This is a genomic window from Bacillus sp. EB600, assembly GCF_024494385.1.
Taxonomy (GTDB): Bacteria; Bacillota; Bacilli; order Bacillales; family Cytobacillaceae; genus JAEVLT01.
Window position 1 is genome coordinate 1 of sequence record NZ_JAEVLT010000021.1, and the last position, 57,671, is coordinate 57,671.

A 57,671-nucleotide genomic window follows, 5' to 3' on the forward strand; every position below is an offset into this window, starting at 1 on the left:
AAGACCGCTCTACTGAACGGTCTATTTTGTTAGTTTACTATTATTTTATTTCTTGTGGAACCGAGAGGTTCAACCCTTGAGCAATTCGCTTACCATACTCAGGGTCTGCCTTATAGAAATGCTGGATTTGACGAAGCTTAATATCATCTCTTTCAACTGGCTTCATTGTTTCAATGATTGTTTCAACAAGACGTGTACGTTCTCCTTCATCCATTAAACGATAAAGTTCTCCAGCTTGTGTGTAGTGATCGTTATGATCATATGCAACACTTTCAGCCAAACCGGATACTTGGAAAGTGGATTGTTTGCTTTCATTAGCTTCAGAAGGACCACCATAGCTGTTTGGTTCATAATAAACTGAACCTATCCCTTTTGATCAAAACGTATTTGACCGTCACGTTGATAATTATTTACTTCTACTTTAGGACGGTTAATTGGCAGAGAGGTATACACGATAGCGATCTGCATAGAAATAGGCAGGGATTCTGCCTTGAAGCATTTTATCTGGAGCAACCTTCTCACCAGGTACTATAGTTCAAGATGAGAAGGTTGCTTGTTCAACTTCAGAGAAATATAGACCGACAAAAATAGTCGGTCTTCTTGGTGATAGCAGGGATGTTATTTAACAACTTTCATAGATCTTTATTACTTTAGTAGCTGTTAATTAAGGTCGAAACGATCTGCATTCATTACCTTGACCCAGGCAGCTATGAAGTCAAGCACAAACTTCTCTTTGTTATCATCTTGAGCATAAACTTCTGCAATGGCACGTAGAACTGAGTTTGAACCGAACACTAGGTCAACCCTAGTTGCTGTACGTACTACTTCACCTGTCTTGCGATCACGTCCTTCATAAACGCCTCCGTCTACAGGCTTCCACTCTACTGACATGTCATGCAAGTTAACGAAGAAGTCATTAGTAAGTGTACCTACACGATCAGTGAAAACCCCGTGTTGTGTGCCACCGTAGTTAGTACCTAGCACACGCATACCACCAACAAGTGCAGTCATTTCTGGTGCAGTAAGGTTTAGCAGCTGCGCCTTGTCTACTAAGAGTTCTTCGGGACTTACACTATACTGCTTCTTCTGATAATTGCGGAAACCATCAGCGATAGGCTCTAGCACTGCAAAGCTTTCTACATCAGTTTGCTCTTGGGTTGCATCGCCACGTCCAGGAACAAAAGGAACAGTTACTTCAAAGCCTGCATCTCGTGCAGCTTTTTCTACTGCGACACTACCACCAAGTACTATCAAGTCGGCCATGCTGACTTTCTTATCTAGATGACTTTGAATGTCTTCTAGTACAGTAAGCACTTTTGTAAGTTGTTCCGGTTGATTCACTTCCCAATCCTTTTGTGGAGCAAGACGGATGCGAGACCCATTTGCGCCACCACGATAATCTGAGCCACGGAAGGTACTTGCTGAAGCCCAAGCCGTTGTGACTAACTCGTTAATTGTAAGACCTGAGTCTAGGATCATAACTTTAATCTTTTCTACTTCATTAGCTGTTAATTCATAATCAACAGCTGGTACAGGATCTTGCCAAATAAGCTCTTCTTTTGGAACTTCTGGGCCTAGATGTCTTGATCGAGGACCCATGTCACGGTGTAATAGTTTGAACCATGCACGAGCAAATGCATCTGCAAACGCTTCTGGATTCTCATGGAAACGACGAGAAATCTTTTCGAATCCTGGATCCATACGCAGTGCCATATCGGCTGTAGTCATCATAGTCGGAACACGTATTGATGGATCCTCTGCATCTGGAGCAAGATGATTCTCAGCAGGATTTACAGCAACCCATTGATATGCGCCTGCCGGGCTCTTTGTAATCTCCCATTCATATCCAAACAGTATATCAAAGTAACCATTATCCCATTGTGTCGGATTAGCAGTCCAAGCACCTTCAATGCCACTCGTGATGGTGTCGCGACCTTTGCCAGTGCCGTGTGAACTTAGCCAACCTAGGCCTTGTGCTTCAATAGGAGCAGCCTCTGGTTCAGGACCAACATGAGCAGCATCTCCTGCACCGTGTGACTTACCAAAAGTATGTCCGCCAGCTGTTAATGCAACTGTTTCTTCATCGGTCATTCCCATACGTGCAAAGGTTTCGCGTATATCACGAGCACTTGCAAGCGGATCTGGGTTGCCGTTTGGACCTTCTGGGTTAACATAAATAAGACCCATCTGAACGGCAGCAAGAGGATTCTCAAGCTCACGATCGCCTGTGTAACGGTTATCACCTAGCATTTCAGTTTCTGAACCCCAGTAGATGTCCTCTTCTGGATGCCAAATGTCTGCGCGTCCGCCACCAAAACCAAATGTCTTGCCGCCCATTGATTCAATCGCAACGTTACCAGTTAGAAGAAACAAGTCGGCCCAAGAGATTTTGTTGCCATATTTTTGCTTAATCGGCCATAGTAATCGACGTGCTTTATCAAGGTTACCGTTGTCAGCCCAGCTGTTCAGTGGCGCAAAACGCTGATTGCCAGTACCACCGCCACCACGGCCGTCACCTGTACGATAAGTACCTGCGGAGTGCCAAGCCATACGGATAAAGAATGGACCATAATGTCCGTAGTCAGCCGGCCACCAATCTTGACTGTTTGTCATAAGATCTTTAAGATCCTGCTTAAGAGCATAGTAATCTAATTTTTCAAATTCTTCTGCATAATTAAAGTCTTCTCCCATAGGGTCAGATTTTCTGTCATGCTGATGTAGAATATTCAAGTTCAACTGGTTTGGCCACCATTCTCTATTTGGCATATTACTAGATTTGTTAGAAGTTGCGCCGCCATGAAAAGGGCACTTTCCAATGTTAGTAATGTCCTTAGCGTCCATATTTGTTTCCTCCGTAGTCATATTTGGTCACCTCGTGAATTTTTTTTATAGCATATCTGAATTATAGTATATATTTATTAAAAATCAATATTAAAAAATAATAATTATAATTTATTATTATTTCTGATAACTTTAACAAAACCTCCATAAACTGAATTAACAACTTATTACTAAACAAATGATTGAGTACTTTAAAAATTTGTATTCCGAAATTATTCTCAATTAAAACAGAGTCAAATTTTAAATTATTATAATTATTATATATTACCAGAAACCTCCAAATACAGATAAAGCGTTTCAAGAACTAGACCAATATAACCCTTAAAGAATACAATAAGACAAAGAATCATTAATGATCAAACCCTAAAAAACAAAAGCTAAGTTATCAAATAATATGATTAAAATGTAAGCGAAACGTTCTAGAGCCACTTTTAATAAGAAATCTGCTTTTTAGATTGCTAGTTTCATCATGGATTGAAGGATAAATTAATTCATCATACAACCGAAAGCCCTCAGGATATTTAGTGGCTAGTTCTACTTTTATATTATGAATAAGTTTGTTCTGCCTTATCGGCTGGATAGATAAGACCAATTTGTTTTCGTACTTCTTCGATGATTTCTGTGGTAATTAGGGAGTTTTTAAAAGAATTGACGGGGGACTCTAGTTGATTAAACTTAATTAAATCAATAAATTCGTTCACTTCGTAATACATCGAATTAGCTATTTGAGATTGCGTAATATCTTCTACCTTGCCATCTTTATAACGGATTTCCACCTTTTCCGGAGTATCTATTCGGTTAATCAGTATACTTCCTTGTTCACCCTGGATTTCTGAAGGGATATAGGAATTGGTTATTTTGGAGTGAACCACAACCGCAATGCTTTCTTTATATCTAAAAATGATACTTCCCTCTCCATCCACCCCTGATTCAAGTAGAAATCCATTGGCTTTTATGCTTAGAGGCTTACCGAATAATACAACCATAGGATAAATACAATAGACGCCAATATCCATTAAAGAGCCATTAGAGAACACAGGATTAAAAGCATTCAAAACCGTACCCTCTTTATAAGCATCATAGCGGGAAGAATATTTACAAAAGCTTGCAAAGTAGCTGCGGACCTTTCCGATTTTATGCAAGTTGTCCTGGATAACTTTAAAATTAGGAAGAAACGTTGTTTTTAGAGCTTCCATTAACAACACATGATTAGTTTTTGATGCGTTAATCATTTCTTGCAATTCTGCCATATTCGATGCAATTGGCTTTTCACAAAGCACATGTTTTCCATGATTCATGCAGATAATAGCTTGACTGGCGTGAAAAGAGTTGGGGCTTGCAATATAAACAGCATCAATTTCTTTACTTTTTGCCATCGCTGTGAGATCGGAAAAGATCGTTCTAATGCCGTACTTTGTTGCGAATTTTTTTGCAGTTTCTTCTGTTCGGGAATAAACAGCAGATAGTGCAAAATCTTCGACCTTACTAGCTGCTTCAATAAATTTTTGAGTTATCTGGCTCGTACCAATTACTCCAAAACGTATCATATTTTGTCCTCCACACTTGTTTTCAATCCTTTTAAAAATATCTTTTACTAATTTTAAAGTATAGAAGGGTTCTTCAATTCTATTAAAAATGCAATAACTACTGATCCATCATCTTCTGGGCAATTTTAAATACTTATGGTAGTTGCAGGGCAAGAACAGACATTTTCCTGTTCAAACACGAGTTCCGTTGCGGTATCTGATAAATATCACCCTCTGAAACTAATTGTTTAGACTGAACTCCTAACTTAATGTTTTGTACGTTAAACATGAACTTTTCAAAAAATTGCTCTTTTTTTCTTTTATAAAATTATAGCAATCGGAATATTCCGATTATTAAATATAAATATATAACATAATATTGATTTGTAAAGTGTGGAATATAATTTTTATTTTTATAGTTTTTATTAATATTTTGTGGACTCTACTTTGATGAACTCTATCATAAGGGTACAGATATAGTTTTGGTTAAAAATTAATGTAGTTCTTAAGATGCACCAATCCATTGGAAAAGATATTATTATTTTGTTTACTATAAAAAAAGAAAAGAATTTTTTAACAGTTTATATATATCAGCCTTTATCGAAAAATGATAGGAAAATAAGTGAACCATATGAAGAATCACTCATAAAGATAGCTACATGTGGTTTTTTTAATTTTTTTCATAATTTCAGTATACTAATTTTCGGTATAGTTTATCTGTTATAGTGAATTTCTTTACACTATTAGATAAAAAAGTGCTTACTTTTTTATCTGAAAATTGCGACTTATAATGACGATGTATCAATTAAACTAAAAACGGAGTGAGAAATATGGAGCTACAATTAGCGTTAGATCTCGTAAACATCCTAGAAGCAAAAAAGCTGGTGAAAGAAGTTGAGGCGTATATTGATGTGGTAGAGATTGGCACACCGGTTGTCATCAATGAAGGCCTTAGAGCAGTAAAAGAAATTAAGGAGGCCTTCCCTAACCTGACCGTATTAGCAGACCTAAAAATTATGGATGCAGGTGCCTTTGAAGTTATGAAAGCATCTGAAGCGGGTGCTGATATTATTACAGTACTAGGAGTAACTGACGATTCAACTATTAAAGGTGCAGTAGAAGAAGCTAAAAAACAGGGGACAAAAATCCTTGTGGATATGATTAATGTAAAGGATCTTGCAAAACGAGCATATGAAATTGATGACCTTGGTGTTGATTATATTTGTGTACACACAGGTTACGATCTTCAAGCAGCTGGAGAAAGTCCATTTGAACAGCTGCGAACCATTAAACGTGTGGTAAAGAAGTCAAAAATAGCTGTTGCAGGGGGCATTAAATTAAATACATTGCAGGAAGTCATTCAACTGGAGCCTGATCTTGTCATTGTAGGTGGCGGCATTACCGGTCAAAATGATAAGAAAGAAGTTGCAGCCCAAATGCAAAAATTAATTAAACAAGGCATGGTTAATCAAAGGTAATGCCAGAGACGAAGACGATTCAATTAGCAACTGAAATTGTGAAGAAACTAAATTAGAAGATAGACATACTGCCTAGGATGAGGTAGAAAGATTGGTAGAATGGATCCTTAAGTCTAAGAAAGTGTTCACAGCTGGTGTAGGTAGAACTGGATTTATAAATAAATCTTTTGTGATTCGCTTAATGCACATGGGGTTAAATGCTTTGTAGTTGGTGAAACGGTAACAACTAGTCTAGAAAAAGACGACATTTTAATGGTTACTTACGGTTTAGGGTGAAACAAAAAGTCTGGTGTCAGTGGCAGATTGAAATGCATCTGTCGTAGATGACTAGATTTCTCCTGAATATACCATTGGAAAATTAAGCATTTAGTAATTAAAATACAGGCCAAATCTAAAGCCGATGCAGACAGTGATAACAAAACTATCCAACCCATGGGTTCACTATTGGATCAAACCCTCGTATTGTTTTTTTGTGCTTCCATATTAAGGGTAATGTATAAGATTGGATTATAATCCGGGGTCATGTATGGCATACATGCGAATCTCGAGTAGGGAAATGGATTCAGATAAAATCGATATGATCATCCAATCAAAATAGAAACTACTTAATTAGATTATAGGTTTCATACACACTTAAAACCAATATGGTCTGAGGTTTGTGCAAACTATGGTGTGATTCTAAGAATTTTTGGTGGAAGCCAATTTCATGTTGGACAAACTCCACTTGAGCTATACTTTTTCTTGTTTGACCTATGATTTGTTTTACATCGTTGTTCCTACAATACAAGTTATCAACATATTAAGTCCACTTGAATTTAGTTTTATTTTTATAGTGGTTTAGAAAGTTTACAGATAAATTAGATGATAATTCATTCTATCTAATAGAATGAATACGCTATCATCAACATTGTCTTTTTCTAGGAGTTGCTTGGATAAGTTATATTTCATTTAAATTAATTATTTGTAATCTTAATTATAAACACTTTACAAGGAGGCAATTTAATGAGCACACCAGAAAATGTATTACAAAAGGTTCAGCATCCTCTTGAACCTCTATCGGCTGGAGAAATTACTAGGGCAATTGCAATTTTAAGGCGGAAAATGAATTTGAGTGAATCTGTAAGATTCCCACAAATAGTATTACACGAACCAGAAAAAGACGTTGTATTAAATTATAAAGATGGAGATAGCTTTGATCGGGAAGTTTTCATTATTATTTTAGATAGTGGGACTAATAAAACATATGAAGCGGTTGTCTCTCTTACAAAAGAGGATGTTATTTCATGGGAGCATATTCCAGGCGTTCAACCAGGGTTTATGCTAGAGGATTTTGATATTGAAGAAGTATGTAAAGGCAATCCTGAATATCAGGCAGCTCTTTTAAAACGCGGTGTTACAAATCCAGATTTAGTAATGATTGATCCATGGTCTGCTGGTTATTTCAATGAACTGGACGATCCTAGCACAAGAGTAGCACGCGCTCTCGCATGGGTTAGAAAATCAGAAAAGGATAATGGTTATGCCTACCCGCTTACAGGTCTCTATGCAGTAGTTGACCTAAATAAGATGGAAATCATTCGTATCGAGGACTATGGTGTTAAACCTTTACCACCAACGGAAGGAAACTATTCCCCAGAGCAATCTAGTTCTATTGAATTACGGACAAGTTTAAAACCTTTAGATATCGTACAGCCAGAAGGCCCTAGTTTTGAAGTTAACGGTCATCATATTAAATGGCAAAAGTGGGATTTCCGTATTAGCTTTACACCAAGAGAAGGACTAGTTATTCATGATGTAGGTTATGAGGATAAAGGGGAAAGGCGTTCGATTCTTTACCGAGGATCTTTATCTGAAATGGTTGTACCATATGCTGATACAACAGAAATGCATAGCCGCCAGAATGCTTTTGATGCAGGGGAATATGGAATGGGCCAATTGGCTAACCCGTTAACTCTTGGCTGTGATTGTGTTGGACACATCCGTTACTTTGACGCCGTTTTAGCAGATGGTAAAGGAAATCCGAGAACTATTCCTAATGCAATATGCCTGCATGAAGAGGATTATGGTATCGCTTGGAAACATACAGACTGGAGAACTGATGATGTGGAAGTACGACGTTCACGCCGTCTAGTCGTTTCATTCTTCTCAACAGTTGCAAACTATGATTATGGATTCTTCTGGTCTTTCTATACAGATGGAACAATCGAACAGGAAGTTAAATTAACAGGAATGTTAAATACTGGAGCGGTTGATGAAGATGAAATTCCTAAATACGGTAATCTAGTTGCTCCACAATTAAATGCTACATTCCATCAACATTTCTTTAATTTTCGTTTAGATTTCCAATTGGATGGAATGAAGAACTCGGTTATGGAAATTAACACTGTGCCTGAAGAAAAGGGTCCACACAATCCATATAATAACGGATTCTATCCAGTTACAACTAAGTTTAAAACTGAAAAAGAAGCAATACGTAAAATGAATTTAGAATCTGCTCGGACATGGAAAGTCATTAACCCTAATCGTAAAAACTTTGTTGGTCAACCAGTTGGCTATAAAATTATGACAGGTGAAAACTGCCTTCCATTTGCGAACGACGATTCTAGTTTAATTAAACGAGCAGGTTTCCTTAAAAATCATTTACATGTTACAAAGTTTAATAGAAATGAAAGATACGCATCAGGTAACTATCCAAACCAAAACAGGGGTGGAGATGGATTATCTAAGTATGTTGAAGCCGATCGTAACATTGAAAATGAAGATATTGTAGTTTGGTATACAATGGGTCATCATCATATTACCCGTACAGAAGATTGGCCAATCATGCCTACTGCCTATACTAACTTCCAGTTGAAACCAGTAGGATTCTTTGACCGTAATCCTGCACTAGATTTACCTAAACCTATTGAGAAAAAAGGTTCAAGCTGTCATATGTAAAAAGTAGATGAAAAAGGAATTGTGTCTAATTCAATTCCTTTTTCACCCTTAATATTAAGTCAAATTCGTCTTAGAAACCGGGGGAAAGCCTATGTTAATACTAATAAGTACCCTAATAGTAATCATATATACAATAATCTGTATAGTGAAGGTTTATAATCACAAAAACAAATTAGTAAATATGACAGGCATGACAGTTGTAATGGTATTAGGGATGGCTAGTAGTTTGGTGATGGGTTTAATTGCTGGAATCGCATTTAAAGGAGACATAACCCTTTCTACAATTTTGGTAATTAGTTTCAGTCTTGTAGTGGGAGCTTTGGTAGGAAGATTTATTAACCTTCTTGCTCTAGCGGAAGGAATTGCCGGTGGAGTTATGGGAGGAATGATGGGGGCAATGTTAGGAGAAATGATGCCTTCAGATAATTTCAAACTTATGTTGGTATTCACAGATGTTCTTTTTATTACATGTTTCCTTTTTATAATTCACATGATCAATTCTGAATTAAAGCGAGTTGAAGACTCTGTTTCTAGATACTCTCGTACCTTTCCCTGGATTGTAACGTCAGTTATTTCCGTTGTGATTATACTTACTTTTTCACAACTAGAGGCCAAACCTTTACTAAGCAATGTCAATGTTCAAGAAAATCAACACCATCATCATCAATGAAACTTTGATTTTAAAAAGTACTGCATCTTTTGGACTAAGTGTGATTTATAAACATTTTTTATCTTTTTCAATTATTTACTCATACCTTGCGGCCAAATATGTGATTATACATTTGATTCCAATAAACTAACTTATGAATAGTAAATTCACAATAGTTAGTTAATCGAGAAAGATCTATGTAGCTTTCTGTCTTGGAAATGTTTTATGACATGTCCGAATCGACGATAAACGAATAGGGGATATTAAGCTTTTAATGTTAGCCTGATTTATAAAGGCGTAGGCGTTACATTTGAGTTTCCCGCAGAAACAGCTGTGTTTCCTTTTTTGGTGATGAGTATTACATTCTAATTCCTTCAATCAATCCTATTGTTGCTGCTTCAGTTTAATTTTTATTCTTTATTGTGCATATATTTGGTTTTAAAGACTATGCAATAATTGAGAGGATCTTTATTGCTATATACGTAGGTGTTTTCTTTCTTCTCCTTTTATGGGATACCACATATTAATGGTGATAAGCTATTTGGGCAGATCTCCTCTATACACTCTTTCTTCTTATTTAAAAGGAGCTTCTAAATGATAGAATATATTTTAATAGAAAGCAGAGGTATTTATTATGATCAAGATTGCACCTTCCATTCTTTCAGCTAACTTTGCAAGGCTTGAAGATGAGATAAAAGATGTCGAACAGGGCGGGGCTAATTATATTCATGTTGATGTTATGGATGGTCATTTTGTGCCAAATATAACTATTGGTCCGTTAATTGTTGAAGCAATTAGGCCCGTAACAAAATTACCTTTAGATGTGCACTTAATGATAGAAAATCCAGATCAATACATTGGAGCGTTCGCAAAAGCTGGCGCAGATTTATTATCGGTCCATGTAGAAGCATGCACACATTTGCACAGAACCCTTCAACAAATTAAAGCTGAAGGGATGAAAGCAGGAGTCGTATTGAATCCACATACGCCCGTCTCTGTGATCCAGCATGTTCTAGAGGATATTGACCTAGTATTGCTTATGACAGTAAATCCAGGTTTTGGAGGACAATCTTTCATCCATTCTGTTCTACCTAAAATTAAAAAAGTCGCGAGAATGATAGAAGAAAGAAAATTGCAAGTTGAAATTGAAGTAGATGGTGGGGTAAACCCAGAAACAGCTAAACTTTGTATCGAAGCAGGAGCGAATGTCCTTGTAGCTGGCTCTGCCATTTATAATCAACCAGATCGACGGCAGGCAATTGCAAAAATTAGGAATGAAAACAGTATACTTTCACTTTAGACGGCTTCAGATGGCAGAAGTTAATGCATTTTAATGGATCCACATTGTTTATAAAAAGTAAATTGAACGATAAAAGCATTCTAAATAGGAAAACTTGTTTAATAGAGTTGTTTCATAACCGATTAATATAAAAGGGAGGGAAGCCAATCTCTCTCTTCTTTCCTCATTAACAAGCACGATGGCTGGGGATTATTACATTATTTCTTCTGCTTTAATTGAATTCAGATTTATTTGCCAATGTGGGTTCTTTTTGTATTTAGTCTTAAAAATCTATATTCATAGATGTATGTTTCTAAGTATTTACCAATATTTATTCACAAGATTGTGAAGTTTTTATCTAAAGAAAAGCCTAGCGGTAATATGTCAAGCACCAAAAAATAAAGTATTGGAATTATTTTGGGATTAGGGGGTAAATCCTTTTAAAAATTGTATACCAAATAAGCCACACCAATCGTACCAATTTTCTAGCAGTAAGGATGAGTGCTCTTTTGTGTTGAAGTTTTGGTACTTCGTTGTATTTCAAAAGGCTTTGTATTCTGAATCATGTTGGCGTACTTTATCGGCTGCTTGTATGAACAAGTACCGAAGGTATTTGTTTCCGGAATTTGCACGTTTGGTTTCGTCGGATTCAAATTCACCTGATTGATATTGACTCTATACGAGGCCAGTGTAACAGCATGATGGCTCTTAAAACGTTTGATATCACCAATCTCGGCAATAAAACCAGCTGCATATACATCTTCGACTCCTTTTATGGACTTTAGTGTCTGTGGAATGCCTTTCTTGAACTTTGCAATTTCACGGTCAAGCCGTTTTACCTCAGATTCCATGTGTTTAATCACACTAAGAGAAACCGATAGTGAAACATTGACTGGATCAGCTATTGCTTTATCTAAATTCAATGATGAGTCAAGGGTAGCAGGCTTTATAAGCAGTACACAAAAATGTTCGCAAGGAGAAAAAGAAATTTCCTAAGAAAAGCTTGTCGACACCATTGTCCCACGGTCAGGCCAAAGATTCTACAAAAAAATGACGGAGTAAAGCGTAGGAGCTCCTCCATGTCATTTCTCGGGATTCAATTTAAAGGCACATCAAAGAAGCAGCAGGGAACCATCCCCCTGCAAAAACATAGGAACAACACAAATCTAGTAATGCTTAATTTACTTTGTACCTCGGCTCCCCCCATCAAGTGGGTGAAACTAGGGTAAAACAAAAAATAATGATGGGGAAGCCGGTAGGCTAACCTAATAAAACCTATAGGAATCTAGAGTGAATTATAGAGGATCTGGATCAACTGGGAATTCTTCTACAAAGAGCTCTTACTACTAATATACGAGGAGATGCAATATGTCGGAGGTGATTCGGAAATCGATTACTCTGCTTACTACTATTATACCTAATGCGGATAAGGAAGAGTGGAGTGCAACTGAAGTAAGCCGGCAATTAGACATTCCAATTCAAACGGTGCATAGATTACTTTCGAGTCTTTCAGAATATGGATTCGTGTTTAAGAACAGAGAAACTAAAAAATTTCGATTAGGATTGACTTTAATGCAACTTGGGCTCTCAATCAGGGATAATCTATTGGTTCGCAATAGTGCACTTCCAATTATGGAAAAATTAGCGATGAAAACAAAGGAAAGTGTATATTTGACAGTTTCAGAAGGTAATGAAGGTGTTTTTATTGATTGTGTTAATGCGGAACTGTTTCTAAAAGTTGCTGAGCCGATTGGGATGAGTAATCCGTTATGCAAGGGTGCTTCTAAAAAAGTAATCTTAGCACATATGAAAAAAAAGACAAGGCAGCAAATTATTCGAGATCTTATCGGACAAGGAAAAATACATGATATAAATAGATTTGAAACTGAATTAAAGCAGATTAAGGAATCGGGTATTGCAGTTTCTTTTGGAGAAACAACAAAAGGAACGGTTAGCGTAGCAGCACCTATTTTTTCCTGGGAAGACAAGGTTGTTGCTTCTATAAGTCTTGGAGGTCTAGAATCTAGATTTAGGGAACAACAAATCAGGCATTTTGTATGCGAGATTAAAAGAGGTGCAGAAGAGATTTCTGAAAATCTAGGATGGGTCAAACCAAGATAATACAAAATATAGGTTAGGACTAAAAAGTATTACCCGGCAAACTAGAAAAGTAATCTTTTGAAACATCTCAATTATCAATTTAGTATCCTCAGTCTGGGGATACTTTTTTACTCTGAGTAAGAGGATGTGTCGTTTTATCAAGTAATTTGTTATTAAAAAGCCTTGTTAATAAAAATATATTCATTTTTCTCAATATTCGGGAGAATTTAATTTGAATTTCTCAATATTTATGTGAACATATGGTCATCCAGTAACATTCTCTCATTTATGAGGAGCTTTAAATTTTCCAAGTGAAAAAAATTTGAAATCGGAAAGGTGGGATAAAATGAGAGGAAAAATTAAAAAGTAGTTGATATGTGAAAAGATAGTGAAGTCAAAAAATTATAAAGAAGAGATTAGATAGAGTAGAAACAACATCCCCCCTTGACTCAAAAGATTGAGAACATTTGTAGAATCTTTAAATCCAATTCTCTTTGTACCATATTTTAAAGGAGGAAAAAGAATGGAAAAAATTAATTATATTTCTATACAAAGGGAAAAAATCCCTAATCAACCTATATTAAAACGTTTTCCATTTCCATTTAAGGGAAATTCTTATCGTTATTCTAATAATTCAGAACCGCTTCATTCGAAGAATGTGCTTGAAATTACGCCAGAATATTTTGAGGAAATTGATCTAAAACGTCATCTTTTAGATACTGAAAAAGAGCGAACCTATCAATCCTTTACACACTCTCTTGAAGCACAATGGGAAATTTTGGAAATTATTATGAATGAGATGATTATGGAACATCCACAATATTTTAGTTTAACTAAAGATGGAAGTAGTTGGACTTTTTGTAACCGCTTACTAGGGGAAGTACAGAGCTTTACTTTTGGAGATCTGTCAAGTTTACCTTATGAACCGTTAGATTTTATTGGACGACATGTTCAAGAGGATTTAATTTATCTTGCACAAAGGGACGGAGAGCTTTATATGGATGCTGGACAGTTATGCTTTCCTGCCAACTGGTCGATCGCATTTGATCTTGGGATGAAATTTTTAGAAATTCATTCTCCTGTTCCAAAAGCCTTTACTGGAAGTGGATTAGCTGAAAAAGTTCGCAGCTTTATCTTAAGGATGGAAGCGGGAAAACCCTGGACTCGGTTTAACTGGTCGATAACAGTTGAGCCAATTCTTGATACGGCTCCTGAAACATTTGATGAGTGGGGATCAAAAAAAGAAAACGTTACTGTTGATAATGCTGGACATTTAGTATGTTTAAGAGTCGAAGATCAAAGACTGTTTCGCCTTCCACGTAGTAACGGTATTTTATTTGGTATTCATACACATTTAATTACACTTGATGAATTGTGTGAAAATCAGAAGTGGATGAATCAGTTTTACAATGTGCTTATGGACTTACCAGACGATTTAGCAGAATACAAAGGTTTTATTTCTTATAAAGATAAAATAGTAAAATATTTGGAGAAGAAAATAGAAAAATCTTCTTCAGTCTAACAAAAGGAAGGGGGACGAAAATGAAGTCATTTAAATGTAAGCTTATTAATGAAGAAAGAACACTTGAACAAGGATATATTGCAGATGTGAAATTAGAGGAAGGCACTATCCCTCAAATGATTGGTTTTGCTGATAAAGTTCAATGTAATGATGCTACTTTTCATCTCCCGATTCAAGTTATTGAAACTTGTAAGAAAGAAAGAAAATATCGTCTTTTTTTTAATACCTCAGCTATGCAAGAACAAAAGCATTTGCATTTGGTGGAACAGATCCGATCTCAAATTTTCGAGTTGAATTTTTTAGAGTACCCATTTTTTAGACTTCAACCTAACTGCAGGAAAATGTTATTTCTAATTGATGAGTCAGTTCTTTTTGAAAGTTTAACATTTATAGATTTACATTCTATAAATAATATAGAAACAATAATTTATGTTAAAACAGATCGACAACAAGAAGAGATATTGGACCATCTTCAGCACATACCTCAATATAAAATCAACTTATTACCGACAATTGAAAATGAAAAAATTCATGCTATTTTTAAAGAACAGAAAATTGGTACAAAAATTTTTATTTCTGGTCCATGGTCAATGATTTATCATATCAAAGACATTGCTAATACCGTAGGTTTTACAGATGATGAAATTCAGTATAATGGGTTTGGACAAAAAGATCATAAAGTATATTGTGTAAAATGTTACTCCTATAATAAGATGTCAAATAACAAGGTAATAACATGTGAGCACTGTAAAGTCGTACTCGATGTATCTAATCACTTTTCAAAAAGATTGGAAGCATATCTTGGTTATATCCAAGTTATTTAAGAACAAAGGGAGGAGAGATTAAAATGTCCGCTGGTACAATTGAAGTAATAGTAGAAGAAGTTAAAAATGAATCCCCGCAAGTTAAAAGTTTTAAGTTAAAGGCGGCAGATGGATCAACATTGCCTCGCTCTAGTGGAGGATCTCATATTACGACGTACATTCGAAGTGATCAAGGGTTAATCGAACGTCATTATTCATTAACAAATGACCCGGACGAAACAGGTTACTTTAAAATTGCCATTCGTAGAAGTGATGAGTCAAAAGGTGGATCAATTTATTGGCATGACCATATAACAGTTGGGCATCCACTCAAAATTAGTTATCCCAAAAATCATTTTTCGCTCAGCTTTATGGCAAAACATCATGTCTTTATTGCAGCGGGTATCGGTATTACTCCTTTTCTAGCTATGGCAGCTGAGTTAAAAAAGAAGGCAAAATCATTTGAATTACATTATGTTGTTCCTTCAAAAGAGTTATGTGCTTTTTATCCATTTCTTGTTTCTAATTATCCAGACGAAACCCACTTTTACTTTTCAAGACAAGGGCGCAGAATGACAACAGAGTTAATGAAAGATAAACCAGTTGGGACACATGTTTATTTTTGTGGACCTGAAGTAATGGTAAAGGAATATGCAGAAGCCGCAAAATCATATGGATATCCTGAAAAAAGTATTCATTTTGAACTTTTCACACCTCCAGATTTGGGTCCTAAGCGACCTTTCGAAGTAAAACTAAATAAAAGCAACAAAGTTCTTCAAGTTCCTGAAGGGGAAAATTTGTTGGATATCTTGTTGAAACACGATATTGAAGCACCTTATTCATGCAAAATCGGGGGATGTGGCAGCTGTCAAGTTGACGTTTTGGACGGTGAAGTGGATCACAGGGATATGTTCCTTTCAGATACTGAAAGAAAAGAAACAAATGTCATTTTAACTTGTGTTTCTAGAGCGAAGACAGGCTGTTTGGTTTTGGATTTATAGGAGAAAAAAATTACAACCATTAATAGATTCAATTCAGATGTGATTGAGTGAATATTTCCAAGGTTTGTAACCTGTATATATAAACCCACATTTTACTTGATAATTATTGATTAACCATACAATGAGGAAAGAAGCTCTCTGAAGATGCACACTATAAATAGCATGACTATCCGGTACGATTTCCAAGTTGAAGGTCTCACTGCCTCCTTGTAGGACATATTTCCAGGGTTCAATAAAAATGATCGTATTGTAGTTGTGGTACAACAAGCTGATGGAGGTATGGGTGCAAGTGCTCTGCTATTGTAAGCGTTAACACGATTTTACGATTGCCATCGTCAGCTGCTGGGTGATGATCCTGGTAAACTGTGAATCTATTCGGAGTTCTTCATCTTTAATGTAGGACAAAGCAACATGAATTATTCTTGTATGGATGTTTGGTCACCACACAAGGCAGTTTTAGTCGAGGACATTACACTTGTATTTGCAACGTGTTCTGAAGAGAGACGATTAGAGTGCCGACACTGTATTTTCAGAGTTTTAGCATATTCTCTCCTACTGGACGTGTTAATTAGGCAGACGTTACAATCGTGAGTTGCATTCAGCTGCAGCAGATAATGTCCTGGACTTGCTGGATAGATCGGAGGAGTTGTCAGTAGAATGAGTGCGCATTTGAAAAGCAACCGATAGCTCGATACTACAAGAAGTCTCTGTCACACGACCGATAAAGATGCATGCGGCCCTTACGTATCTACTTTTTAATTGTAGTTACATGGCTAGTCTAGAGAATAATCAAATCTATATCACTACTAGTGTGAGATCAAATGGTGAATGACCCCTCCTTAACACCCTTTCGGGTTGTTTTGAAGAAGGGGCTTCCTGATTCATCAACCGTAGCATAGTGGGGGTTTCCCAATATGTCTTACACAATTTCCCTTGCCCTACAGTAGTGATTGATATTCAGTTTGCCACAAGCAATTTTTCTAATACCTTTTGTAGGATGTTTAATGCAGCGTTATAGTCCCGATCAATCACAGTCCCGCATTTTGTGCAAATATGAGTGCGAATAGAAAGAGACTTCTTTACTCGATTGTTACAACAAGAGCAATCTTGAGAAGTGAATTTTGGTTCCACCTTGATAAGCATACCACCATTTCTTTCACATTTATAAGCAAGCATGTTTCGGAACATACCCCAACCAGCGTCGGAAATAGATTTAGATAATTTCCTGTTTCTGACCATGTTTGGATATTTAGATTTTCTACAGCAATAACCGAATAATCTTCCGTTAAGTTGAAGCTTAATTTGTGAAGAAAGTCTTTTCGTTGATTCGCAACTTTTTCATGGAATTTCCGAACTCGCTGTACTTGTTTGGTGTAGTTTGCAGAACCCTTTTTCTTTTTTGAAAGTTTATGTTGCGCCTTTTTTAGTTGTTTTTCCTTTTTTCGAAGAAATCTGGGGTTATCATACTGTGAACCATTCGAAAGGACTGCATATTTATTGAGTCCAACATCTATTCCTATTGCGTTATTTGTATCAATAGAGGCTGGTAACGCTTGTCTTTCGACAGAGAAAATAGCGTACCATCTTTTACCTTGACGCTTAATGATCAGTTGTTTGATTATTCCATCTAAAGGTCTATGAAGGAGAAGATCAATTTCCCCCAGCCTTTTATTGAATAACTTACCGCTATCAGAAAAGGACATGGCCATTCGATTGCCTTTTTCATTCACACCAAATTGAGGAAACATCGATTACATTCTTGGCAACAGGTGAAGGAATTTTACCTGGTCAATTCCAACAATTTGTATTTACCGCCAAAAATCCTGATCGTGCGACAAAGGCTGATTGGGATGCTTATCAATATTATAAAGATGGAAGTGTAGTGGAGTGGACAGGTGATGAAGGATCAAAATCTCCTCATTCAATTACAGATATTGTAAAGGGAACAAGCACCGATTATCATACCAATATGGAACATATCCGAAAAAAGCCACACTCAAGTAACAGGAGAAGTAAATGAATCATCTAAATCTTTTCCTCTTATTTTATCAGTAGTCGCTATTCTCTTATCTTTAATTGTATTTATTTTAGGGATGCGTAAAAAATAAACGACTCATATTAAAAGCAGAAGACCAAAATGATCTTCTGCTTTTAATATTGTGTTCCCGGCATGGGTACAGTCTCTATGGTGCAAGTCCTGAACAGTAAAGGCAGTAGTAACTGTAGCTTAAGCTTAGTATTTGATATGCGGGTGACCCCCTTTTCTGATGGAAGTCAGCGACAAACTTCCTCCCTGGGGAACTCGTACCTTAAAGGAAGCTAATCGACATTTGATAAGCATGCAACACAAGATGGAGCTCTAACTGACGGGGTGTCAAATAGTTTGTAATTTAGGGACATGGAAGGAATGTTGTTACTTTTACCACGGGAAATTTGTTGAGTTCTTTCTTTTGGGGTCATGATTACGATTTATCCTTTTCCAAGTATGTTATTTTCTGTATATGCTAATCATCATAAACACATTAGAGTAAAAACAAGCATTGTGCGTTATTGTATTGTGATCGGAATGCCGATTCTATATTTTTTAGATTGAATACATTTGTTTATTTTCTGCCATTCCGATTGGGTTTGTTATACGTTAATAAATCTGCTGAGCAATCATATAGCAAGAATTATTTCATCTAAAGATATTCCATTAATCAACTCTAAATTCATACACATTTAATGAAGGAATGATCTTGTACTCTTTTAAAGGTTATGCGGGAAGGTAACAACATTTAGCTGTTGCAATATACAGCAATTAATCGAGCTTCTTTAAGATATCCTTAAGCAGGATTAAAAAATCAAAATATTGTAGATTCCCGATAATTGGGAAAATAGAGTAGGTATCTACTGATTTTTATGTAAATATAGAACTATCCTACAATATAAAGTTCAGTACTTTTTTTCACCTCGAGATCTAGATAGAATATTAGAAAATGAAAGCGTTTAAAGAAGATGTAGGAAAAAATTATTGGAGGGAAGAAAATGAATGAGTAAACAGTAGCAAAACCAGAATTCAATTATTTAAGTCAAAAGCCAGGTGTACAATTAATTAAAGCAGGCACCTATAAAAAAGAATTAAATAGAGTGTTGGAGATCCCAGCGGTTAAAGTCAAAGTATTGACGTGCCGATTACTTTAAAAGAAAATGCATTATCATTGGGTTACTTTCTCCATACAGCTTGGAGAATAATTTGAATTCACGCATACCATCTTAGAAGTAAAGATTGTTGTAAATGGAACAGTTGTGGTACTTGGTAATTAAGTGAAAAAATATGTAGCTGAAGCGGGCGATGTTTACTTTTTACCCCCGAAGTAACAGTAGTTTTTGATTCTCAAAAAATAGGAGGTTAATTATTTATGAGTATAAATGCGCCTGGAAATAAGGATGCTACTGCCTTACAAATTCCTAATCCACAAATTGAAAGTCCATCGGGTTCTGCGGCTGAGTTGAAAAGAGAAATGACTTGGAAAGATGCATTTTGGTTCTCAAGCGGTGTACCAGCCTTAGTATTATTTTCAATTGGATCTATCGGAGCCACTGTTGGGAATGTCTCATGGGTAGTTTGGACAATATCCATTTTTATGGGTTTTCTCCAGTCCTTTACTTATGCTGAAATTGCAGGACTATTTCCTAATAAGTCTGGTGGGGCATCTGTTTATGGTGCAATGGCATGGATAAAATATTCAAAACTCATTGCGCCATTATCTGTATGGAGCAATTGGCTGGCTTGGTCTCCGACATTGGCTCTTGGAACATCGCTAGCTTCAGGATACGTATTAAATAGTTTTTTCCCTCATTCAGCCTTTACAAATTGGCAACTTACACTTCTAAATTTGGGTTTCATTAAGCATGACCTATCATTAAGAATTAATGCAACCTTCTTGCTAAGTGCAGTATTACTTTTGATGATATTTGCTATTCAACATCGAGGCGCCCTTGCTGCTGCCCGTCTACAAAAAGTGCTAGCAATTTTCGCACTTCTACCTTTAGTTTTAGTAGGACTCGTACCGTTATTTACCCATGGTATTTCCTTAAAGAACTTATTCCCTCTTCATCCATTATCAGGTACTTGGGATATGGCAGGATGGACAATAATGATGGGAGGGATGTTTTTAGCAGCATGGTCGTCTTATGCTTTTGAAACTGCCATTTGTTATACTAGTGAATTTAAAGATCCTAAGAAAGACACATATAAATCTATATTTACTTCAGGATTACTGTGTATAGCAATGTTTATTCTTGTTCCACTTTCGTTCCAAAATGCTATTGGATTAAAAGGGTTACTAGATCCTGGTCTCGTTAGCGGGTCAGGAGTCGGTAGCATTATGGCTAAAATGGTAGGCGGCGGCTTCGTAATATATGCTTTTATTGTAGTAATGTTAATCTTTTCCTTGGTGTTAGCTATTATGACATCAATGGCAGGTTCCTCTCGTACATTATATCAGGCTTCTGTGGATGGGTGGCTTCCAAAATATCTATCACATGTTAACCATCATGGGGCACCTACGAGAGCAATGTGGACGGATTTAATATTTAATCTAGTATTACTTACGATGTCAGATTACACGTTTGTCCTTGCTCTATCAAATGTAAATTATATGATATTTAATTTTCTTAATCTAAATGCCGGTTGGATTCACCGCGTAGATCGTCCAAATTGGATTCGACCTTTTAAAGTACCAAATGTGCTATTAGTAACAAATGTAGTCTTATCCTTTGTTAATATTATTTTCCTTGGAATGGGTGCTGATATTTGGGGAGCTGGTACTCTTTGGGCGGGTCTAATAAGTGCCTCGTTTATTATTCCTGTGTTTCTCTACAGACATTACGTAACTGACAAGGGGAAGTTTCCTGGACGTATGCTGGATGATATGGATATGATGTATAGCACTCAACGAAAGAGGGCTGGTATTTGGCCATATGTAGCAATAGCTGCAGCGATTACAATTATTGTGTTTGTCCACAGTATTGCTGTCTATAATTAATCAACGTTTATCTGTAAATGTGTATGATTAGTTTATATAATGGACATTTATCTTGCATACACAATGTTTATCAGTCAAAATAAATATTTATAAACTAAAAATTAAATACAGAGAAGTTTCTAAAATATACCTTTCTTATACGAGAAGAAACCAACATAATTAACTCCTAAAAAAGTTGCTCTAAGAATTATTTGTTTTGAGATTTCAGAATTATCAATAAAATAGGAAGAGAACGTAGTGATGAGATTACAACATCATAACCTCTTCATATAACCTCCATTTTGCTGCGGATAGCCCTTACGAATGTTCGCTTGCTTCTAATACTAGATGAAGTCTATCATTTTCTATACTTACGAAAAATGAAAATGGATGTGATTCTGTAGAAAAAACTAGAAAGTCAAAGGCATAAAATATATTAAACATATTTAATTTGAAAAGGGGAAAGTATCGTATGTCTATCTCTTTTGATTACTCAAACGCTCTGACATTTATGAAAAAAAGTGAAGTGAATCAACTTAAGGAATTTATTCAGATAGCACATAACTGGCTCCATGAAAAAAAAGGTCCTGGATCAGATTATCTTGGGTGGGTGGATTGGCCATTGAGCTTTGATAAAGACGAATTCTCACGGATCAAACAGGTTGCTGAGAGAATCCAAAGTCATTCAGAAGCTTTAGTTGTGATCGGCATCGGTGGATCTTATTTAGGAGCAAGAGCCACCATTGAGGCATTATCCCATAGCTTTCATAACCAAATGAGCCAGACCACACAGGTCTATTTCGCCGGACAGAATATAAGTTCTACTTATGTTACTCATTTACTGGAGCTTTTAGAGGGAAAGGATATCTCTATTAATGTTATCTCTAAATCAGGGACAACCACTGAACCTGCCATCGCTTTTCGTATTTTTCGCAATTATATGGAGGATAAGTATGGAAAAGAGGAAGCAAGGAGACGTATTTTTATCACCACTGATGAAACGAAGGGATCGTTAAAAAAACTTGCTGACAAAGAAGGCTACGAAACATTTGTGATTCCGGATAACATAGGCGGTCGATATTCGGTACTGACATCAGTGGCTCTCCTGCCTATTGCCACTGCAGGTCTAAACATTGACCAGATGATGTTGGGAGCGGTGGATGCCTTCTATAAATACAATAATCCGGATGTATTAACCAACGAGTGTTATCAATACTCCGCGGTACGAAATATCCTTTATGCAAAAGGGATGGGTATAGAATTACTTGTTAACTATGAACCCTCTTTACGTTATGTATCTGAATGGTGGAAGCAACTGTTTGGTGAAAGTGAAGGGAAGAACAAAGAAGGCCTGTTTCCTGCTTCAATGGACTTCACGACGGATCTGCATTCTATGGGTCAATATGTGCAGGAAGGCAAACGCAACTTAATAGAGACTGTGCTACAAATTAACAAACCCAAAGTCGAGCTAACGTTTGAGGAAGATCCGGAAAATATCGATGGATTGAATTTCTTGGCCGGTAAGACGATGCACGAAGTCAACAAAAAGGCCTTTGAGGGAACCTTGTTGGCGCATATGGATGGAGGGGTTCCAAACCTGTTAGTGGAAATAGATGAAATTAACGAATATAACTTTGGAGAAATGGTATATTTTTTTCAAAAATCTTGCGCTATGAGCGCATATCTTCTAGGAGTAAATCCTTTTAATCAGCCGGGGGTCGAGGCATACAAGAAGAATATGTTTGCCTTACTTGGCAAGCCAGGATTTGAAAAAGAAAAGATAGAACTTGAGCAACTTCTGCACAAGTAAATTGTAATGAATGACAATTTTCAAACTAATTTCTAAAATGACGAAGGGATGAATGATAATCATGGCAAAACAACAAATTGGTGTAATTGGTTTAGCATCTTTGGGAAAAGATCTCGCATTAAATATAGAGTGTCGCGGTTATACTGTATCCGTTTATAGTCATTCCACTAACAAAACTAAAGAATTTATTAACAACGAAGCGAAGGGGAAAAGTGTTGTGGGAACGTTCAGTATTAGAGAGTTTGTCCATTCATTAAAAGAGCCTCGTAATATTTTGGTAATGGTAAAAAAGGGAAAACCAACAAATTTAATAATTAATTCGCTAAAGCCGTTTCTTCAAAAAGGTGACATAGTCATCGATGGAGGACTTACATTTTTTCAGGATGCTTTCCCCTTAAATAAATAGTAACGAGTCTTATGAAATTGACTTAAGAAAAGGTGATTTGAAAAAAATTCCATATCCGTATTTTTATAAAAGTATTTTTAAATTGAAAAGAAAGAGGAGATTTTTATGGTAAAGCAACAAATTGGTGTAATCGGTTTAGCAGTAATGGGGAAAAATCTCACATTAAATATAGAAAGTCGCGGTTATTCGGTTTCTGTTTTTAACCGTTCCTCCGATAAAACTGAGGATTTTTTAAACAAAGAAGCAGTAGGAAGAAGGATTGTTGGTACATACAGTATCAAAGAATTTGTTAATTCATTAGAAAGTCCTCGAAAAATATTATTAATGGTTAAAGCAGGAACACCAACAGATGCAACAATTGACTCGTTGAAACCTTACCTTGATAAAGGGGACATTCTTATCGATGGTGGAAATACATTTTTCCAAGATACCATAAGACGCAATAAACAATTAAACGAGATGGGTATCCATCTTATAGGTACTGGTATTTCCGGTGGGGAAGAAGGGGCATTAAAAGGTCCTTCTATTATGCCGGGTGGTCAGAAAGAGGCATACACAATGGTACAGCCAATTTTAGAAGCAATTTCAGCGAAAGTTGAAGGTGATTCCTGTTGTACATTTATCGGTCCTAACGGGGCCGGCCATTATGTAAAGATGGTGCATAACGGCATCGAATACGGTGATATGCAACTAATATCAGAAGCTTATTATATTTTGAAAAGTATACTTGGTTTAAGTGCGTACGAACTTCATGAGGTCTTTCAAGAATGGAACAAAGGCGAATTAGATAGTTACTTAATACAGATTACAGCAGATATCTTAACAAAGATAGATCAACAAACAGGTAAACCACTTGTGGACGTGATTTTAGATACAGCGGGTCAAAAGGGAACGGGTAAATGGACGAGCCAAAGTGCCCTAGATTTAGGTGTTCCACTTCCAATAATTACAGAATCCGTTTTTGCCCGTTTTATTTCTGCAATGAAAGAAGAGCGAGTCAAGGCGAGTAAGATTTTACAAGGACCTAACAACAATAAGTTCGAAGGTAATAAAGAAGGGTTAATTGAAGCAGTTCGTAAAGCTCTTTATATGAGTAAAATTTGTTCATATGCACAAGGCTTTGCACAAATGCGTTCTGCATCTGAAGAGTATAACTGGAACCTTCGTTATGGCGATATTGCGATGATTTTCCGTGGAGGTTGTATTATTCGTGCACAATTCTTACAAAAAATTAAGGAAGCCTATGATCGAGATCCGAACCTACCTAATTTATTATTAGATTCTTATTTTAAAGAAATCGTGGGTAGTTATCAATATGCATTACGTCAAGTACTCACTGTAGCAATAGAAAGGGGTATTGCAGTACCGGTATTTTCAAGCTCATTGGCTTACTATGACAGCTACCGTACAGAAACTTTACCTGCAAACTTATTGCAGGCACAACGAGATTATTTTGGTGCACACACATATCAACGTGTGGATATGGAGGGTGTTTTCCATACTGAATGGTTTCAAAAGTAATGACACCCAACTTGCTGACTCAAATTGACACTGGAGTCTAAGACGAATAAACACGCTGTTATACCAGAAGGCAAGTAAACTAGCTAGGTGGTATCGAGAACAATTAAATGGACCTCTAGAATCAGTATGATCTCGCCAATTTTAATAAAAATGATTTTTTAGGAGAGTCATCAATATATATGGGTCGATGACTCTCCCCATTATTAAGGATTTGTAAACCAAAATTCCATTTGTGACGGATTATGATTTTCATCGATTGACGTCCAATACCAAATAAAACTGAGTTTATCTATTTAGAGAATATTGGAGTGATAAATATGAACATCATAGTAACTGGATTAAACTATAAAACAGCCTCTGTTCAAATCCGGGAGCGTTTTGCTTTCAATAAAAAAATGCTATTGAGAGCTATTCAAACGTTGCAATCTCGAAATGGTATACAAGAGTGTGTAATAGTTGGTACATGTAACCGTACAGAAATTTATAGTGTTGTTGATCAAATAAATACCGGAAGGAATAGTATAATAGCCTTTCTAGCTAAGTGGTTTAATACGGAAGAATCTGAACTTGAAAATATAATATATGTTAAAGAAAACGATGAAGCAATTCGTCATCTTTTTCGTGTGACATGTGGGCTTGATTCATTGGTTATAGGTGAGACACAAATATTAGGTCAGGTAAAAGATGCTTTCATCCAAAGTCTACAATTAAAAGCAACTGATAAAATATTTAATAGATTATTTAAGCAGTCAATTACATTGGCAAAATATGTTCATACCAATACCGAAATAGGTCAACAGCCCGTGTCTGTAAGTTATGCAGCTGTTGAACTAGGAAAGAAAATATTGAATAATATTTCTGACAAGACAGTTGTTATACTTGGTGCAGGTAAAATAAGTGAATTAACTGCAAAACACCTTTATTCAAACGGGGTGGAAAAAATCCTTGTAGTGAACCGAACATATGGTCATGCCATGGAATTAGCTGAAAGATTTAACGGAGTGGCTTTAGGTTTAGATCAGATCTCATCAGCGTTGATTGATGCTGACATTGTTATTAGTTCAATAGATACAGCCGGACACATTATTAAAAAGCAACAAATTCAAGCTATTATTGAGGAAAGAAAGCAACCATTATTTATGATTGATATTGCAGTACCTAGAAATATTGATCCGGAAATAGGCTTTATGGATAACGTTTTCTTGTACGATATTGACGATTTGGAAAGTATCGTTAAGGTGAATCTTCAAGATCGTGCTAGAGAAGCACGTAAAATAGAGGTATTTATAAAAAAAGAGGTAGAGACATTTAAGATGTGGTTAGATACTCTTGAGGTAATTCCTTTAATATCTAGAGTACGAAAAAGGTCTATGATGATTCAAGAAGAAGTTGTATTTCAAATAGAAAATAAATTACCTAATTTAACGGAACATGATCTTAAGGTTATTAGAAAATATTCAAAATCAATCGTAAATCAGATCCTTCATGAACCACTCATAAATATGAAACATTTGGTGGTGGATAACTTAAACAAAACTGAAATGTTAGACATTTTCACTCAATTGTTTTCCCTCGAAAATGAAAGGGAAAATCAAAGCCATGAACCATCAGTAACAAACCTGGAAATCACCTTAAATAAAACACCTGTTTAATTACTTGCGAAAATATAATAATAGATTTAACAAAACGAATATTTTTATTATTAGAAATCTGCGGTGTCTATTATCAGTATATTTTCCATAAAATATTTCTGAATTATAAAACTAGTCACTATGAGATGTTCTTTAATACTATAGTGTTCGAAAAAAATATAAATGGGGTACTGAATATGTATCAACAACGTTTTAAGCAAGGATTTGACATATTACAAAAAAAAGGTGTAAGGATGACGTCCCAGCGATTGGCAATTTTGGACTATATATCTAGCTCTGAATCACATCCAACAGTAGATAAAATTTGTAAGGACTTACAGAGTTTATTACCTAGTTTAACGATTGCCACCATCTATAATAATTTAAAGTGTTTTAAGAAATATGGTCTTATAAATGAATTGTACTTTGGGGAAGCAGCTAGTCGCTATGAATGGGTAACTTCCTTTCATTACCATGTTATATGTAACTCGTGTGGAAAAATAACGGATTTTTATTATCCAAAATTAATGGAAGTAGAAGAATTCGCTCAAAGTAAAACAGGATTTAATGTAACTCATCATTTTTTTGAAATAAAAGGATTATGCTCCGAATGCAAATAAAAAAAGGTGCCCGTACTTTTAACGGCTCTTTTGGGGGGGCATTTTCAAAAAAGTCACCCGAAATCGAAACTGTTTTAATAAATAAAAAGCAAAAAAAATCTAACTGGTTCACCTCAGAGTTCCAAACAATCACATTGCATATAAAAACACATGGCTTTTCAAAATGGAGAAATCACCATGTGTTTTTGTTGATATATCAATGTTCTCTCTATATTTCATTATATCTCATAATATATAAATCAAGTCTTTGGTTAATTTCTATGACTCCTTGATTGGAAAAAAACTTTTCAGAAGCACTTTTAAATAATATTAAGTAACTCTACTCTATTGATTCTTTAAGCTCGTTGGGAGCCAATAGATTTAAAAACACGACTTACATCCCTATGGATCTTCCACTCGGATTATTCAAAGTCATTATTCTTTTATTTTGGATATAAACAAATAGGGAAACGTTTGCGATCTCAATAGTTTTTAGTATTTTGTTCTTTCTATTTTTACACTGATGTTTGTCTTCTGTTTTTTGATTTCAATTGTGTGGTCGTCGTACTAATTCGTGGAATTTTTGTGTATTATTCTTTGTTCTCTTGGTTAGTAGTAGATCGGTACAAAGGGACAAGTCTTTACTTTCAAATATTTTAATAATGTTTTTAACATATATATCGTTCTATCTTATGTCATATGTTTTATCTTTATTTTCGTTGACAAAACCATCATCACTATTAAATTAAACATAGAAATTCAGCGTCTTTTCGATTTAATTCCCTGATTTGCACACGAGTTTTTGCTTCTTCTTGACGAGTTTCTTCTATTTTATTTAAATAGCAGTTTCCCTATCTTAACCAACATCTCTTTCGGAAATCTGTCTAGTAAGAATCATCCTTTGAATTGGAATTGGACAGGAAACCACTCGTTCATTCATTATAAATGATTTTTTTGTATGCATTAAACATCGGGATTATTTAGAGTAAATTAATGCAACATTGAACATTTGTTGCTTATTATTTGTCCACTACTTGTAAAAGTTCCCTCCTGAAAGGTCAAATTCTTCATTGTTTTTACAAATTGACGAAAAGGTCCCTCTGTTTTATTTCCCTCCTCAAACAAGATTTGCTGGTATTTATTTAAAAACATATCCAATTCTTGGCTACATCTAACTGTTTTTTCACTTGCATAGCCTCTAACTTCAGCACTTTTAATCATTTCTTTACGTGTAGCGTCAATCTTTGCAAGTAACTCTGACTTTAAAACCTCAATTTTCATCTTTTTTCTCCTCCATATCATATGGGAAATTTGATCAAAGACATGACCATGAAAAATCAAACTGGAAAACGAATAAATTAAATTTTATTTAAATCATTGTTTATCACACCAAAGAATAAGTAAATGACTGACTTATACATTAATTACGAGAAATTATAACAATGACAATCTGAGAAAAGTTTATCTCAGAAAAAAAATTGTTTGTTAACTAATGAATTTTAAAATAATGAAATGTCTACTTTTTTATCAATCGCATTTTACCTATTTTATCTATATAAGATCTCATGCCTTAATTGGGCTCTACCTGATGAACCAAATTCACGCATTTTACCTTTGACTGTATGTTTAATCGCTTCACGAGCATGTGCAAGAAACTTATGAGGAACGTATTCATTTGGTCTCGTTTCTAATATTTCCCTAACAGCTTTAGCAGCAGAAATCTGTCTCTCTGTACAAGTGTTAATTTTTGCTGAACCAAACAAAATTGCTTTTTGAATATCCTTTAATGGAATACTTGATCCATCGTGAAGAACAAGTGGAACACCTGTTAATTCCATTATTTCTTTCATCTGATGAAATCCAAGATTAGGTTTCACATTTGTTGAACCGTGTACAGGACCTAATGCGGGTGCAAAGCAGTCTACTCTTGTTTCGCGAACCAATTGTTCACATTGAGCAGGGATCGCATGCATAGGTTCAACATCTTCAAAGTTTCGATCGTCTTCTTGTCCAACGATACAACCAAGCTCAGCCTCTACAGATATACCAACAGAATGTGCTATTTCTACTACACGTTTTGTTATTTCAATATTTTTTTCTAGTGGATAATGAGATCCATCGATCATAACTGAAGTAAACCCAGCATGGATAGCGTGCACACATTTTTCTAGACTTGAACCACGGTCAAGATGAATGGCAGCTGGTACGGTTATTTTATACTCCTCCATTAACGCTACAACCATTTGGACAGTGGACTTAAACCCCCGCATGTAACGAGCAGCACCTTCAGTAACTCCGAGAATAACGGGGGACTTCTCTTCCTGCGCAGCTTGTAAAACTGCCTGGATAGACTCAAGATTATTGATATTAAACTGTCCAACCGCATACTTATGTTCTTTTCCCTGAATTAACATTTCCTTCATCGAAACTAACGGCATTTCCATTCTCCTTTCTAAAGTGTAGAAGAAAATGTTTACTTTAAACTTTCTTTTCTTTTTAACTCCCTTCAAGATAATCCAACTGACAAATCAGCGACTTGCCCTTAGATTTCTGTAGCAATAGCACAGTTTATATCACCATCAGGAAATAACTCAACCCTAGCTTCCACATGAGCCTAATTGATAAAAACGATTGAGACTACTAACAACACTGGTTTTTAATTCACTAATTAGGGCTCCTCCAGTGTCCCATATACCTATACAAGGCTATACTATCTTTTGTACTTGTTTCCACCTATACAGATCCAATTATAATGCGTATAATATAAAATTATAAGTATGTATTTTAAAAGCATATAGTATCAAAAAGTATACTATTAACCTATTCAACTGTATAATCTTTTATTTATTCAAGTATAATGCGCAAAATATAAACTCGTAAGTATGCACTTTATGATCATATAGTATTAAGAATTATACTGTAAATCTACTTTACATGGAGGGGAAAAAATGAGACACATTATTGATAAGACATTTAACTGTGAAAAAGAATTGTCACTCGCTGTAATTGGAGGGAAATGGAAAATGCTTATTTTATGGCATCTAGGTAAAGAGGGAACCAAACGATTTAACGAACTGAAGTCCCTTATGCCAGGTATTACCCAAAGAATGCTCGTTAATCAACTAAGAGAGCTAGAAGAAGACCTCATTGTCCATCGTGAAGTCTACCCAGTTGTACCACCAAAAGTGGAATATTCACTGACCGAGCATGGGGAAAGTCTGATGCCAATTCTTGAGTCTATGTATCAATGGGGGAAAAATTATATGGAAACGGTTTTAAAAAACTAAAAGAATAACCAAACCCATCTAATAATATAGCCTAAGAATTAACAACAATTCCCCCTTTGTCCCCTTTCTTTCGTTATCATGTTATGAGGATATGAGTGTAACACTACAATAAGCATTCACTGATCAAGTTAGAAAAAACAAAATAAACTAAATGATTGAAAAATAAAAAACCATACCTAACTTGGTCAGAATATCCAATATTTTGCCCTTCCCCTAATTCAACGGGGCTATTTTTTTCCTCTAAATAATATTTGACCATTTTTTCCTTAAACGAGGTTTTATAGATTTCCTTTATATTCCAAATTTATCTTAGTGTATATCTTTAAGGTATACATTTTCTCACTTTATATTAGAAAAGTGTGTTCTTGTTAAAAATCATTATGTGCCTAATAATAACAATTAATACAACATGGATGAGGCGAAATTTTTATAGAGTGAGGATATGAAAGGAGGAGACTATGAAACTAAGAGTTTCAGCAGTACAATACCATCTCCATACAATAAGTTCATTCGAAGAATTTTCCAAACAAGTAGAACATTATATTAAAACAGCTGAAGAATTTAATTCAGATTTTATTTTGTTTCCTGAGTTTTTCACCACACAGCTATTGTCTATTGGCACTAAACAAGGACATCCCTTGACTATTCAAGATCTTCCAGATTTTACAGAACAGTATCAATCTTTATTTAAAAATTTTGCGATTCAGAAAAAGATGCATATTATTGGTGGAACCCATGTCCTTCGTAAAGGAGACCAGTTATTCAACGTTTCTCACTTATTCTATCCAGATGGAAGAGTTGCGGAACAATCAAAGCTTCATCTTACTCCAACTGAAATGAAAGAATGGAACCTGACTCCTGGTGAAAACCTGATAGTATTCAAAACTGATAAAGGTACAATTGCTATGTTGACCTGCTATGATATTGAATTTCCAGAGATAGTTCGGATGGCGAAAGCAAAGGGTGCAGATATAATTTTCTGTCCTTCTTGTACCGACGATCGTCATGGATTCCATCGTGTCCGTTACACCAGTCATGCAAGGACAATAGAAAATCAAATCTATGTAGTAACCACCGGCACAGTAGGTTCCCTTCCTACGATTGACTTTATGCGAGCGAATTTTGGTCAAGCGGCAGTGATTACACCAAACGATATTCACTTTCCCCCACGCGGTATCCTAGTAGAAGGTGAATTGAATCAAGATATGGTTGTAACAGCTGATTTAAATTTGGAACTGTTATACCAAGTTCGTGAAAGTGGTTCTGTCACCACATGGCGGGATCGCCGTACAGATTTATATCCAGATTGGGAACCTAAAAAAAGCTCACTGCTCACATATTAGGGGTGAATATAGTGTATAAAAAAGAGTTTTTTGTTTTCGATCAGAATCGTCCTATCCCGTCTGTAATTCGAAATTATAAAGAAAAGGACTTTTCAGATTTAATCCGCGTTCAACAGGAAAGTTTTCCTCCACCATTTCCTCCAGAATTATGGTGGAATAGGGAACAATTGTATAATCATGTTACTTTATTCCCTGATGGTGCCCTTTGCATAGAAATTGATGGTAAAATTACAGGTTCAATGACTGGAATGTTGGTTGATTTTAATTCCAAACATCCGGAACATACATGGGAAGAAATTACGGACAATGGTTATATTCGGAACCATAAGCCCGATGGTAATACGCTCTATGTCGTGGATATTAGCGTGAGTCCATCCTATCGAAAACTCGGATTAGGAAAATGGCTAATGTTATCGATGTATGAAGTCGTTGTTCAAATAGGACTGGACCAATTGCTAGGCGGAGGAAGAATGCCTGGATATCATAAAAAGGTGAATGAGATGACGCCGGACCAATACTTGAAATCTGTTATAAAAGGTGAAATAAAAGACCCTGTTATCACCTTCCTGCTTCGATGTGGTCGTACCCCCGTTCAGGTAGTTGCAAACTACTTGGAAGATGAAGAATCGTGTAATTTTGGGACACTAATGGAATGGAAAAATCCCTTTTTCTGATTAATATCATAACAAGGAGAGAGTGAAAATGGAATATTATAGAATTACAAGTATACAAGATCCTTTCTTTAAACAATTACATCAATTAATGCAAGCAGTATTCCCTTCAGAAGAAGTGCTAGAATTTGATCTGTGGAAAGAGCCTTTGGAAGACCCTGATATTCGTGTTTTTGTTGCAGTTCAAAATAAGAAAGTATTAGGTGCGACAGAGTACCGTTATTATGAAGACTTTAATATCGCAATGACAGATTTTACGATTATTGGTCAGGCTGGTCTCGGCATCGGTCCATTTTTATCTAATATGAGGCTAAATGATTTGAACCTTTTGGTGGAAAAAAATGGAAATAAGTTATTTGGTATGTTTGCCGAAATCTACGATCCTTACCAAGTAGACCATTATGAATTTGGCAGTGTTAAGCCTATGGATCCATATGTCCGCCGTGAGGTATTGTCTCATCTTGGTTATAAGCGTCTTGATTTTCCTTATGTCCATCCATCCTGGAACAATGATGGGGAATCCGTAACAGGAATTGACCTTTGTTTTCTTCCAGTTAAAGAAAGTATCAATGAATTACAAACGGAGCTTATTGTAAGGTTTTTAAAACGATACTACACAATTTTATCGAATAGACCAAAATCATGGTATACAATGATCGAGAACCTAGAAAGGATCGATACTGTTACACTTTTACCAATTTAGTAGGAAGTTTTTATCCCAAATACGGAAACAAGTAGAAGACTTATGGACATAGTAAAAGTGGAAAAAGTCGTGACATATTATTCTGATAGATACTCAATAAAAGAGAAAATTTAAATGGAATTTTTGTGAAAAATATAGACTAACTATTTTTCATTCTATTTTTGCCTTGATACCTTTATTGACTATTTAACACTTATCATTTTTTTACCTTCTAAGCTCATTCACAGATATACGAAGAAAAAAAGTGAATATCATACTTTATTTTAGGTGTAGCTGTTCTGCCGGATCTTGATTTCAAAGAGTTATCCAAAGAAAACGAAAAACTAAAAACCTATTAGGTGAATAAGACCTTGAAATAGCAATTCTACGGGATTTAATAAAAAAGCAAAACCTTCACTCACTGAAAAACTTGAAGTAGCTGATAAATGGATAAAAAAGGATATTCCATTTTTAAAGTGCTCAAAATTATCGGAATTCCTCGTTCCACCTATTATTATCAAAAGAACTATCGTGTGGAAGAGAAAAAGGTGAGTGAGGGACGTCCATCATCAGGTCATTCCTTCAAAGAGAATGGTCAAAAAGTTTCAGACGAACAAATCAAAGAAGTTTTATTAAAGGAAATTGCAGGCGATGGTGATAACTATGGCTACCGCAAGTAAACAAAAGTACTTCGTCTGAAATACAAACTGATTATTAACAAGAAATAAGTCTATCGTTTACGCAAGGAACTTGGGATCTTACGACCCCAGCGACAAAAGAAAGTCTCCTATTCTAGGAAACTAGCACGGAATCGCATTATTAAAGGATCCAATCACCTTTGGGAAGCTGATATTAAATATGGAAATGTCGAAGGAGAAGATCGCTTTTTCTTTGTGATGTCCATCATCGATGTCTTTGACAGAGGAATCATAGCCTATCACATGGGATTAAGCTGCGATGTAAAACAGACTTTGAAAAGAGCCATACTGAAACGCCAACAATTCGATAAACTGGAAAAATCCGTGATTCGAACAGACAATGGGCCACAGTTTATTTCCCATACCTTCGAAGAGTTTTGTGAAAAATCTAAAATTGAACACGAAAGAATACCACCAAGAAGGTCAAATATGAACACTTATATTGAGTCTTTTCATCGAATTTTTGAAGATGATCGCCTATCCGGATGGCAATTTGAAACCTATGCTGAGGCCTACCGGGAAGTTACCAATTTTATGATCTACTATAACTACAGACGTATGCATTCAATTCTTTTAGACTTATCACCAAAAGAATTCTATCAAAAGCAAGATTCTTTGGTTATAAAGGAGGTTCGGGTTTAGTGGGCTGTATTCATTCTTAGCATAGTCTAGTAAGTCCGAGAAAAATTTCACAGAGACGAAAGGATTGGGATGAAACGATGAAATGTGTTTCAATTGATTTAGATGGTACATTATTGAATTCTCAGCATGAAATATCCGAGGAAAATACGTTAGCCTTAAATGAATTGCAAGATAAAGGTTATGAAATCATATTAAACACAGGTCGAGCTTACGCAGATATAATAAAAATCAAAGCTATACAAAACATGGAGGTTTCTATTTTTTGTTTAAATGGTTCTGTTTTATACTCAAAAACAAGAGAACTATTGTTCGAGACAACGATATCTATTACTTCCTATAAAGAAATATTCTCTACTTTACAAAAATTAGGAGTATGGATTCTCGTATATACTAATTATGGTGGCTTCCCTTCCACTTTGCCTCCATTACATCATAAGAGTAATAAAGAATTATGCACTCTTTTCCATGAATATAATTACGATGAAATATTAAACAAAGAAAATCTTAAAATCTACAAATTAATTGCATTGGTTCAGAATGAGCAACTAGAAAAAATTGAAGAAGTAAAAAGGGAATTAGCTAATAAATTTAATATAGCGATGGCTTCTTCCTTTCCTAATAATGTAGAAATAACTTCAAATGAGGCTCAAAAAGGAAGAGCTCTATTACGCTACCAACATATCATGAATCTATCCTTTGAGGAGATTTATGCTTTCGGAGATGGCGGCAACGATCTCGCCCAATTCGAAGTAGCAACCACTTCTATTGCGATGGGTAATGCCCCTATAAATATTCAACAAAAAGCTGATTTAGTAACAAAGACAAATGATGAAGATGGTTTTTCGTATGCAGTGCGCAACCTATTACAATTAATAAAAACGCAAGAAATCAAACCTGTAATATGATAGTGAATGACCCCTCCTTAACACCCTTTCGGGTTGTTTTGAAGAAGGGGCTTCCCTAATTCATCAACCGTAGCATAGTGGGGGTTTCCCACTATGTCTTACACAATCTCCACAGGCGTAGATTATACCGTTCGGACACAACCTTGCCCTACAGTAGTGATTGATATTCAGTTTGCCACAAGCAATTCTTCTAATGCCTTTTGTAGGATGTTTAATGCAGCGTTTTAGTCCCGATCAATCACCGTCCCGCATTTGGTGCAAATATGAGTGCGAATAGAAAGAGACTTCTTTACTCGATTGTTACAACAAGAGCAATCTTGAGAAGTGAATTTTGGTTCTACCTTGATAAGCATACCACCATATCTTTCACATTTATAAGCAAGCATGTTTCGGATATTTAGATTTTCTACAGCAATAACCGAATAATCTTCCGCTAAGTTGAAGCTTAATTTGTGAAGAAAGTCTTTTCGTTGGTTCGCACCTTTTTCATGGAATTTCCGAACTCACTGTACTTGTTTGATGTAGTTTGCAGACCCCTTTTTATTTTTCAATCTTCACTCTTTGAATACATTGTTTACTGAGGTAAGATATCAAGTATTCAAAGTAACTTTCCATTCAAGTTTTCTTCTTAGAATATTTTAAATACTAATGATTTTCTTAGTATAGATAACCGCACTTTCCTGATGTCTATCCATTTTTAGAACAAGTTATTTTTTAGGACTTAGTAATTTTTGAAAAAGTAAAAAAAGAGGAGTTTTATTCCTCTATGTCAAATTAGAATAGCAAACAGGAGGGGGAAAAGAAGATTGACGCAGAGGGAACTTGGAGTGTTTATGATTCCAGTACATACTAAAGTCCAATTAGAGAATGAGTTAAAGGAAATAAAAAATAAATACGAACAATTGAATCCTAATAAGGAAATCATATTAGATGTTAGACCGAACCTATCTGGCGTGGAATTTAATGAGACTGAGGACATTAATTTTTATGTTACAGTATCATTAAAGCTAAAAGGAAAAGAAAAGACAATTAATTAGGGTACAGGATTTCGTTTCCTTTTAGCTTTTAGCTAATTTTATAAAGGGACAGAAAATGATATGCTGATATCTCTACATAATATCCATTAATAAAAAGACGAGGTGTTTGAATATGAATAAGACAGATTTAGTAAATGCTGTTGCAACACAAGCAGAACTAACAAAGAAAGATGCCACAGCAGCTGTGGATGCATTATTTGAAACGATTTCTAACACACTTGCTAAAGAAGAGAAAATCCAATTAATTGGATTTGGTACGTTTGAAGTCCGTGAACGTTCAGCTCGAAAAGGGCGTAATCCACAAACAGGTGAAGAAATAGATATTGCTGCTTCTAAAGTTCCAGCTTTTAAACCGGGAAAAGAATTAAAAGAAGCTGTTAAATAAGTTGGTATCTATAATGGAGCAAAATTGGAATATTGATTAGGAAAGAATCATTCTACAAAAGCCAATCCTAAAAACTAGGCCCTCTTGAGTATAAGAGGGCTTTATTCTTGATATTCTTATGACAGCTCTCTTTGTATTTTATAAATGGTATTACGAGCAACACCAACTTCACGATGAATATCCATAACACTCATACCTGATTCCTACAAATGTTACTCTTATTGAACACAAATATGATTATTCAGAGGACTTAAAAAAATGAGAAAAGCAAAAGTTGCAGTGTAGGAGGAATACGATGAATATTTATGAGCAGGGAATCAAGTGGATATTGTAGAAGTTCTTATATGCACCACTGAAGAGATACAGTGAAAGTGAATTTTTACAACACGTGTTATTGATATTGTTAAAGAAGGGCTAGAAGTTTTTGTAGTATTTATTTATAAATCCGTATTTAAACGAGAAATTTAGGACATGCTAAAACCCCTTGATAGCCAAGGGGGGCTAAATTTGTCAACTTCCTAGAGTTACGATAACTAGAAATGAATATAATATGGCAGTGAACACAAAATGTGATTTGTTAGAGTGTAGAACTTAATTTACATTTTTCAAAGGCAAAAGGTCTTGTTTTACAAAAAATGAATTTGGCTTTTTTGCTTTAAGTTTGTCTAGTTCAAAAAAAAGTTTTTTATATTCAACAATAGATAATTCTCCATAAATATAACTTTTTTGAATATAATCTAGTAATTCATTGGCATGTAATGGGTTTCGTTCTTTTACTAGTTCAAAACGATGTATTAGGTTTTCTAATAACATAGTAATCACTCATTTCATCGGTTTTTTTGAACAGTGTATGCGTTTACAATTAGTATAACATGTATATCGTTTTAAGTTTATTTTTTTGAAAATTCAAACACGAGGTATTTTTTTACATATTTATGATAGGCATAGTGACAGGGTAGCTTCTCAAATCCGTAAGATAATTCACATAAAATGTAATTAACTATTCAAATCCTTCCTCTTGGCTCCTCTTCTCTATGTTGAAGTTATGGTCTCAAGTGTTCATCTTCAAGTTGCCGGAAACTCAGATTTTCGCACCGTTTGTGGTTTTACACAGGTTCCATCACTCAAAACCTTTGAGCGATTTGATCAAGTTATGATTGAAACGGGATTATGGAAAAAGGCCAGACAACTAATGGTTCAGTTTAATATTGAACATGGAATTATTGAGAAAGAGGAACAATTGGCTGTCGATACGACACATGTCGAAGCTGAGGCTACCCTTCACGCCCCATTTGCATAAGTAAATTTTAGTTGCTCACGTAGCTCTTTATTTTCTTTTTGAGCAGAACGAAGCGATCGTAGGAATAATACAACATTTGTTGTAAGTGACGTATTCTAATTGTCATGATAATTTCACAGATTACTTTAAAAGAATTGAGAAAGGAAAAAGTTAAAGCGTAGGAGGAATATGATGATATTTATAAGCAGGGAATCAAGTGGATATTGTAGAAGTTCTTATACGCACTACTGAAGAGATACAGTGAAAGTGAATTTTTTACTACACGTGTTATTGATATTGTTAAAGAAGTGCTAGAAGTTTTTGTAGTATTTTTTATAAATCCATATTAATAGGGTTATTCAGAGTACAAAAGGGTAATGGAAAACTGGCTTGTAGGATTCAAGGTAATTAAATAATTGAACGGGGGAGGAATATGCTGTCATCGGATGAAATAGAAAGAGAATTTAGACTTGAAGTGAAATCTAAGAAACTAGCAGCTTCGGGGGTCCATCACAAGACAGGGAAGCGTGGATATACGGGAACCATTATTTTTCCTTCTTCATTACTTAGGGGGAAAGAAAAACGTGAATACACAAAACCAGGAAAGGTGCGACAATACAATATGTTTACATCATTAACTGATTACGAAACGTTAATATCTTATTCACCCGAAAGACAAAAGGATATTCTTATTAAATGGAGAGAGCAATTTCCTTCAAAAGAGATTATTGGAGCTTTAGGAATCAATCGTACTTCTTATTATGAACTTCTTTATAAGCATGGAATTTTAGAAAGACCGAGTTCCTCAAAAGAGTATAAGGATGGACTGAAAAGAGATAAGCTCGAAGCAAAGCCTGAAGATATAATGAACTTCCAGGACTTAAAATTGCTGACGAAAGAAAAGCAGCTTCAAATATTGGATGATTACAATGAACGTTTTAATATGCCTACGGTTGCTAAGATTTGGGGGAAAGATGTTAAAAGCGTTTATAGTCTCCGATACACATTGAAAAAGAGCCTGGAAAAGGCAAAGAAAAAGGAAGCAAAAGTGAAAGAAAGTGTTGATGAGCATAAACAAATGGATTTGATTACAGGCATCGAGCCGAAAAAAGAAGAAATTTCGGGAGAAAATGAGACACTGACATCTGCAGAAACAGAGGAAGAATTAACAGATACTCAAAAAGAATTAGAAAAGTTAAAATTAATAGTAGAGCAGCAAGCTCAACTATTACGGAGTTTTATAGAATCTCAGCAAACTGCTGAATATGTAGCTACAGCTGTTGAGCCCGTTCAGGAATCTGTTCCTGCCTTTACTATGAAATTTGAAAAAGAGAATGAAGGGTTTATTCTCCATCAAGATCTCAAACGATTTATAACGGTTTTAGAGAAAAATCCTGATATATTCAAAGTAGAAGTCAAGATTACAAGAATAGAAGAAATTTAAATTTTTTGTTGAGCTAACTGATGCTTAGTTGAATAAAATTTTATAAAGTCGATTCCTAAATCGAAGATATAAAGCGATTATCTGTATCAGAGGTCATATCGACGATACAACGAATGTTTGAACACTACACACCCCAGGCCGTTCGGCGAGACCATTCCTAAGGCAAATGGAAAAACGCGTCCTTTAGGGATTCCGACTATTTGGGATAGATGAACAATTTACGATCTCCCATTATTTCTTAATCTTGACTACAAAATTATGAAGGGAAAGAAATCTCTTCTGAATTTCTGTTAGCTCCGTATATAAAAATGATTAAATAGTAAAATAATTAGCACTTAAAAAAAACTTGAAGATTTTAAAGTGTACCCTTTGTAAAGGACATTTTAAAAAAAGACTATGTTAAATTTAGAAGATGATCTCTGTAAGAACAGGGGTCATCTTTTTTAAATTCCACTGGTATCTTTAGTGATTGTAATACGTCATATATTGTTTTATTTCACGTTTTAATTCATCCAAGGTATTGCAAGATTTTATATATGCCTCATCTTTGAATTGACCAAAAAATGATTCCTGGGGGGCGTTATCCCAACAGTTTCCTCTTCTTGACATTGATTGACGTAATCCAAGTGTTTTTACTGCTTTTTGGAAATCTGGGTGTGTGTATAGTGTACTCCTTGATCTGAATGGATTAAGGCATCTTTTGCTTTCTTAAATTTTCTATTATTCTTTAATTTTAAAAGGGTGTATGTAGCCAAGTCGATGGTTATACGATTTGAAACATTATTTGTCAAGATTTCATTAGTTGAAGCGTCCTTAATTGTTGATAAATAAGCTTTTTGACCTTGTCCATAAAACAAATAGGTGATATCTGTAAGAAGAACTTTTCCAGGTACCTCTAGCTTAAATTCCCGATTCAATAGGTTATGGACAACCCGATGTTCTTGTGTAGCTTTGAACATTCGTCTATATGGATTTGCCTTTCTGATGGGGCAAATAATGCTGCACTTCTTCATGATTCGACGAATACGCTTCAAATTATAGACAACATTAAATTGACCCTCCAAAGTCATTTTGATTTGACGGGCACCTTTCTTACATTTTTAAAGTGGAACGCTTTTAAAATAATCTCCTTCATTTCCTCGTCTTTTATCTCTTTTCGCTTTCTTTGTCCTTGTGACTTCGCTGAAAAATAATGATAATAACCACTTCTTAAAACACCTGCTATTTCACATAAATAGCTCACCATATCTATAAGTTGATACTTTTCAATCACAGAACGAATAAGGACATATTTTTGGCAAGAAGGAAGGACTATTTCTTCATCCCCCTTTCTGCAAAACGGATCTTTTTTAAGAGTTCATTTTCCGCCTTAAGTAGGTTAATCTGGGCTTCTAAGCGAGAGCTTTTCTCCTCTAGGGATCGTTCTCTTTCCCTTGGGCACCCTGAATTTCAAGCTCTAGTGTCTTTTAAACCGATGATTCCATTCTTCTTGTAAGCCGCTTGCCAGCTCTTACTCGCTGCGCTAATCCTTTTCGTCCCCAAAATATTTACATCAAACCCACATTCTTCGAATATATCTCTGTCAAACTTGCCTTTCTCTTTTTCCGTAATAAATATATGCTTAAGTTCATCTGTGTAAGTAATTCCTTTTAAACTAACAGATTTAACGTAATTATTAGCTGATAGTGGTTTAATCTCTTTTACTGTGAAAAGCTTTTTACTCATAATTTTCTCCGCCTCTAAGTTTTTTTCTCTCGTTGTATTTCTTAATTATACAAAAAAGTACCCTATAGGTAGACTTTTTTATGTGTCTACTCTATAGGGTACATTTTATTTTTTATGAGTTCTTTTTTTAATAGGAAATTTATCTTCTAGTAAGTGTGGAGCAAGAAATTCATCCCAAGATAAGTTACTATCATCATTTGTTTTTACCATTCTACTGATTTCTTCCATTAATTTATTTTTATCCCATAATTCCACTTTTAAATCAGCTGCTTTTTTAATAGCTGAAGTTGTAAATTCTGAAGTGCATATTATTATTGATTTACTACATTTACAAAGATGTTGGCCATAAAAAATATCTTGTATGGCGGATACACCTACTGATTTTTTATATTGTCCACATTTGACTGCTGTTTTTGATATATGACTTTTTATCTTTTTTGTAAATACTAAATCTATTCCAACATTCTTATTTTCAGGTGTTTTAATTACATTAAATCCCTGTTTTTGAAAAAGGGCTTTTATATAATTCTCAAACTCCACACCATTTAATTTAAGAATTTCATCTAATTTGGTAGGAGGATTTTTTTTATAATATTGTTGGCGAAGTTCTTCTTTGTATTTCTTTGCTTTTTTCTTTTCGTTATTGGCGTGGCCTTTATATATTGTTGTAAATTCGTAAAGATTCGGTTTATCAAGTGAAAATAAATTTCTTATCCACATCAAATTGGATTCTTTTAGTCGTTTGTTAAATTTTTTCATTTCCTTTTCAAATTCTTGGTCTACCCAACAAGAAAAACAATAGCTACTGATATAAGTTTTATTCTCAATTGTCAAAAGAGCCTCTATTTTGGTTTCTTTATGCCTGGAACATTTCTTTGTTGAACCCATTGTAGCACCCTCTTTGTTGAACCCATTTAACCTATTTATTCTTGACTACTCTCTAAATTCCCTGCAATGTCTTAATACCCGCAAGCATAACGATCTAGCATTATTTTTAGTTACTGTCTTTTTTTATTTTCCTATTTAAAAATTGTCATTTCCATTTAAGGTATTTTTGCATAACGCCCAGAAAAGGTTTAATAACCTATATCCCTAGACCCACTTGAGTTCAAAGCAAGCCTGTCAAAAGGTATGCTTTTTGACAGTACCACAACCTTTCATTAATGTTGTTTAAAAACGTCAGTCATGGTATTCCATTAAAGGGCTAGATTGTGGAGGAAACCGAAAGAGTAAGAATACTAATTAAATTAAGTATTTAAATGTTCCTTTTAAACGGGGCTATTTAGCCCTATTTTTTATTTTTCTCTTCTTAACAGTATCTTAACAATTCTTTGGCAATATTAAATTAAACAAAAATAGAGGGGAATAAAATGTTTGAATATGAGTTAGAAAATGGTGTAACTAACCTAAATACAAAATATGGAGCTTTAGCCGTATCATCAGACCCTTCTCAAGGATATAAACCAATAGAATTGTTGGTATCATCAATTGTTGGATGCAGTGGAGGGATTTTAAGTAAAGTATTAGAAAAAAAGCGAATTAAAGTTAATACGATTCGAATAAAAACAAATGTTGAAAGAAACGAACAGGAAGCAAATAAGGTAACAAGAATTAATCTCCATTACATCATTGAGGGGGAGAATATTTCAAAAGAACAAATAAGGAAATCACTTAAAGTTACTTTTAAAAATTGTGCAATGATACAAACAGTAAAAGGATGTATCTCCATTAATGAATCGTTTGAAATAATTAACTTTAAATAATTTAACAGACAAATTAATGTTATTACATTATAGACTAAGGGGATTATACATTAGAACAAAGTAGCCAATGAATAAAGAAATGATGACTGAACTAATCAACAGTATTGATTAAGAAGTGGTGTTGAAAATGAATAATCGAGGAAAGTCAATTCTTGTAGTTGATAATGATTTGGAAATTCGTAGACAAATTAAACAAGAACTTGAAAGAGCAGGTTTTCAGGTTTTAGAAGCATCAAAGGGTACTGAAGCAAAAGACATTTTTTTAACGTATGATCCTTGTTTTGTAATTTTGGAGATTGCTTTGGATGATTTAAACGGTTTTGAACTGTGTAACTGGATTCGAACTAAGCAAAAAAGCGAGATACCTATTGTTTTTGTTTCAAGATTAACAAATGATGAAGATAAGATAAGAGGTTTAAAGATAGGTGCAGATGATTATATGACAAAGCCATTTAATTCGACTGAACTAATCGTAAGAGTTGAAACTGTATTAAGGAGAACCTCCCATCGTTGTAACAAAATCACCTATAGAGGAATTACGCTTAAACCTTTAAAGGGTGATGTTAAATATCTAGGGGCTACCATTCCATTAACTCTACACGAATTTAAATTACTATATTTCTTAATGAGACATCCAAATCAAACCTTATCTAGATTACAGAGCTTAGATGAATTATATCCAGATGATAATAAATTAGTTTCGGAAAGAACAGTCGATGTTCATATTTTAAAGCTAAGGGAAAAGTTTAAAGTTTACTCTGGTGATAAAGAGTTCATTGAAACAGTTCGTGGAATAGGGTATCGGTTTATAGCATTTTAGTTATTTCTTGAAAGGCGTTGTGTCTTAAATGTGGAAAAAAATTTTGTTCTTTCCTTTATTATTTGGGCTTCTGTTTTTAGGGGACTTCTATTATCATAAATCGAATCAAACATTAAGTAAACGGACAGACATTAATATAGTTAAACCCAGCATTTCAGCAATAGAAAAAGATATTGCAAAAAAAGGACCTCAAGAGGGAAGCATGGCTCAAGATTTTGAATTAGAAAATGTAGATGGGAAAAAGGTGAAACTTTCGGATTATAAAGGAGAAAAAGTAATTTTGAATTTTTGGGCAACTTGGTGTCCGCCATGCAAATCTGAAATGCAAGATATTGAAAATTTTTATAAAAAAAACAAAGGTAATAAGGTAGTGGTATTAGCTGTTAATTTAACGAATCTTGAAAAAAACAAAAATAATATTCAACAATTTATAAAAGCATACCACTTAACATTTCCTGTTTTATTAGACAGCAAGGGGAGTGTAGCAAATTTATATCAAAGCATTACCATTCCAACTACCTTTATAATTAATACGACGGGAAGAATCGACCAAAAAATAGTTGGTCCGATGAAAAAAGATCAGCTTGAGACTTTGATATCTAAAACAAAATAAAAAGATTTCAATTCATTCCCTTTCTCACTTCATTTATGACCAATTGCTGTACATTGGTTTGGTGTTATTATCGGTTGTGATCATAAAGGTATAAAAAATTAAAAATAATAATTGCGGACATTGTTCTTGAAATTTCTACCCCCTAATCATTTAACAAAATCTAATTAATTTTGTAAAAACAATTTTTATTAAATGATAACAGAGGTCCAGTTATGAAAAAAGTTTGGCCAGAAAAACTTACCTGTTACTCAATTTCGAGTTGCAAGACCTGCCAATCAATTACAAAGTTAATAGTTGTCAACACTATTCAAAATGAACAAATAACCTTCCTCATCTTCAAAACTGGAAGGTTTGTTTTGTAATGTTAAATATAGTTTTTAAGCCAATTCCTGGAAGGCGGTTTTGTTCTTTAAAAGCGCATAAATCAAGTGTAAAAGCTTATTAACACAAGCGATAATTGCTACTCTATAGGGTTTACCCTCGTCGCGTTTTTTATCGTAAAACTCTCTTAATTTTTTATTTCGAGGAATAACGGTATCACTCGTCTTCTGTTTTCGGACATCTCGAATTCCACAGTATACAGCCATATATAATGCCTGCCTTAACCTTCTAGATCCTCTCTTTGTTATACGATTTTTGGTTGCTGTAAATCTCCCGGAAAAGTAAACGCTAGGATCTATTCCCGCAAAGGCAACTAACTTTTTAGGGGAGATTAAACCGATCTATTTCTCTTATTTCGGAAATGATTGTTGCCGCAATCTTTTCTCCAATACCAGCATTTCCGTGCCAATCATAATCTTGAAAGGATTGAATTACCTCGTTGGCTAAGCCCCTTACATTCATTTGAAAACGTTCATTATATTTTTCAATAAATTGCTGGACTAATAATGGAATATCTTCCTTGCGTTCCTTTAAAGGAGGAATAAAGATTGTAACGACCCCAAGCCGATAATAAAGATCCTCCCGAAGATGATTGTTTTTAATCGCCTCGGTTGGTTCTTCATTCATATTAGCAATAACCCTTACATTTACCGGAATATCTTTTTTGTCGCCAACGCAGCGAATGGCTTATTCCTGCAGAACCCGGAGCAGCTTCCCCTGCAGATTTAAAAATTAAGTGAGTTAATCTTATCAAGCAGCAATGTACCGCCGTTTGCCTTTTCAAACAAACCTGGTTGGTCGATAGCGCCAGTAAACGCACCGCGTTTGGTGCCAAACAAGAGGCTTTCAATTAAATTATCAGGCAATGCCGCACAGTTTTGCGAAATAAATGGTGCTGAAAAGCGGTCACTGGCATTATGAATGCTTTGCGCGAAAAGTTCTTTTCCTGTCCCTGTTTCCCCAACAATTAAAACATATGAGGAGGTACGGGTTGCCCGTTTTGCTTGGTCGATCACCTGTTTAATAATAGGGCTTTTCCCAATGATGTTATCAAATGTAAACCTTGGTGCACCTTTAGAATTCATATTCCCTTTCATCAGGCGTTCAAGCTTTGTTACGTCATGGGCAATTTCCACAGCACCTTGAATATGGCCATCTTGCATAATGGAAATGGTATTGTTTATGGTTGTTATTTCCCGTCCCTTATTATTAAAATAAGTTTGTTTTACATTTGTTGTTTCTTTGCCCTCCTGCAGTACTTTTACAAGCGTACTGGCTTGGCCCTCTTTAAACATAAAAACGTCCAACAGTTTTTTATGCATCACATCACGGCTATCCATTGATTCCGATTTCATCATTTTCTTGTTATAGACAATTGTCTTTCCAGCTCTGTCTACCGCATGAACTCCAAAATCAATTTTATCTAAGATCTGTTTATACATTTCATTGATATATTCTAAATATTGAAGGGTCTTTTCTGAATTTTCCATGAGGCTCATTTCCTTTATTACGGGTCTGTATGTTAAACCAAAATGCCTGCCGAAGGCAAAATATTTTTGCAATTTGCGAAAAATAAAAAATTTTGCGCAATTTTTTTGGCGGTAAAAATGAAAAAAACCTTATTTTATCAAGAAGTTAAAGTTGGTACGAAACTTGCATATAAAAATAGTGAAATCATCAATAGGAGGGAAAAAAATGAAACCTTATTCACATGAACCAACGACAGATTTCTCAATTGAAAAAAATAAATTAGCTTTTCAAGAAGCGCTTTCACACGTTGAATCACAGATTGGAAAAGATTCCAGTTTTATTGGTGGAGAGAAGATTTTTACTGAAGATAAAGTTGTCTCTGTCAACCCGGCAAATAAGACGAAGTCATTGGCAGTGTTTAAAAAGCAGACCGTGAAATAGCTGAAAGAGCAATGCAGGCAGCGCTTGAAACATTTGAGACTTGGAAAAAATGGAAGCCTGAACATCGGGCCAATATCCTGTTCAAGGCTGCAGCGCTGTTGAAACGCTGCAAACATGAGTTTTCTGCTTGGCTGGTAAAAGAAGCAGGTAAACCATGGGTAGAAGCTGATGCTGATACAGCTGAAGCATCGCTTTGCACCTCCGCTTATCATAAAAAAAGAAGAAATTGATTGGGCAGTTGATCGGATTAAATAGGTTTTATCATAAAAAATGTCTGATAAAAACTAACAATAGTATTTATTTGAATATGGAAAAGGGCCTCCAATTTTGGATAACCGTTTACTAAAGTCTAAGAAAACATTGTGACAAACAAAGGAGGAATTTTATGACAAGAAAGATCTATACGAATGGAATGTTCTATACACTTGATGTAAATCACCCTATTGTAGAAACAGTAGTTGTGGAGAATGGAAGAATTATAGATTTAGGTTTGCATGATGATATGATTTTGCAATGGGGGAGGGCAGGGACAAACATTGTTGATCTGCCAGGTAAAATGGTATCTCCAGGTTTGATTGACAGCCATCTTCATCTTTCTTGTGTTGCTTTTAATTTTTTGGACTTAGATTTAACTGGGATTTCATCAAAGACAGCGATGCTTGAAAAGATACGAGAAAAGGCTGCAACAGTTCCCCCAGGTAAGTGGCTTATCGGAATGGGATGGGATGGGAATCTCTTTGATGATAGGACGATTCCAACGATTGTGGAATTAGATTATGTTGCACCACATTGTGGTGTTTTTCTAAAAAGGATTTGCCATCATGCGTTTTTAGTGAATAGTAAAGCCCTTGAAATGAGTGGTCACCATCAATCGATAGAAATTCCAGTTAGTGGAACAATCGTTCTTGATCCAAGTACTCAAAAGCCAACTGGACTTATTCTTGAAACAGCGTCAAAACTTATTACAGATTGTATTCCAGATAAAACATATGAGGAATTAAAAAATGGGTTAGGCCAAGCAATGAATTACGTAATTAAACGTGGTATAACAAGTATTCATACAAATGATCCGTTATATTTAGGCGGTTTGGGCCAGACGTACAGACTATATGAGGAATTAATTAATCATGAACATAAAAAGTTAAGATGTAATCTACTTATTGACTATCCATTTCTTAATGAATTAAAAGAGAAAGAAATGTATGCGGGTTATGGAAATTAGAGATTACAAATAGGTGCAATCAAAATGTTTGCTGATGGGGCATTAGGAAGAAGGACAGCTTTACTTTCAAAAGCTTACCATGATGCACCTGGGCATTATGGGGAGGCAATGCATGATAAAGCAGAACTTTTTGAGATGTTTAAAGAAGTAAGAGATTACTCCATGCCAATTACTGTACATACAATTGGTGATCAAGCCTTGGAAAATGTTTTAGACATAATGGATGAACTGCCAAAATTGACAAAAAGAGACCGAATCATACATGTATCTCTCATTAGAGATAACTTAATTCAGCGCTAAGCAGATCCAAGCAGAATTGCGGATATCCAGCCAAGATTTATAGTGGGTGATTTCCCGTGGGTAAAAGATCGGCTTGACGAAAAGGGTAACAGATTATATGCATGGAAAACGTTACTTTCTGCAGGAGTTTTGTGTGCAGGTGGTTCTGATGCACCTGTTGAACCTGTTGATCCTTTATTAGGTATTCATGCGGCAATTACAATAAGAGCAGGTTGTTTACCGTTGGAGGAGCCTATGCTACAAATGAGGAGCATCTAAAGAGAACGTTATCTAGAGGTAAATTGGCTGATATGACTGTATACTCAAACAATCTTTTCTCGATGAAAGATGCAGACGAACTCTTGAAAACGGAAATTGAAATGACCATTATTGATGGTGAAATTCAAGCTGTGTAAACAGTAACATAAATTCAGAAAGTAAAAAAAGAAGTTTGTGCTTCAACAAAAATTTTGGCTTATGATGTTGAACATAGATGATGAAGTAACAACATAGGGGAGTAATTCTACCATCCGACTAGTTTAGCAGTAAATTTCAACAATGGAGGTTCACATATGTTTAAAGGGGTAAAATTATCAAATGTCTTCTTCATTTTGCTGGGCGCAGCTATTTTTTCTTTCGGGCTTGTTAATTTTAATATGCAAAATAAATTAGCTGAAGGTGGGATTACAGGAATCACTTTGTTATTATATTTTTTATTTAAAATCGACCCATTCCTATCAAATCTAATATTAAACATTCCGTTGCTTTTTATTGGTTGGAAATTACTTGGGCGCACGTCATTTATCTATACAATTCTGGGTGTGTGCAGCGTATCGTTATTTTTGTCCATCTTTCAACACCATCAACTGAATATGCCTTTACATCATGATTTAACACTTGCTGCTTTGTTTGCGGGTGTATTTGTAGGTACAGGGTTAGGAATTATTTTTCGTGGTGGTGGAACAACAGGTGGTTCAGACATTATTGCTCGCCTTGGTAAAAAGTATTTTGGTTGGAGTTTAGGGAGAACCATGTTTATCTGTGATTTGCTCGTTATTGTCCTTTCTGGCATATTTTATCTCAATTATAAAGAAGCGATGTATACGCTTGTAGCGGTATTTGTTGGAGCGAAGGTTATTGATTTTATACAAGAAGGTGCTTATTCTGCAAAAGGGGTAACCATTATATCTAAATTAAATTCAGAAATTGCGGAAAAGATTATGGAAGAAATGGAACGAGGAGTGACTATTTTAAACGGAAAAGGCTCTTACTCGAAAAAAGAATTAGAGGTTTTGTACTGTGTAGTAAGCAGGAATGAAATTTCTCGACTAAAACAAATTATTGCCTCAATAGATCCTCATGCTTTTGTAACGATCAGCGATGTACATGACGTACTGGGCGAAGGCTTTACATTAGATGAAAATAAAAAGCCAATTGCAATGTGAATTTTTAATAAATAGCCAAGAATATTTAGACGGCTTTTTCCTTAAAGTACAGGGAAAAGGCGGGCACAGTTCTGAACCTCAAAAAGCCATTGATCCATTGATGATCATTAATGCGGTCTACACTCAATTAAATAGTTTAGTAGGCAAAGAAGTAGATCCAAGAGAAGTGGCTGTTCTTGTTATCGGGAAGATGGGAGGCGGGACGGCTGCAAATATTATTCCTGATACTGCACATCTTGATGCCACTTTACGCACATACAATCCGAATGTTAGGAACCATCTATTAAAAAGAGTCCCGGAGCTTATTGATACAACTGTTAAAATGATACGCGGTACCTATAGTCTTGAGACGGTCTCAACTCCTTCATTATTTAATAATAAAGAATTGTGTGAGCAAATGGCACCGTATGTAAAAGAAGTCATTGGTGAGAACAATATGGAGGTCAATAAGGAGCCGTTGGCGGGCACAGAAGATTTCTCCTATGTCAGCAATCTTGTGCCAGCGATGTTTAAGTGGGCGGGAGCCAATGGATTGGGAGAAAAAATTATCCGCTCCATAATCCGAACATCGTATTCGATGAAGGTGTTATTCCGTTAGGTGTAGCTGTCGTAGTAAATGCTGCTGTGAATGACCCCTCCTTAACACCCTTTCGGGTTGTTTTGAAGAAGGGGCTTCCTGATTCATCAACCGTAGCATAGTGGGGGTTTCCCACTATGTCTTACACAATCTCCACAGGCGTAGATTATACTGTTCGGACACAACCTTGCCCTACAGTAGTGATTGATATTCAGTTTGCCACAAGCAATTTTTCTAATGCCTTTTGTAGGATGTTTAATGCAGCGTTATAGTCCCGATCAATCACCGTCCCGCATTTTGTGCAAATATGAGTGCGAATAGAAAGAGACTTCTTTACTCGATTGTTACAACAAGAGCAATCTTGAGAAGTGAATTTTGGTTCTACCTTGATAAGCATACCACCATTTCTTTCACATTTATAAGCAAGCATGTTTCGGAACATACCCCAACCAGCGTCGGAAATAGATTTAGATAATTTCCTGTTTCTGACCATGTTTCGGATATTTAGATTTTCTACAGCAATAACCGAATAATCTTCTGCTAAGTTGAAGCTTAATTTGTGAAGAAAGTCTTTTCGTTGGTTCGCAACTTTTTCATGGAATTTCCGAACTCGCTGTACTTGTTTGATGTAGTTTGCAGAACCCTTTTTCTTTTTTGAAAGTTTACGTTGCGCCTTTTTTAGTTGTTTTTCCTTTTTTCGAAGAAATCTGGGGTTATCATACTGTGAACCATTCGAAAGGACTGCATATTTATTGAGTCCAACATCTATTCCTATTGTGTTATTTGTATCAATAGAGGCTGGTAACGCTTGTCTTTCGACAGAGAAAATAGCGTACCATCTTTTACCTTGACGCTTAATGATCAGTTGTTTGATTGTTCCATCTAATGGTCTATGAAGGAGAAGATCAATTTCACCCAGCCTTTTATTGAATAACTTACCGCTATCAGAAAAGGACATGGCCATTCGATTGCCTTTTTCATTCACACCAAATTGAGGAAACGTCATACTCGTATAATCTTTATACTTTTTCTGTTTGGGGTATTTTGCATTTTTTCGAAAGAAGTTTTCAAATGCTTTTTGTAATCGAACAAAAACTTCCTGCAAAGGCTGAGAAGGAACTTCTTTTAGAAACGGATACTTCTTTTTATCTGAGGTTTGTTGTTTTTGCATGTCATAACGATTGTAATTCTCTCTATTTTGCTTATATTTATGTTCTTTGTCTAAGAGGGCAGAATTATAGGTTTGACGGCAGTATTGTAGCCAACGATCTAACATTACTTTTTGTTCTTCGGTTGGGAAAATCTCCTATTTTTGATTCAACAACACTACCATCACCTCGAACTATATATATGTTTAATTATACCAAATGAAAAGGAAAGAGAACAAATGTTTTGTCTTACACCAACCGAAATTCATCCCCTCCCTAACCATGGGCTTTGCCCTTCACAGGTTTGAGGAAGGGGAATTCTTTCGGGATTCGTTAAACTGGATAAATAATTAGAAACTCAATAATAAATTTTCTAAATGAAGATACCTTTTTACTTAAAAAAGCGATAGTAAAAAGGTATCTTTTCTAGTCTATTAAATGACTGTTCTCTGTATTTTTCTTTAAATTTGATTTATCCTATTATAATGATAATGTACTTTGGTATAATTTATCTAAAAACAAACTGAAATAATGAAAGTATTCTTCCTTTAATATATAGGGAGAGGAAGGGCGAAATCTTGGGAATAGATATCAGAAATATCAAAAGATTAATGGACTATGATAATATTTTAGTTGTCGATGAAAAAGGAATAATCATTTTTTTTGATCTAGCCGATTTGAATGTTCTTAGAGAAATTGGTCTTAGACCTGAAGAATTTATGGGAAAACATATTACCTCATTTTATGAAAACCTTACAAATGAAAACAGTACCATTATGAGAGTAATAAAAAGTGGTAAAGCCGAAAGCAATGTTAGACAACAGTTAGTTACAAAAAATGGAAATCATTTCGAATCGATAAGCTCCACATATCCGATTATTGACAACAATAAAGTGATTGGAGCAATTGAGTTCGCAAAACACTATTATTCCAAGAAAAATATACAGTCGTTGGATAAAATGGCAAGTCATAAAGTTTATCGAAAAAATAATACCATCTATACTATGGATAATATTATTACTGCCAATCCAAACATGAAAGCCATTAAAGAAAAGATAAGAAAAATTGCGAAAACCAATTCTAGTGTATTAATAAATGGAAAAACAGGCACAGGAAAAGAGGTTGTTGCTCAGTCGATACACAACTTAAGTGACCGGTATGGTTCTCCTTTTCTTTCAGTAAACTGTGGAGCGATTCCCCCTAACCTTCTGGAGAGTACTTTGTTTGGTACAGTAAAAGGGAGTTTTACAGGCGCCACAGACATGCCAGGATTGTTCGAACAAGCTGAAGGCGGAACATTATTTTTGGATGAAATTAATTCTTTAGATTTTTATCTTCAGGTGAAACTGCTTAAAGCGATTGAAGAAAAAATGATAAGAAGGATTGGTGGGAATAAAAATATTTATGTTGACATAAGGATGATTTCGGCGACGAATGAAGATCCGGAAATCCTGGTTTCTGAAAAGAGATTACGGGAGGATCTTTTTTACAGGTTGGGAGTTGTCCAAATTGATTTGCCTACTTTAGAGGAGAGAAAAGAGGATATTGAACCGCTGGTTGAATATTATATACATTTTTACAACAATAATATGAATATGTATATCAAAGGTGTCAAGCCTGAAGTGTTGGAATGTTTTAAAAGATATTCCTGGCCGGGAAATATAAGAGAATTAAAGAATGCGATTGAAACGGCTTATAATAATGCTGAGTCCAATCAAATCTCGTTGGAAGATATTCCTAAAAGAATTAGCAAACATCATGAAGCACCTTTGCCTAATCATAAGGGCACTAAAGAAAGTACGTTAAAAAACACGATCCAGGAATTGGAGAAATCCATTATCGCTAGTGAATTGAAAAATACAAATGGGAAGTTGACAGATGCGGCACTCCGTTTAGGAATTTCAAAACAATTATTAAAGTATAAAATAGAAAAATACAAGTTAAGGTAAAAGTTTTTACTTATAGTAAAAATTTTTACCTTTTTTGATTTGTTCAAAAATGCTTCAATAAAACTTTTATGATTATAAACATTGATTTAATTGTTTTTCATGGTTAAATAAAATGATTAATTTCTAAAAAAATTGCATAAAAATTGCATTAAATTACTCATGAAAACGCTAAATATTGAATAAAGGGGGATTGTAAATTGTGGAAAACCAAATAAATGACTCACATCGTGGGCTGAAACGCCGACACATTACCATGATTTCAATCGGTGGAGCAATCGGAACAGGACTGTTCCTCGCTTTTGGAAATGTGGTTTCAAAGGAAGTTTTCTGAGCGGTCCAATGCTTATTTGAATTTTAGTTTATGTTTTAATGAAAAGTCTTGGAGAAATGTCAACTGTTTTAGCTAACTCAAAACGTCCAAAAGTTGATGGTGTTGGATGTCAAAGATTTGATGGGGCTTGACCATCATAATTGTAAAACAGTCCGCCTGCTGTTGATGTGACCCTGTCAGGTATCTCCGATCAGGGTTCTTATCGTTAAAAAGAAAAGCCTGCCAAGGCAATCCTTTTAACCTTTAAAACAAATTATTATTTCAATAGATCCTTAGGCTTTGTAACGATTTGCAATGTATATGAGGTGCTGGGCGAAGGCTTTACATTAGATGAAAATAAAATGCCAATCGCAATGTAAAATTTTAATAATAGCCGTGGAACTAAAACTAATCAGCTAAATGGATTACAATCGTAACATCTTATTAAGAATCTTTAAAGTGAATTTTGAATAAAGTATTTTTTACGCAATTAGTAAAAATATTTTTACTGATTGCGTATTTTTGTATTATATGAATAAATCTTGCTAGATAGGTTAGCTAAATTCATTTCATATCATTTTGATATGGGTAAAATTAAATTTATGAAAATTCCTAGACTATCTATACGTTTATTTAAGCAAAAAAACGATACGGATGCAAAAACATTTTTCATTTGCTGATTGTTTAATAATTTTGTCAAAAAAATTTTGGCACTAGAGAGCAAGAACCCTAGTATTCTAGCTAATACTTGTTGGCATGAAATTTGCATGGATATATAGTGTAGTGACTAATCAACAAGGAGGAACAATGATGAAACCTTATTCACAAGAACCATTAACTGATTTTTCGGTTAAAAAAAATAAACTAGCTTTTCAAGAAGCTCTCGCATACGTTGAAACACAACTTGGAAAGGATTATCCGGTTGTTATTGGGGGAGAAAAGATTTTTACAGAAAAAAAAATAATCTCCACAAATCCAGCTAATAAAGAAGAAGTAATTGGAAAAGTATCCAAAGTAGATAAAGAACTGGCTGAAAAGGCGATGCAGGTGGCATTAGATACATTTGAAACTTGGAAAAAATGGCCCCCTGAACATCGTGCCAATATTTTATTCAAGGCTGCTGCGATCTTAAAACGCCGTAAACATGAATTTTCTGCCTATATGGTAAAAGAAGCTGGGAAGCCATGGGTAGAAGCTGCTGCGGATACGGCTGAAGCAACAGATTTCTTAGAATATTATGGCCGGCAAATGCTTCGCCTTAAAGATGGATTCCCTGTTGTAAACCGCGAAGGTGAGTTCAATCAATATAACTATATTCCGCTTGGAGTCGGAATTATTATTTCACCGTTTAACTTCCCATTAGCGATTATGGCAGGAACAACGGTTGCAGCAATTGTAACGGGTAACACAGTTCTTCTTAAGCCTGCAAATACAACAGCAATCATCGCAGCCAAATTTGTTGAACTAATGGAAGAAGCCGGACTTCCAAAAGGGGTCCTAAACTATGTACCAGGAAGCGGGGCAGAAATTGGTGATTACCTCGTCGACCATCCTAAAACCCGATTTGTTTCATTTACAGGATCCCGCGAGGTAGGCTGCCGTATTTATGAACGCGCTGCTAAAGGACACTCTGGCCAAAAATGGCTCAAACGCGTTATTGCCGAAATGGGCGGAAAAGATACTGTTGTAGTAGATCGTGATGCTGATATTGATTTGGCAGTTGAAAGTATCGTTTACTCTGCTTTTGGATTCGCTGGCCAAAAATGTTCTGCCGGTTCTCGTGCCGTTATTCATCAGGACATTTATGATGAAGTCCTTGAAAGAGCTGTTGCCCTTACAAAAACACTAACAGTTGGTGATCCGGCTGAGGGGGCATACATGGGACCTGTCATTGATGATCGCTCATTCAAGAAGATAATGAACTATATTGAGATAGGAAAACAAGAAGGCAGATTGATGACTGGCGGTGAAGGTGATGATTCTAAAGGTTACTTCATCCAGCCAACTATTTTTGCTAATGTAGATGAAAAAGCACGCCTGATGCAGGAAGAAATTTTTGGACCGGTTCTTACATTCTGTAAGGCTCGTGATTTTGACCATATGATGGAAATTGCCAACAACACAGATTATGGTCTGACCGGTGCATTCATTTCTAAAAATCGTGAGCATATCGAACGGGCACGTGAAGAGTTCCACGTTGGAAACCTTTATTTTAACACGAAATGTACAGGTGCAGTTGTTGGCCATCAGCCATTTGGCGGATTTAATATGTCAGGAACAGATTCAAAAGCAGGCGGCCCTGATTACTTAGTTCTTCATATGCAAGCAAAATCAACATCTGAAAAGTTATAAAAACAGCCAGGAATGCGAAAGGTGGAGGGCATCATCACCGTCCTTCATCTTTCGGGACATAGAGAAAGGGGATATTAAAATGATAGCAGCAAAAGCAAATTCAAATGAAATTATTCAAAATACAGACAAGTTTGGGGCGCATAACTATCATCCGCTTCCAATTGTTATATCAAAAGCAGAAGGAGTTTGGGTGGAAAGTCCAGAGGGAAATCGTTACTTGGACATGTTAAGCTCTTATTCAGCTTTAAACCAAGGACATCGTCACCCAAAAATTATCCAGGCATTAAAAGATCAGGCAGATAAAGTAACATTAACTTCCCGCGCTTTCCACAATGACCAACTTGGTCTTTGGTATGAGAAAATTTGTCAGATAACGAATAAAAATATGGTACTTCCAATGAACACTGGAGCAGAAGCAGTTGAAACCGCTCTCAAGACAGCTCGCCGCTGGGGCTATGATGTCAAAGGAATTCCTGAAAACCAAGCAGAAATTATTGCTTGTGTAGGGAACTTCCATGGGCGGACAATGGGGGCTGTTTCTCTATCATCTGATCCGGAGTATAAAAGGGGCTTCGGGCCATTGTTGCCGGGAATTAAATTAGTTCCATACGGTGACATAGAATCATTAAAAGCGGAGATTACAGATCATACAGCTGCATTTTTAGTGGAGCCAATCCAAGGGGAAGCTGGAATTGTCATTCCTCCTGATGGATTCTTAAAGGCGGTATCCGAATTATGTAAAGAAAAGAACGTATTATTCATTGCCGATGAAATCCAAACCGGCCTGGCCCGCACAGGAAAAATGTTTGCTAGCGATTGGGAGGATGTCACTCCTGATGTGTATATTTTAGGTAAAGCCCTCGGCGGAGGTGTATTCCCGATTTCCTGTGTTGTTGCAAATGCTGATATTCTTGGTGTTTTCAACCCGGGTTCACATGGGTCTACTTTTGGTGGTAACCCGCTTGCTTGTGCTGTTTCCATTGCTGCATTAGATGTCATTGAGGAAGAAAAACTTACTGAACGGTCTTTTGAATTAGGGAAATACTTCCTTAATGAACTCAAGACAATCGAAAATCCGATCATTAAAGAAGTTCGGGGAAAAGGTCTATTTATCGGGGTTGAACTAACGGAAGCAGCGAGACCATATTGCGAAAAATTAAAAGAAGAAGGATTGCTTTGTAAGGAAACACATGACTTTGTGATAAGATTTGCTCCCCCTCTTATTATTAAAAAAGAAGAAATTAACTGGGCTCTTGAGCGAATTAAAAAAGTTTTATCATAAAAGGAAATCTTGGATTTCCTTATAAAGTAAGCAACAATCCCTATCAAAAAACTAACCCTTAAGAGGTGTCAACCATGGCTGTTAAAGAACAGATATTGAAGCAACAGCAAGAGGAACAAGAGTCGCTAAATATGCTTCACTCTACACAATCCGTGATTCACGAAGCATTAACGAAATTAGGCTATAAGGAAGAAATGTTTGAACTATTAAAAGAACCATTACGATTTTTAGCGGTTCGAATTCCTGTAAAAATGGACGATGGATCCGTTAAAGTATTTACAGGCTACCGCTCTCAGCATAACGATTCCGTTGGTCCGACAAAAGGTGGTATTCGATTCCATCCGAAAGTAGATGAAGCCGAGGTAAAAGCATTATCGATTTGGATGAGCTTAAAATGTGGAATTACCAA

At 35.4% G+C, this 57,671-nt stretch carries 46 protein-coding genes and 10 pseudogenes (1 of these 56 running past the window's edge); 41 read left to right on the plus strand and 15 right to left on the minus strand.

Features of this window, described 5'->3' with window-relative positions:
• Positions 1 to 40: 40 nt before the first annotated feature.
• From JN080_RS18580 to JN080_RS18590, 3 genes and pseudogenes are all read right to left on the minus strand, one after another.
• A pseudogene (locus JN080_RS18580) lies at positions 41 to 574 on the minus strand (catalase-related domain-containing protein); the annotation flags it as partial.
• An 86-nt stretch (positions 575 to 660) separates the two neighbouring features.
• Positions 661 to 2,841 (minus strand): catalase/peroxidase HPI, encoded by a 2,181-nt coding sequence (gene katG / locus JN080_RS18585; RefSeq protein ID WP_256237544.1) that lies wholly within the window; start codon positions 2,839 to 2,841, stop codon positions 661 to 663.
• 545 nt (positions 2,842 to 3,386) lie between these two features.
• Positions 3,387 to 4,388 carry a Gfo/Idh/MocA family protein gene (locus JN080_RS18590; RefSeq protein WP_256237482.1) on the minus strand — a complete coding sequence of 334 codons (1,002 nt, stop codon included), beginning with the start codon at positions 4,386 to 4,388 and terminating at the stop codon, positions 3,387 to 3,389.
• An 809-nt stretch (positions 4,389 to 5,197) separates the two neighbouring features.
• Here JN080_RS18590 and hxlA point away from each other — a divergent pair.
• From hxlA to rpe, 4 genes are all read left to right on the plus strand, one after another.
• The gene (gene hxlA / locus JN080_RS18595; RefSeq protein WP_256237483.1) at positions 5,198 to 5,845 is read left to right on the plus strand and encodes a 3-hexulose-6-phosphate synthase; all 648 of its coding nucleotides are present in this window, start codon (positions 5,198 to 5,200) and stop codon (positions 5,843 to 5,845) included.
• A 1,002-nt stretch (positions 5,846 to 6,847) separates the two neighbouring features.
• The gene (locus JN080_RS18605; protein WP_256237484.1) at positions 6,848 to 8,782 is read left to right on the plus strand and encodes a primary-amine oxidase; all 1,935 of its coding nucleotides are present in this window, start codon (positions 6,848 to 6,850) and stop codon (positions 8,780 to 8,782) included.
• Between the two features lie 91 nt (positions 8,783 to 8,873).
• On the plus strand, positions 8,874 to 9,452 hold the full coding sequence (locus JN080_RS18610; RefSeq protein WP_256237485.1) for a hypothetical protein: 579 nt from the start codon (positions 8,874 to 8,876) through the stop codon (positions 9,450 to 9,452).
• A gap of 613 nt (positions 9,453 to 10,065) precedes the next feature.
• Positions 10,066 to 10,731 carry a ribulose-phosphate 3-epimerase gene (gene rpe / locus JN080_RS18615; protein ID WP_256237486.1) on the plus strand — a complete coding sequence of 222 codons (666 nt, stop codon included), beginning with the start codon at positions 10,066 to 10,068 and terminating at the stop codon, positions 10,729 to 10,731.
• 464 nt (positions 10,732 to 11,195) lie between these two features.
• Here rpe and JN080_RS30160 read toward each other — a convergent pair whose 3' ends face one another.
• Positions 11,196 to 11,561: a transposase gene (locus JN080_RS30160; protein WP_483861548.1), complete on the minus strand. Its 366-nt coding sequence runs from the start codon at positions 11,559 to 11,561 to the stop codon at positions 11,196 to 11,198.
• 517 nt (positions 11,562 to 12,078) lie between these two features.
• On the opposite strand from JN080_RS30160, the gene JN080_RS18625 reads away from it, so the two are divergent.
• The 4 genes from JN080_RS18625 to JN080_RS18640 all read left to right on the plus strand — a co-directional run bounded on the left by JN080_RS18625 (position 12,079) and on the right by JN080_RS18640 (position 16,136).
• Entirely contained in the window at positions 12,079 to 12,831 is a 753-nt protein-coding gene (locus JN080_RS18625) for an IclR family transcriptional regulator (protein ID WP_256237487.1), read from the plus strand.
• A 502-nt stretch (positions 12,832 to 13,333) separates the two neighbouring features.
• Positions 13,334 to 14,332: a heme-dependent oxidative N-demethylase family protein gene (locus JN080_RS18630; RefSeq protein ID WP_256237488.1), complete on the plus strand. Its 999-nt coding sequence runs from the start codon at positions 13,334 to 13,336 to the stop codon at positions 14,330 to 14,332.
• 20 nt (positions 14,333 to 14,352) lie between these two features.
• Entirely contained in the window at positions 14,353 to 15,156 is an 804-nt protein-coding gene (locus JN080_RS18635; RefSeq protein WP_256237489.1) for a dimethylamine monooxygenase subunit DmmA family protein, read from the plus strand.
• Positions 15,157 to 15,179: 23 nt separating this feature from the next.
• Complete coding sequence (locus JN080_RS18640; RefSeq protein WP_256237490.1) at positions 15,180 to 16,136, plus strand: PDR/VanB family oxidoreductase; 957 nt, start codon at positions 15,180 to 15,182, stop codon at positions 16,134 to 16,136.
• A 957-nt stretch (positions 16,137 to 17,093) separates the two neighbouring features.
• Here JN080_RS18640 and JN080_RS18645 read toward each other — a convergent pair.
• Positions 17,094 to 17,884: pseudogene (locus JN080_RS18645) on the minus strand (RNA-guided endonuclease InsQ/TnpB family protein).
• Between the two features lie 11 nt (positions 17,885 to 17,895).
• Here JN080_RS18645 and JN080_RS18650 point away from each other — a divergent pair.
• From JN080_RS18650 to JN080_RS18680, 7 genes and pseudogenes are all read left to right on the plus strand, one after another.
• Positions 17,896 to 18,156: a DUF1775 domain-containing protein gene (locus JN080_RS18650; protein WP_256237491.1), complete on the plus strand. Its 261-nt coding sequence runs from the start codon at positions 17,896 to 17,898 to the stop codon at positions 18,154 to 18,156.
• Between the two features lie 1,381 nt (positions 18,157 to 19,537).
• Positions 19,538 to 21,166, plus strand: coding sequence for a trimethylamine N-oxide permease (locus tag JN080_RS18655; protein ID WP_256237492.1), 1,629 nt, complete (start codon positions 19,538 to 19,540; stop codon positions 21,164 to 21,166).
• Positions 21,167 to 21,617: 451 nt separating this feature from the next.
• Positions 21,618 to 22,955: a glucose-6-phosphate isomerase gene (locus JN080_RS18660; RefSeq protein WP_256237493.1), complete on the plus strand. Its 1,338-nt coding sequence runs from the start codon at positions 21,618 to 21,620 to the stop codon at positions 22,953 to 22,955.
• A 61-nt stretch (positions 22,956 to 23,016) separates the two neighbouring features.
• Positions 23,017 to 23,358 (plus strand): annotated as a pseudogene (locus tag JN080_RS18665) (NAD(P)-binding domain-containing protein); the annotation flags it as partial.
• Positions 23,359 to 23,466: 108 nt separating this feature from the next.
• Complete coding sequence (gene gndA / locus JN080_RS18670) at positions 23,467 to 24,882, plus strand: NADP-dependent phosphogluconate dehydrogenase (protein WP_256237494.1); 1,416 nt, start codon at positions 23,467 to 23,469, stop codon at positions 24,880 to 24,882.
• A gap of 317 nt (positions 24,883 to 25,199) precedes the next feature.
• Positions 25,200 to 26,534 (plus strand): glutamyl-tRNA reductase, encoded by a 1,335-nt coding sequence (gene hemA, locus JN080_RS18675; RefSeq protein WP_256237495.1) that lies wholly within the window; start codon positions 25,200 to 25,202, stop codon positions 26,532 to 26,534.
• A gap of 176 nt (positions 26,535 to 26,710) precedes the next feature.
• Positions 26,711 to 27,133, plus strand: coding sequence for a Fur family transcriptional regulator (locus JN080_RS18680; RefSeq protein ID WP_256237496.1), 423 nt, complete (start codon positions 26,711 to 26,713; stop codon positions 27,131 to 27,133).
• Between the two features lie 969 nt (positions 27,134 to 28,102).
• On the opposite strand, the gene JN080_RS18685 is transcribed toward JN080_RS18680, so the two are convergent.
• Positions 28,103 to 28,393 carry an aspartyl-phosphate phosphatase Spo0E family protein gene (locus JN080_RS18685; RefSeq protein WP_256237497.1) on the minus strand — a complete coding sequence of 97 codons (291 nt, stop codon included), beginning with the start codon at positions 28,391 to 28,393 and terminating at the stop codon, positions 28,103 to 28,105.
• A gap of 266 nt (positions 28,394 to 28,659) precedes the next feature.
• On the minus strand, positions 28,660 to 29,550 hold the full coding sequence (gene fba / locus JN080_RS18690; protein ID WP_256237498.1) for a class II fructose-1,6-bisphosphate aldolase: 891 nt from the start codon (positions 29,548 to 29,550) through the stop codon (positions 28,660 to 28,662).
• A 510-nt stretch (positions 29,551 to 30,060) separates the two neighbouring features.
• On the opposite strand from fba, the gene hxlR reads away from it, so the two are divergent.
• The 8 genes from hxlR to JN080_RS18730 all read left to right on the plus strand — a co-directional run bounded on the left by hxlR (position 30,061) and on the right by JN080_RS18730 (position 35,568).
• Positions 30,061 to 30,399 carry a transcriptional activator HxlR gene (gene hxlR / locus JN080_RS18695; RefSeq protein WP_256237499.1) on the plus strand — a complete coding sequence of 113 codons (339 nt, stop codon included), beginning with the start codon at positions 30,061 to 30,063 and terminating at the stop codon, positions 30,397 to 30,399.
• 458 nt (positions 30,400 to 30,857) lie between these two features.
• Positions 30,858 to 31,742: a carbon-nitrogen hydrolase family protein gene (locus tag JN080_RS18700; RefSeq protein WP_256237500.1), complete on the plus strand. Its 885-nt coding sequence runs from the start codon at positions 30,858 to 30,860 to the stop codon at positions 31,740 to 31,742.
• A gap of 11 nt (positions 31,743 to 31,753) precedes the next feature.
• The gene (locus JN080_RS18705; protein WP_256237501.1) at positions 31,754 to 32,416 is read left to right on the plus strand and encodes a GNAT family N-acetyltransferase; all 663 of its coding nucleotides are present in this window, start codon (positions 31,754 to 31,756) and stop codon (positions 32,414 to 32,416) included.
• A gap of 28 nt (positions 32,417 to 32,444) precedes the next feature.
• A complete protein-coding gene (locus JN080_RS18710) occupies positions 32,445 to 33,116 on the plus strand; it encodes a GNAT family N-acetyltransferase (protein WP_256237502.1) in 672 nt (223 codons plus the stop codon).
• Between the two features lie 425 nt (positions 33,117 to 33,541).
• The gene (locus JN080_RS18715) at positions 33,542 to 33,775 is read left to right on the plus strand and encodes a hypothetical protein (RefSeq protein WP_256237503.1); all 234 of its coding nucleotides are present in this window, start codon (positions 33,542 to 33,544) and stop codon (positions 33,773 to 33,775) included.
• Positions 33,776 to 33,913: 138 nt separating this feature from the next.
• On the plus strand, positions 33,914 to 34,435 hold the full coding sequence (locus JN080_RS18720; RefSeq protein WP_256237545.1) for a DDE-type integrase/transposase/recombinase: 522 nt from the start codon (positions 33,914 to 33,916) through the stop codon (positions 34,433 to 34,435).
• A 77-nt stretch (positions 34,436 to 34,512) separates the two neighbouring features.
• Positions 34,513 to 35,340, plus strand: a complete 828-nt coding sequence (locus tag JN080_RS18725) for an HAD family hydrolase (protein ID WP_256237504.1) — start codon at positions 34,513 to 34,515, stop codon at positions 35,338 to 35,340.
• A 93-nt stretch (positions 35,341 to 35,433) separates the two neighbouring features.
• Positions 35,434 to 35,568: a hypothetical protein gene (locus JN080_RS18730; protein ID WP_256237505.1), complete on the plus strand. Its 135-nt coding sequence runs from the start codon at positions 35,434 to 35,436 to the stop codon at positions 35,566 to 35,568.
• Here the strand turns inward: JN080_RS18730 and JN080_RS18735 are convergent.
• Together JN080_RS18735 and JN080_RS18740 are read right to left on the minus strand one after the other, a co-directional pair.
• Entirely contained in the window at positions 35,565 to 35,726 is a 162-nt protein-coding gene (locus tag JN080_RS18735; RefSeq protein ID WP_256237506.1) for a transposase, read from the minus strand. The genes JN080_RS18730 and JN080_RS18735 overlap by 4 nt on opposite strands.
• Positions 35,727 to 35,732: 6 nt before the next feature.
• Positions 35,733 to 35,831: pseudogene (locus tag JN080_RS18740) on the minus strand (hypothetical protein); the annotation flags it as partial.
• Positions 35,832 to 36,146: 315 nt separating this feature from the next.
• Between JN080_RS18740 and JN080_RS18745 the strand changes: the two are divergent.
• Both JN080_RS18745 and JN080_RS18750 read left to right on the plus strand, forming a co-directional pair.
• Positions 36,147 to 36,377 (plus strand): hypothetical protein, encoded by a 231-nt coding sequence (locus tag JN080_RS18745; protein ID WP_256237507.1) that lies wholly within the window; start codon positions 36,147 to 36,149, stop codon positions 36,375 to 36,377.
• Positions 36,378 to 36,489: 112 nt separating this feature from the next.
• The gene (locus JN080_RS18750) at positions 36,490 to 36,762 is read left to right on the plus strand and encodes an HU family DNA-binding protein (RefSeq protein WP_256237508.1); all 273 of its coding nucleotides are present in this window, start codon (positions 36,490 to 36,492) and stop codon (positions 36,760 to 36,762) included.
• 116 nt (positions 36,763 to 36,878) lie between these two features.
• Here JN080_RS18750 and JN080_RS29920 read toward each other — a convergent pair whose 3' ends face one another.
• Together JN080_RS29920 and yppF are read right to left on the minus strand one after the other, a co-directional pair.
• Positions 36,879 to 36,956: a hypothetical protein gene (locus JN080_RS29920; protein WP_375141702.1), complete on the minus strand. Its 78-nt coding sequence runs from the start codon at positions 36,954 to 36,956 to the stop codon at positions 36,879 to 36,881.
• Positions 36,957 to 37,353: 397 nt separating this feature from the next.
• The gene (yppF, locus tag JN080_RS18755) at positions 37,354 to 37,575 is read right to left on the minus strand and encodes a YppF family protein (protein WP_256237509.1); all 222 of its coding nucleotides are present in this window, start codon (positions 37,573 to 37,575) and stop codon (positions 37,354 to 37,356) included.
• Between the two features lie 232 nt (positions 37,576 to 37,807).
• On the opposite strand from yppF, the gene JN080_RS18760 reads away from it, so the two are divergent.
• The 3 genes and pseudogenes from JN080_RS18760 to JN080_RS30165 form a co-directional block, all read left to right on the plus strand.
• Positions 37,808 to 38,062, plus strand: coding sequence for a hypothetical protein (locus JN080_RS18760; RefSeq protein ID WP_256237510.1), 255 nt, complete (start codon positions 37,808 to 37,810; stop codon positions 38,060 to 38,062).
• A gap of 412 nt (positions 38,063 to 38,474) precedes the next feature.
• Positions 38,475 to 39,485: a hypothetical protein gene (locus tag JN080_RS18765; RefSeq protein WP_256237511.1), complete on the plus strand. Its 1,011-nt coding sequence runs from the start codon at positions 38,475 to 38,477 to the stop codon at positions 39,483 to 39,485.
• Between the two features lie 59 nt (positions 39,486 to 39,544).
• Positions 39,545 to 39,695: pseudogene (locus JN080_RS30165) on the plus strand (group II intron reverse transcriptase/maturase); the annotation flags it as partial.
• A 184-nt stretch (positions 39,696 to 39,879) separates the two neighbouring features.
• Here the strand turns inward: JN080_RS30165 and JN080_RS18770 are convergent.
• Both JN080_RS18770 and JN080_RS18775 read right to left on the minus strand, forming a co-directional pair.
• Positions 39,880 to 41,210 (minus strand): annotated as a pseudogene (locus JN080_RS18770) (IS3 family transposase).
• A 105-nt stretch (positions 41,211 to 41,315) separates the two neighbouring features.
• A complete protein-coding gene (locus JN080_RS18775) occupies positions 41,316 to 42,098 on the minus strand; it encodes a restriction endonuclease (RefSeq protein WP_256237512.1) in 783 nt (260 codons plus the stop codon).
• Between the two features lie 482 nt (positions 42,099 to 42,580).
• Between JN080_RS18775 and JN080_RS18780 the strand changes: the two genes are divergently transcribed.
• The 3 genes from JN080_RS18780 (at position 42,581) to JN080_RS18790 (ending at position 44,406) form a co-directional block, all read left to right on the plus strand.
• The gene (locus tag JN080_RS18780; protein ID WP_256237513.1) at positions 42,581 to 42,973 is read left to right on the plus strand and encodes an OsmC family protein; all 393 of its coding nucleotides are present in this window, start codon (positions 42,581 to 42,583) and stop codon (positions 42,971 to 42,973) included.
• A 127-nt stretch (positions 42,974 to 43,100) separates the two neighbouring features.
• The gene (locus JN080_RS18785; protein ID WP_256237514.1) at positions 43,101 to 43,793 is read left to right on the plus strand and encodes a response regulator transcription factor; all 693 of its coding nucleotides are present in this window, start codon (positions 43,101 to 43,103) and stop codon (positions 43,791 to 43,793) included.
• Positions 43,794 to 43,821: 28 nt separating this feature from the next.
• Complete coding sequence (locus tag JN080_RS18790; RefSeq protein ID WP_256237515.1) at positions 43,822 to 44,406, plus strand: peroxiredoxin family protein; 585 nt, start codon at positions 43,822 to 43,824, stop codon at positions 44,404 to 44,406.
• A 377-nt stretch (positions 44,407 to 44,783) separates the two neighbouring features.
• On the opposite strand, the pseudogene JN080_RS18795 reads toward JN080_RS18790, so the two are convergent.
• Positions 44,784 to 46,277, minus strand: a pseudogene (locus tag JN080_RS18795) (transposase); the annotation flags it as partial.
• A 205-nt stretch (positions 46,278 to 46,482) separates the two neighbouring features.
• On the opposite strand from JN080_RS18795, the pseudogene JN080_RS18800 reads away from it, so the two are divergent.
• From JN080_RS18800 to JN080_RS18815, 4 genes and pseudogenes are all read left to right on the plus strand, one after another.
• Positions 46,483 to 46,886 (plus strand): annotated as a pseudogene (locus tag JN080_RS18800) (aldehyde dehydrogenase family protein); the annotation flags it as partial.
• 197 nt (positions 46,887 to 47,083) lie between these two features.
• A pseudogene (locus tag JN080_RS18805) lies at positions 47,084 to 48,615 on the plus strand (amidohydrolase).
• Positions 48,616 to 48,771: 156 nt separating this feature from the next.
• On the plus strand, positions 48,772 to 49,644 hold the full coding sequence (locus tag JN080_RS18810; protein WP_256237516.1) for a YitT family protein: 873 nt from the start codon (positions 48,772 to 48,774) through the stop codon (positions 49,642 to 49,644).
• Positions 49,616 to 50,242 (plus strand): peptidase dimerization domain-containing protein, encoded by a 627-nt coding sequence (locus JN080_RS18815; RefSeq protein ID WP_256237517.1) that lies wholly within the window; start codon positions 49,616 to 49,618, stop codon positions 50,240 to 50,242. Before JN080_RS18810 ends, JN080_RS18815 begins: the two co-directional genes overlap by 29 nt.
• A gap of 190 nt (positions 50,243 to 50,432) precedes the next feature.
• Here the strand turns inward: JN080_RS18815 and JN080_RS18820 are convergent, their stop codons facing one another.
• A complete protein-coding gene (locus JN080_RS18820) occupies positions 50,433 to 51,524 on the minus strand; it encodes an RNA-guided endonuclease InsQ/TnpB family protein (protein ID WP_256237546.1) in 1,092 nt (363 codons plus the stop codon).
• Between the two features lie 423 nt (positions 51,525 to 51,947).
• Here JN080_RS18820 and JN080_RS18825 point away from each other — a divergent pair, with 423 nt between their 5' ends.
• The 6 genes and pseudogenes from JN080_RS18825 to JN080_RS18845 form a co-directional block, all read left to right on the plus strand.
• Positions 51,948 to 53,318, plus strand: a complete 1,371-nt coding sequence (locus JN080_RS18825; RefSeq protein WP_256237518.1) for a sigma-54 interaction domain-containing protein — start codon at positions 51,948 to 51,950, stop codon at positions 53,316 to 53,318.
• A gap of 199 nt (positions 53,319 to 53,517) precedes the next feature.
• The gene (locus JN080_RS18830; RefSeq protein WP_256237519.1) at positions 53,518 to 53,649 is read left to right on the plus strand and encodes a hypothetical protein; all 132 of its coding nucleotides are present in this window, start codon (positions 53,518 to 53,520) and stop codon (positions 53,647 to 53,649) included.
• A 243-nt stretch (positions 53,650 to 53,892) separates the two neighbouring features.
• A pseudogene (locus JN080_RS29925) lies at positions 53,893 to 54,008 on the plus strand (YitT family protein); the annotation flags it as partial.
• A 427-nt stretch (positions 54,009 to 54,435) separates the two neighbouring features.
• Positions 54,436 to 55,980: an L-glutamate gamma-semialdehyde dehydrogenase gene (gene pruA / locus JN080_RS18835; RefSeq protein WP_256237520.1), complete on the plus strand. Its 1,545-nt coding sequence runs from the start codon at positions 54,436 to 54,438 to the stop codon at positions 55,978 to 55,980.
• Positions 55,981 to 56,059: 79 nt separating this feature from the next.
• The gene (locus JN080_RS18840; protein ID WP_256237521.1) at positions 56,060 to 57,262 is read left to right on the plus strand and encodes an ornithine--oxo-acid transaminase; all 1,203 of its coding nucleotides are present in this window, start codon (positions 56,060 to 56,062) and stop codon (positions 57,260 to 57,262) included.
• Positions 57,263 to 57,336: 74 nt separating this feature from the next.
• Positions 57,337 to 57,671 carry the 5' end (the start) of a Glu/Leu/Phe/Val family dehydrogenase gene (locus tag JN080_RS18845; RefSeq protein ID WP_256237522.1) on the plus strand. It continues 949 nt past the right edge of the window, so 335 of the gene's 1,284 nt are visible here — the first part of the coding sequence; the start codon lies at positions 57,337 to 57,339; its stop codon lies off the right edge, out of view.

Excerpts from the sequence above, each read along its gene's own strand:
- JN080_RS18840 (WP_256237521.1), top strand. The coding sequence starts at position 56,060 with ATGATAGCAGCAAAAGCAAATTCAAATGAAATTATTCAAAATACAGAC.
- JN080_RS18635 (WP_256237489.1), top strand. The coding sequence starts at position 14,353 with ATGAAGTCATTTAAATGTAAGCTTATTAATGAAGAAAGAACACTTGAA.
- JN080_RS18735 (WP_256237506.1), bottom strand. The coding sequence starts at position 35,726 with ATGCTTGCTTATAAATGTGAAAGATATGGTGGTATGCTTATCAAGGTA.
- JN080_RS18700 (WP_256237500.1), top strand. The coding sequence starts at position 30,858 with ATGAAACTAAGAGTTTCAGCAGTACAATACCATCTCCATACAATAAGT.
- JN080_RS18610 (WP_256237485.1), top strand. The coding sequence starts at position 8,874 with ATGTTAATACTAATAAGTACCCTAATAGTAATCATATATACAATAATC.
- JN080_RS18590 (WP_256237482.1), bottom strand. The coding sequence starts at position 4,388 with ATGATACGTTTTGGAGTAATTGGTACGAGCCAGATAACTCAAAAATTT.
- JN080_RS18750 (WP_256237508.1), top strand. The coding sequence starts at position 36,490 with ATGAATAAGACAGATTTAGTAAATGCTGTTGCAACACAAGCAGAACTA.
- JN080_RS18660 (WP_256237493.1), top strand. The coding sequence starts at position 21,618 with ATGTCTATCTCTTTTGATTACTCAAACGCTCTGACATTTATGAAAAAA.
- JN080_RS18810 (WP_256237516.1), top strand. The coding sequence starts at position 48,772 with ATGTTTAAAGGGGTAAAATTATCAAATGTCTTCTTCATTTTGCTGGGC.
- hxlR (WP_256237499.1), top strand. The coding sequence starts at position 30,061 with ATGAGACACATTATTGATAAGACATTTAACTGTGAAAAAGAATTGTCA.
- JN080_RS18765 (WP_256237511.1), top strand. The coding sequence starts at position 38,475 with ATGCTGTCATCGGATGAAATAGAAAGAGAATTTAGACTTGAAGTGAAA.
- JN080_RS18785 (WP_256237514.1), top strand. The coding sequence starts at position 43,101 with ATGAATAATCGAGGAAAGTCAATTCTTGTAGTTGATAATGATTTGGAA.
- JN080_RS18685 (WP_256237497.1), bottom strand. The coding sequence starts at position 28,393 with ATGAAAATTGAGGTTTTAAAGTCAGAGTTACTTGCAAAGATTGACGCT.
- JN080_RS29920 (WP_375141702.1), bottom strand. The coding sequence starts at position 36,956 with ATGAGTGTTATGGATATTCATCGTGAAGTTGGTGTTGCTCGTAATACC.
- JN080_RS18725 (WP_256237504.1), top strand. The coding sequence starts at position 34,513 with ATGAAATGTGTTTCAATTGATTTAGATGGTACATTATTGAATTCTCAG.
- JN080_RS18680 (WP_256237496.1), top strand. The coding sequence starts at position 26,711 with ATGTATCAACAACGTTTTAAGCAAGGATTTGACATATTACAAAAAAAA.
- JN080_RS18730 (WP_256237505.1), top strand. The coding sequence starts at position 35,434 with ATGTCTTACACAATCTCCACAGGCGTAGATTATACCGTTCGGACACAA.
- rpe (WP_256237486.1), top strand. The coding sequence starts at position 10,066 with ATGATCAAGATTGCACCTTCCATTCTTTCAGCTAACTTTGCAAGGCTT.
- hxlA (WP_256237483.1), top strand. The coding sequence starts at position 5,198 with ATGGAGCTACAATTAGCGTTAGATCTCGTAAACATCCTAGAAGCAAAA.
- JN080_RS18630 (WP_256237488.1), top strand. The coding sequence starts at position 13,334 with ATGGAAAAAATTAATTATATTTCTATACAAAGGGAAAAAATCCCTAAT.
- gndA (WP_256237494.1), top strand. The coding sequence starts at position 23,467 with ATGGTAAAGCAACAAATTGGTGTAATCGGTTTAGCAGTAATGGGGAAA.
- JN080_RS18625 (WP_256237487.1), top strand. The coding sequence starts at position 12,079 with ATGTCGGAGGTGATTCGGAAATCGATTACTCTGCTTACTACTATTATA.
- fba (WP_256237498.1), bottom strand. The coding sequence starts at position 29,550 with ATGCCGTTAGTTTCGATGAAGGAAATGTTAATTCAGGGAAAAGAACAT.
- JN080_RS18640 (WP_256237490.1), top strand. The coding sequence starts at position 15,180 with ATGTCCGCTGGTACAATTGAAGTAATAGTAGAAGAAGTTAAAAATGAA.
- katG (WP_256237544.1), bottom strand. The coding sequence starts at position 2,841 with ATGGACGCTAAGGACATTACTAACATTGGAAAGTGCCCTTTTCATGGC.
- JN080_RS30160 (WP_483861548.1), bottom strand. The coding sequence starts at position 11,561 with ATGGAATCTGAGGTAAAACGGCTTGACCGTGAAATTGCAAAGTTCAAG.
- JN080_RS18780 (WP_256237513.1), top strand. The coding sequence starts at position 42,581 with ATGTTTGAATATGAGTTAGAAAATGGTGTAACTAACCTAAATACAAAA.
- JN080_RS18605 (WP_256237484.1), top strand. The coding sequence starts at position 6,848 with ATGAGCACACCAGAAAATGTATTACAAAAGGTTCAGCATCCTCTTGAA.
- yppF (WP_256237509.1), bottom strand. The coding sequence starts at position 37,575 with ATGTTATTAGAAAACCTAATACATCGTTTTGAACTAGTAAAAGAACGA.
- JN080_RS18790 (WP_256237515.1), top strand. The coding sequence starts at position 43,822 with ATGTGGAAAAAAATTTTGTTCTTTCCTTTATTATTTGGGCTTCTGTTT.
- JN080_RS18655 (WP_256237492.1), top strand. The coding sequence starts at position 19,538 with ATGAGTATAAATGCGCCTGGAAATAAGGATGCTACTGCCTTACAAATT.
- JN080_RS18710 (WP_256237502.1), top strand. The coding sequence starts at position 32,445 with ATGGAATATTATAGAATTACAAGTATACAAGATCCTTTCTTTAAACAA.
- JN080_RS18775 (WP_256237512.1), bottom strand. The coding sequence starts at position 42,098 with ATGGGTTCAACAAAGAAATGTTCCAGGCATAAAGAAACCAAAATAGAG.
- JN080_RS18815 (WP_256237517.1), top strand. The coding sequence starts at position 49,616 with ATGAAAATAAAAAGCCAATTGCAATGTGAATTTTTAATAAATAGCCAA.
- hemA (WP_256237495.1), top strand. The coding sequence starts at position 25,200 with ATGAACATCATAGTAACTGGATTAAACTATAAAACAGCCTCTGTTCAA.
- JN080_RS18760 (WP_256237510.1), top strand. The coding sequence starts at position 37,808 with ATGGTCTCAAGTGTTCATCTTCAAGTTGCCGGAAACTCAGATTTTCGC.
- JN080_RS18715 (WP_256237503.1), top strand. The coding sequence starts at position 33,542 with ATGGATAAAAAAGGATATTCCATTTTTAAAGTGCTCAAAATTATCGGA.
- pruA (WP_256237520.1), top strand. The coding sequence starts at position 54,436 with ATGATGAAACCTTATTCACAAGAACCATTAACTGATTTTTCGGTTAAA.